The following is a 55,425-nucleotide window of genomic DNA, read 5'->3' as shown; positions in this document are numbered from 1 at the left end:
GACGCCGGGATCTTCCAACTCGGCGGCGTGTTGATCGGAACCCATGCGTTTGCCGTGATGGGAAATCTACTGGGGGTCCGATGGGCCGGCGCCTATCTGAAGACGCAAGACATCGACATCGCCGGACATTCAGCCATCGACATCGCCCTGCCTGATCTTCAGGCCGATGTTCCCAAGATCTTGCACACGCTGGAGATGGGGTTTGTCCCGGTTCCTCCCCTCAACCGGAAGCACCCATCCACATCCTTCAAAGTGCGTGGAACCGCGCTTCGCGTCGACTTCGTCACCCCACAATGCAAGGGCCGCGACGATACGCCCGTGATCATCAAGCGCTTCAATGTGGCGGCGCAACCGCTCCGCTCTCTTGCCTACCTCCTGGAGCAATCTCAACCGGCCGGGATCGTCAACGGAGGCGGGGTGCTCGTCAATGTCCCACACCCCGCCCGGTATGCCCTCCATAAGATTCTTGTCTCGCGATCGCGCGCGGTGATCGATCAGACCAAGGCTCAAAAAGATCTTGCGCAAGCCGCTCAATTGGTCGAGGTGCTGACGGAAGACAGGCCCGGAGACCTGGCCCTGGCCTGGAAGGCACTCACGCGAGAGAAAGGAGACATGACTGACAAGGTCCGAGCGGCTGCATCAAGACTCGCAACCCGCTTTCCTGAGGTCTGCGAGAGACTTTTTTCAGCAATTCCTTCTCTCAGGAGACCCATCAAGCGCTGACCCTGACGCCTCGCGTCTCCTGCCGACGTGTACGTAATCTATCCTGCGATGGAGGGTTTCAGCCTACCTTGTCATGGGGGCTAAACCGCAATCTGCTCAAATGAGAAATGCGGAATATCGGCTCGTTCTCGAGCCAGTTCAATCGTGATGGCGCAGATATTCCCATCGTTATCAACATCCAGTTGGATGTCCTCGTCCAGATCCCTGGTTTCGGCCACATCAGCCACGCGAAATTCGATGTGAAGAGTGCCAGTATCCTGGAAATACTTGATGTTCATGGATGAAAAAGCTCACGTCAGACACCTGTCAGGTGGCTGGCCTCTTGTAGCAGTTCTTTCGCCCGTTGAAAAGCGCGGGCTCGATGGCTGACTTGGTTTTTCTCCTCCGGCGTCATTTCGGCCAGGGTCTTCTCCTTCTCCGGAACCAGAAAGACCGGATCGTACCCGAACCCCCCCGTCCCCCGCGGCTGCTCCGTGATCACTCCGTCCAGGGTTCCGAGAGCCATCTGGACCCGTCCGTCCGGATAGGCAATGGCAGCGGCGGTGACGAAGCGGGCCTGCCGGCGAGACACAGGCACACCGTTCAGCTCGCGAAGCAGCTTCCGCCAATTGTCTTCATAGGTCGCCGATTCCCCTGCGTACCTTGCTGCATAGACCCCGGGCCTGCCATCGAGCGCCGCCACCTCCAGGCCCGTGTCGTCGGCAATCGCCGGCAGCCCTGTGAACCGTGCCGCCGATTGCGCCTTCTTGATCGCATTGGCTTCACAGGTGGTCCCGTCCTCGACCACGTCCGGCGCACCTGGAAAATCACCAATGGTCCGGATCCGAACTCCCAAATCTTGAAGGAGGGCTTGCAGCTCCTTGCATTTGTCTTTATTTCTCGTGGCAACAATCAGTTCCATATCGATACTTCAATCGATACTTAAGCTTAATCAAGCTTGCCGATCAGGTTCTTCTGCAGATTCACCAACTGCTCAATCGCCTGCCATCCCAGGCTCATGAACTCATCCAGGTCCTTTCGGTCGAAGGGATATCGCTCGGCGGTTCCCTGGATTTCCACAAAGCGGCCCGATCCCGTCATGACCAGGTTCAAATCGACTTCCGCGGCGGAATCCTCGTCATAGGCCAGGTCCACCATCGCGCGGCCTCCGATCTTGCCCACGCTCACGGCGGCCAGGTAGTCGAGCATGGGACGTTGCTTGATCAGGTCCTTCTTCTTCAGCACGGCGCAGGCATCGGCCAGCGCAATAAAGGCGCCGGTGATCGAGGCGGTTCTGGTTCCGCCGTCAGCCTGGATCACGTCGCAGTCGATCCAGATGGTCCGTTCTCCCAATTGGGTCATGTCCAGAACCGCCCGGAGGGATCGGCCCACCAGCCGCTGAATCTCCAAGGTCCGTCCCCCCTGCTTCCCCTTCACCGCCTCGCGGGGACTCCGGTCGTGGGTGGCCCGGGGAAGCATGGCGTACTCCGCCGTCACCCACCCCTGTCCTTTGTCTTTCAGGAACGAGGGCACCTTTTCTTCGACGGATGCCGTACAAATCACTTTCGTATCGCCCATCTCCATCAGCACGGACCCTTCGGCGTACTTGATGAAGTTCCTGGTGACCTTGATCGGGCGCAATTGATCGCGCCGGCGGCCGTCCTTGCGCATTGTCTTATTACCCAATTCTGTCATGGTCATCCCTTTCATCCATCCGGATGATGCTGCGGCCCGTCCCTACAGGATTGAAGCGGGGGCGCCGAATTATAGGAAAAGCGCGGCGGAAAGATCAAACCAGCAGCGTCGACGGAGACCGGACTATGGGGCTTGATCTTCGGTATCGGCCTTGGTTTTTCGAGCAACCCGTACACGGATGTACAGCAACAGCACGATGAAGAGACCGATCGTGTACAGAAACAAATTTTCGTACTCGAATTGATAGGGCATGGGATAGCTTATGACTGGTCGAGGGTCTCGTTGGCAATCGAAGAGTTCCCTTTGTTGAAGAGGGCTTAGAGGACCAGTGTTGGATGCTGCGGATGCTGTTCCCCTGCAAGGCAACGCAGCAACATTTTTTGACTACATTGGCACAAACTCTGCATCCATTTTTCGCGCTTTTCTCCCGAGCCACACACGATCGACCGGCACACAGCCAGATCTCACGATGAGACGCGACCGTCACCCCTCTTCACCTCAAAGGATCTAGCCAATACATGGAAGCCACGACCCTTCAACGAAGCCTGACCAACCGTACGATTCTGATCGTCGATGACGAGGAGCCGATTCGCAAGCTCCTGTCCGCCCTGCTGGAACGACACGGCTATACCTGTCTCACGGCCGCGGACGCCCGGGAGGCCCGGGCCAAGCTCGGCGAACAGGAGGTCGCCATCGTGCTGTGCGACGTGAACATGCCCGGCGAATCCGGGATGGACCTCGTCCGCCACATCCTTCAGAACGATCCGACCGTGGCCGCGATCATGGTGACCGGGCTCGATAGTCCGGTCCTGGCCAATGCCGCCCTGGAGATGGGGGCCTTCGGCTACATCATCAAGCCGTTCGAGACCAACGAGGTCTTGATCAATGTCTCGAACGCGCTTCGCCGCCGCCGGCTCGAAGTCGAGAACCGCGCCCACTGCACCAACCTGGAGCACATGGTCCGGACCCGTACCATCGCGCTGCAACAGGCCTTGGAATGGCTGGAACGGAGCGAGAAAGAATTGCGCCTCTCGCGCGAGGAAACCATCCAACGACTGGCCATCGCCGCCGAGTTTCGCGACCGCTCGACCGCCAAGCACATCCAGCGCATGAGCCGCTATTGCGAATTGCTCGCGCGCCGCTACGGTCTGCCGGATGAACAGTGTGACCTCATTCGGACCGCCAGCCCCATGCACGACATCGGCAAGATCGGCACGCCGGACCATGTGCTGCTGAAACCGGGCAAGTTCACGCCGGAAGAATTCAACGTCATCACGCAACATGCCGAAATCGGCTACCGCATCCTCAGCGGCTCCGACGCCGAACTCTTGAAGGTCGCCGCGGTCATTGCCTGGACCCATCACGAGCGGTTCGACGGCACCGGCTATCCGCGAGGGCTGAAAGGCTCCTCGATCCCGCTCGAAGGCCGAATCGCGGCCATTGCCGATTCGTTCGACGCCTTGACCACCCAACGGGTCTACAAACCGGCCTTCGCGATCGACCATGCCGTGGACCTCATGCGACAACATCGCGGCGGTCACTTTGACCCGGAATTGCTGGACGTCTTTTTCAATTCCATGGAAGACATTCTCCGGATTCAGAAAGAGTATCCGGACGCGTCCGGTTCGGCGACGGTCACGTTCAACGAGTCCCCTATTTGACGGAGCCGGCTGTCATCCGATAGATTTTGGTCATGCGATTCGGCCAACCCCATCCACGCCCTACGCCGCCCGCCCCCATGGACGCCCTATACGTCCTGTACCTTCGGTAACCGCCGGATAGATACGCCGTACGATGAAGCACTCCCGCCATTGGCTGGCCTATGTGTGCGAGACCGCGATCGAGGCAGGCGAGCTGCCTTCCTGGGAATCCGTGCCTTATTTCTGCGACCAGCTCTTCGGGGAACGGCCGAATCCCTACCTGCTCCAATCAGCAAGACCCTATGAGGCGTCACTGACGTTTCTGCAGCGTCTCTACCGGCCGATTGTTGAAGCTGCCGCCAAGGGAGTCGAGATCCCCGCCTCGGCCATGCTGCACGTCTTCGTGGATGTCAGCTTGACCGGCAAGTCCGCCGTCCTGGTCGTGTATTTCCCGGGCCACAACCAACCACACCGCCTGTTGCTGCTCGACGCGGTTAAGACGTGGGACCTGGTGTTCGAGGACACGGCCGCCTTCAACAAATGGGCGGAGGAGCGGGCCAAGTGGGTGGCGGAAGCACTGAGGACGGCAGTCGCGTCATCCGAGGGGAACCTTGTCGGCCGGACGATGCCTTACCGGGTGACCTCTTTCTCCGGCTCATAACCCAGGTTGGGCGCGAGCCACCGTTCAATTTCCGAGACCGTCATCCCCTTTCGGCGCGCATAGTCTTCCACCTGATCCCGTCCAACCTTGCCGACGCCGAAGTATCGGCCTTCCGGATGGGCGAAGTACCAGCCACTGACCGAGGCAGCCGGATACATGGCCAGCGAGTCGGTCAAGGTGATCGAGGCCTTTTTCTCCGCATCGAGCAGATCAAAGATCAACCGCTTCTCCGTATGGTCCGGGCAGGCTGGATACCCTGGCGCCGGCCTGATCCCCCGATACCGCTCCCGGATCAGGTCCTCGTTGCTCAACTGCTCGTCCTTGCCGTATCCCCATTCCCGGCGGACGCGCGCATGGAGGTACTCGGCAAAGGCCTCCGCCAGCCGATCGGCCAGCGCCTTGGCCATGATGGAATTGTAGTCGTCATGGTCGCGTTCGAACCGTTCGCACAGGGCTTCAATGCCGATCCCGGCCGTCACGGCAAAGGCGCCGATGAAATCGCCCCGACTGGAATCCTTGGGCGCCACGAAGTCCGCCAGGGCCAGATGGGCCCGATCGGCCGGCTTCTCCGATTGCTGACGCAGCGAATGGAAAGTCGTGAGCAGTCGGGTGCGCGTCTCATCGGCATAGACCTCGATATCATCCCCCACGCTGTTGGCCGGAAACAGCCCGTAGACCCCCTTCGCGCTCAGGAGTCGCTTGGAGACGATCTCGTTCAACAACCGTTGCGCGTCGTCGAACAGTTCCTTGGCCTTGGGCCCGACCGTGGCATCCTGAAAGATCGTGGGATAGCGGCCGCGCAGCTCCCAGGTATGGAAGAAGGGCGTCCAGTCGATGTAATCGATGAGCGCCTCCAGCGGCTGATCTTCGATCACTTGGACTCCGCACCGTTCCGGAACCGGCACATCGATGGAAGCCCAGTCGGTCGCAAATTTCCTGGCCCGCGCCTCCGCAATCGGCGCCAGATGCTTCGGCCCTCGATCTTGGTGGGCCTGCCGGATCTGCTCCTGGTCCCGCCGGTTCTGTGCGGTGAACCCTGCGCGATCGGCGGGACTCATCAGTTGCCCCAATACCCCGACCGCCCGGGAGGCATCCAGCACATGCACCACCGGCTCCGCATAGGCCGGCGCGATCTTGACGGCCGTGTGGGCCTTGCTGGTCGTGGCCCCGCCGATCAACAGCGGAATCTTGAACCCTTCGCGGTTCATCTCCCTGGCGACATGCGCCATTTCCTCGAGCGACGGGGTGATGAGCCCGCTCAGCCCGACCAGATCGACCTGCTCGGCCTTGGCCGTCGCCAGGATCTTTTCACAGGGCACCATGACTCCCAGGTCGATGACCGTATAGTTGTTGCAGCCGAGCACGACCCCCACGATGTTCTTGCCGATGTCGTGCACGTCGCCCTTGACGGTCGCGAGCAGGACGGTTCCCTGCGACCGCCCGCCTCCCGCCTGTTTCTCCGCTTCCATATAGGGCAGTAGATAGGCCACCGCTTTCTTCATGACCCGGGCGCTCTTGACCACCTGGGGCAGGAACATCTTGCCGGCTCCGAAGAGATCGCCGACGACGTTCATCCCGTCCATCAAGGGACCTTCGATCACCCGAAGCGGCTTGCCGAACTTCGCGCGGGCTTCCTCGACATCCTGCTCGATGTAATCCGTGATGCCCTTGACCAAGGAATGGGACAGCCGTTCCTCGACCGGCGCGCGGCGCCAGGTCTCGTCCTTGGCTGAACCCTTCTCCTTCTGCTTGACGGTTTCGGCGAACGAAACCAGCCGTTCTGTGGCGTCCGGACGGCGATCAAGCAGGACATCCTCCACGAGTTCCAGCAGATCCTTGGGAATCTCCTCATAGACGGCCAATTGCCCGGCGTTCACGATCCCCATGTCCAGGCCGGCCTTGATCGCATGGTAGAGGAAGGCCGCGTGCATCGCCTCCCGGACCAGGTTGTTGCCGCGGAAGGAGAAGGAGATGTTGCTGATGCCGCCGCTCACCTTGCAGTACGGCAGGTGGGATTTGATCCAGCGCGTGGCCTCGATGAAGTTCACGGCATAGTGGTTGTGCTCCTCCATGCCGGTGGCGACGGTCAGGATATTGGGGTCGAAAATAATGTCCTCGGGCGGCACCCCCTCGCGCTCGGTGAGAATCCGGTAGGCCCGCTCGCAGATCGCGATCTTGCGCTCGAACGTGTCGGCCTGCCCGGTCTCGTCGAACGCCATCACCACCATCGCCGCCCCGTACCGGCGGATCAGCCTGGCGTGGCGGCGGAAGACCTCTTCCCCCTCCTTGAGGCTGATGGAGTTGACGATGCCCTTTCCCTGGATGTTCTTGAGCCCGGTCTCGATCACCTCCCACCGGGAACTGTCGACCATGATCGGGACCTTGGCGATCTCCGGCTCCGAGGCGATCAGCCGCAGGAATTTCTCCATCGCGGCTTCGGAATCCAGCAGGCCTTCGTCCATGTTCACATCGACGATCTGCGCCCCGCCTTCCACCTGCTGGCGCGCCACGCTCAGCGCTTCTTCATAACGGCCGCCCAGGATCAACTGGGCGAACTTGGGCGATCCGGTCACGTTCGTCCGCTCGCCGATGTTGACGAAGTTGGAATCGGGCCTGACCGTCACGGCTTCCAAGCCGCTCAACCGGAGGTGTCGCTCGACCGGATGCGGCTTGCGTGGGGGCAGGGTCTTCACCCGTTCCGCGATGGCCCGAATATGGTCGGGGGTCGTCCCGCAACAGCCGCCGACGATGTTCAGCCAGCCGTTGCGCGCCCACTCCTCCAACTGCGGCGCCAGCGTCTCCGGCGTCTCCGGAAATCCCGTCGGCAACAGCGGGTTGGGCAATCCCGCGTTCGGGTGCGAGCTGATGTAGATCGGCGCCAGGCCGGCAAGTTCCTCGATCAGCGGCCGCATTTCCTTCGGTCCCAGCGCGCAATTCATTCCGACACTAAGGAGGGGCACATGGGAGATGGAATTCCAGAATGCCTCGACGGTCTGGCCGGTCACGCCTCTGTTGCTGCCGGCCTGGATAAACGTCACCGAGGCCATGACCGGAAGCCGAGACCGGCGCTCTTCGAACAGTTGCTCGATCGCGAAGAAGGCGGCCTTGGCGTTCAGCGTGTCAAAGATGGTTTCGACAAGCAGCAGGTCGACGCCTCCGTCCACCAACCCACGGACATGGTCGTAGTAGGCCCCCACCAATTCGTCGAAGGTCGCCCCGCGGGCGCCGGGATTGTTCACGTCCGTGGAAATGGAAGAAGTCTTGGTCGTGGGACCGATCGCTCCGGCGACAAAGCAGATGCGGCTCGGCTGGGTTTGTCTCACCGCCTCGACGGCGCGGCGGGCGCATTCCGCCCCGACCTTCGACAGCTCATAGGCCAGGGACTCCAGCCCGTAATCGGCCAAGGAGATCGCCTGCGAGTTGAAGGTATTGGTTTCGATAATGTCGGCGCCGGCATCAAGATATTGCCGGTGGATCTCCTCGATGACCGCCGGACGGGTGACGTTCAGCAGATCATTGTTGCCCTTGAGATCCTTCGGCCAGTCTTGGAACCGTTCGCCTCGGAACGCCGCCTCGTCCAGCTTATACCGCTGGATCATTGTCCCCATGGCGCCGTCGAGAATGAGAATGCGTTCGCGCAACAGTTGTTCGATGGGATGCGTCATGGGTACTCTGTGACTCCTTCTTGGCCGCTCGCAGTATGTTGAAAACGTCCGCCTGCTTTGTTAGGGCACCCATTGCTGTACTTTCATGATGCAATGGGTCTAACGCGAAGAGGCTCAACGTTTTGGACCCGTTGCAGAAAGAGGAGCAACGGGTGCCCCGAGTACGCTTCGCCTCCTCGCTCGCTGCGGCCGCGCTGGACGGCCGTTTTGAACATCCTGCATGGCCGCTGCGTAATCCGTCATCCTAACATAAGGCATAGAGGCCGATCTTATCGAGAAGCCGTCACCCCTTCAACAATTGCGCAATTGTGCGGTCCCATGCCCACATTATTCATGACGGTTCGTGACGAAACCGCCAAGACGCCATGCGTTGGACCCATTGCATGGAGAACAGCAATGGGTACCCCCACGCGGAGCCGCGAGGGAGGAAGGCATACTTGAAACAGTATGTCGACCGACCGAGCGGCGAGCCTGCCCGCTTGGATGCGGGAACCTGGCAGCCAAACTTGTCGCAGCGGCGTATCGGCGGATGCAGTAGAAGCGGTCATGAATAATGTGTGGGCTAGCTTGACTTCAGGCCCTCCCCTTCGTAGGATGAAAAAATCGGAGCCCCATCGTGGTCGCGACGCACCGCCTGTTCATCGGAAGCTTCGTTTGCGCGTGGCTGTTGCTGTGTCTGCTCCCCGCTTCCGCTTCGTCCGCCCCCTACTTCGAAGACGGATTTATCGGACTGACCCAAACCGAGCTGCACGACAAACTCGGCATGCCGCAGGCGGCGCGAGACCGCAAGGCCGCCCTCCGGGTCTTTAAATACTATTCCTACGCGGACTGGCAGAAATACTTCAAGAAACTGATCGCGCCGCAAAACGGCGAAGACGTGTACACCTTCAAGCGCGACGGCGTCGAGGTCCGGTATTCGTTCGGCTTCGTGATCAATCCCAACGACCACTCCGACGAGCCGACCCTCTACGTGAATCTGGTGGACGTCGAATTTTCGCCCCCGGTCCCGATTTCACAGGTCCCGGCGCTTGTGCCGGAGTTCCGTCCCCCGTCCGAGCCGGACGCCCCGGCGTTCCGTTCCAGCATTTGGCTGTTGCTCTTCAAGGGCAACCCGTCTCCGGACGCGCGCTTCGTCGTGCGGGATCCGAGCAAGGACAAGTGGGACTGGACGCTGGCGTTCCAACTGTTTTCACTCCAGGGTCTTCCCCAGCCCTTGACCTTGACCGCCAAGGTCGATCGCATGGAGATTGCCCCGCAAAGTCTCCAACTGACCCAGAAGCGGCTGAAGAACACGCATGAGCCGATTCTGAATCCCTATTCCCGGGAATTTGCCGATCTGCCGCCGCCGGCGCCGCCGGCCCCCAAGAAAATTCCCATGCCTCAGTATGCGGAATGACCGGAGCGATTCCCGGTCAACCGCTGATACGCTGAAGGGCTTGCCGACGTCGCCTTGACCGGCCGCAGCCTGCTTCGTTACGATACGCACCATGGACGTTCCTGCACAAGCCTCCAAGCCCGGCCTGTTGTCCGACTTGGGCGAGGACCATTCGATCGACCGCCCGCCGGCGTCGAATGAACCGCTTTCTCCCGCAGCCGCAGACTCCAAACCGTTTCTGTGCCGCCCGCTCGTGCGCAAGACCATCTATGTCGGCTTCGGCCTGATGTTCGCGGCGATGCTGGCCTGGCGATTCTATCCCGTGCTGACCGATCCGACCTTTGAAAAACACGTGGCGGAGAAACGAGTCGCCGTCGGCATGACCAGAGAACAGGTCATGCAATCCTGGGGCTCGCCCTACACCATGCGGGTCAGTTACACCGACGACGGATTGCGCCGGGAAGAATGGGTGTATGAGGATTGGATCGACAGCGCCACAGTCAAACACCGCTACCTCTACTTCGAAGAGGGGGTACTGGTCGGCGGCTGGTATCACTGACCGGGGTCAGGACGCGGCGGGCGGGACTCCGTCATCGCGCAATCCTCGCAGAAGGATCTCGGCGCGGACGTAATCAGCTTCCAGAACCATGACGACCCGCTGGTTAAAGGGCAGCGGAAACCCCGGATACAGGCTTCCGAACCATTCGTTCTTGACGTAGTAGAGGATGTCGTTGGCATCCAAGAGGCTCCGCACGACCGCCAACTGCCCTTCGTCCTGCGGTTCGATCAAGACCACCATCACCGTTCTCCCCGCATGCTCATGGTTGCGGCCCGTGAATCCATGCAATCGTTTGCAAAATTTCCCTCCCGTCCGTACACTGCGATGGACGCGGCATACGCGTCACGGCGTCTCGGTGATCTGCACCCGGCGCGCTCGGCCCGTCCCCCCGGAAATCGTGAGCACGCGTTTCCATTCACGGACCTGATACAGGGCCCAGGCGTTCGGCGCCCCCCGGTAGAACGCGTCGGCGTCTTCCCCGCTGGCATTGAGAAAGATCGGCTCGGTGAAGCCTTCTTCGAGCACATAGTCGAGCAGGCAGTCGGACGTGAACCCCGCTCCCTTGAGAGAAATATCGGCAAGAAACGTCAGGATGTCATCCGGTTTTTGCAGCGTGACGGGGTTCATCGGCATCGTATCCTTTCGGCAGCGCCTGTGTCGTGACGGCAAATTCTAGGAGGCCCCTCACGTGAAAGCAAGGCGATCCCCAACGACCAGGCCAACGGCAGCGGACGCGCCGCTCAGCCGCCAAGCCTTTGCCGAAGCCTGCCTTTCGATCATGGATCGCAAACATCATTGGGCCTGGCCCATCCTCATGGGACCGGGCATGTCGAAGGACCAGTTGAAGATTCACTACCAGCAGGAATATCTCGTCTATGTCAGAGATTTTCCGGTCCTCTTGGCGCGGGTCCACGGCCAGAACCCGCCTCCGGACGTCCGCCGGATGCTGGCGGCCAATATCTATGAGGAGGACACGGGCGGCCTGTCCTTCGGGCGGTCTCATCCCGAGCTGTTTCAGGAGATGATGCGGGGACTGGGGTACGAGTTGGACGACTTCCAGCGAGCCAGACTCTTGCCGGCTGCCGCCGCCTATCGCGCATGGCTCGATCGGGTCTCGGCCCATCGCGACTGGGTCGTGGGTGCCGCGGCGCTCGCCATCTTCGTGGAGGGCAGCGTCAAGGACCGGCGCGAGATCGCGGAGCCGTCCAAACCCAAATCTCAGGACGAGATTGAAACCTACATCGACCAGCATCCGCTCGTGCGGCATCATCACATCTCTCGCGCAACGATGGATTTGATCCGCGCGCATCAACAGGTCGAAGCCGGGCACCGCCAGGATGCCTACGCCATGGTCTTGACCCATGCCACGACCGCCCGGCAGCAACGGGCGGTGTTGGCCTGTCTTTCCCGAGCCCTTACCCTGTGGACCAAATATCGGGACGAAGTGGCCAAAGCCTGCCGGCTTCGCAAGTCATCGTGATCGCCCACCTACTGGTGCTGATCGTGGCCTGTTTGGCCTTCTGGCCTCAGCAGCCCCTTCACGCGGCCGATCCCCAACCTCCATCTCGGGACATGGTCCTCATCCCGGCAGGAGAATTCCTGATGGGGAGCCCACTCGGCAGCGACGCCTTCCCCGACGAAGCGCCTCAACGGCTCGTTTATCTCAGCGCCTTTCTGATCGACCGCTACGAGATCACCAACGACGACTATCTGCGATTCGTGCAGGCGACCGGACATCGTGTTCCGGAAAACCCCAAGCCGGCCTCGACCTTGTGGGAAGAAGGCAAACCCCTCCAAGGGATCGGCAACCACCCGGTCGTCAACGTGAGTTGGAACGACGCCTTCGCCTACTGCCGTTGGTCCGGCAAACGGCTGCCGACGGAGGCCGAATGGGAAAAGGCTGCTCGCGGCACGGACGGTCGCCGCTTTCCTTGGGGGAATGACTGGGATCACAGAAAAGCCAACAGCGCCAGCTACTGGGCTGGCCGCACCGTTGACTTTCAAAGCGGCGCCGACTGGGAAGCCTTTTGGATCAAAGGAGAAGGAGCGAAGTTGTCCAAGGAAAGGGGCATCAAGAGCGAGGTCCTCACGCTTCCCGTCGGCAGCTTTCCAGACGGCGTGAGCCCCTATGGCCTCTTCGACATGGCCGGCAATGTCGCGGAATGGGTGCAGGACTGGCACGACCCGAACTATTACCGATCGGCGCCCTTGGTCGATCCGCCCGGGTCCACGCGCGGCGCGGTCAAGGGCATGAGGGGAGGCTCCTGGCTCAAACCCTACATGAGCTTGCGGACCGCCGATCGGGATTGGGGCGTGATGGACAGCCGCCCCAGCGGAACCGGATTTCGCTGCGCCAAGGATGCCTACTGACCCTTTCTCGCAAACGCATCCCGGTGCGTGAAGCACAGATTCTGCGCTTATTTCCTGAACTGCGGCGGAATCTGTTCCGGGGGAGGCGGCGGAGGCGGTGGCGCAATAGGACGAGAGCCGAAGAACGGAGGATAGAAGCCCCAGTAGGGGCTGTAATACGGCGCGTAGCCATAGGGCGACCCCCAATACCAGGGCGTCCAATAATAGGGTGGATAGCCGCCGCCATAGGCAGTCCGCGCCGACCGGTTGGAGAGCTCCTCGCTCCAATCGGTCAGGTGCTTGATCTCGATGACCGGGTAGAGATATTCGGTCTCATCCAGCCGCCGAACCGTCGAACCGGTGACCTCTCCGACTATCGTCACAGGCGTGCCCGGTTCGAGCGTCGCCGGATCCAGGAATTCCTTCTTCACCGCCAGGAACCGCCCTTCCGACCGCATCCGCTGCTTGGTCTGCAACGTCCCGTCCGAGGTGGGCAGTTGCAAGACCTCCACCTCGGTCTGCTCCTTCGTCAGCTTCGATTTGACCACGATCCCGCCGAGCGCCACGACGCGCCCGACATAGTCGGAAGGAGAAGCCCGCAACGCAGCAAATGGAACCGTGGAATCGATCCGCTGTTCCAATTCAGGCGGAATGCCGATGAGCGCGGCGTCCTTTCGCACCTGGTGCTCTGATTCGGCGCAACCGCCGAGCAACAGACCCGCCAGGAGACCAGCCATCGTGAGGCACCACCGGTTCATTCACCTGACTCCGTCAGAAATGGTACGACATGCCGAACATGAGGTGCTGGGCGGCATAGTCCGCCTGAAATCCGCCGACCGACCCGAAGGCCCCATTAAATTGAAACGTCGCGTCGGTGTATTTGTATTCGGGGAAGACCGCCACGCGGGGCGTGACAAAGGCGCGCAGGCCTGCCAACAGTTGCAGCGATGAGGCCGTATCCGTATCGCTGGTCGTGGTCGGGGAATTACCCACTCGGCCGATGGCTACCCCGCCGCCGATGCCGATGTAAGGTTGATAGGTCCGGCCCGGATAGCGTGCGATGAGGTTCAACCCCACCGTCGTGACTCGAAAATGGGCTCCGGGGATGTCATCCAGATTCTTGATGTGGGGAGTGGTATGAAAGGCCTCTGCTTCCAGGCCGACCCAACTCTCACCGGGAAAGTAGCCAAGCTTCAATCCATAGGCGACGGAGTTTTTGAGGTCGAAATCCGGAGCGCTCAATCCCGTCAAGCTGTTGGTGCCTTCGACATCTTTCAAGCGATCGGCGAAAGTCGCCCCGACCTGCCCGGCCATATACCATTCGGCGGCGGCCCTGTTCGGAACCACCCACAGGGCCAGGCTGACCAACAGAACGGTGAGCGATCGGGCAGCAAGACGCATCAACTCCTCCGCTGACTACGCGGCAGCTTGATGCCTCATCGTACCATGTCGATCCTCGCTCCGGTAGCCGGCGGACGCTGTCTCTCACGAATCGTTCTATTGAGGAAGGCTCTCGCCGATGTTCACTTCGACGGGAGGCTGTTGAGTCGGTTGCCTCCGGCCGTCCAAAAAGATTTTTCGCATCGCTTCGCGATGACGTTGCCAATGATTCTGGGCGGCGGACTCCATCCGCCCGTCCACTCTCTTGGACCAGCTCCACACGAGCCAGCCGACGCAGGCATAGATGCCGCCGATGACGAGGTTCGGATAGGGACACCACTGAGCGATGGCGCCGGCGACCTCCGGAAAGGGCGGCAAGCCATACCACCAACCGACGGCGGGAATCGAGGCCGCCACGAAGGTATAGTAGGACATCTTTCCGCTCTTGACCGCGCCGCGCATGCCGTCGAGCAGGGACTCGTTCCTGGCCTGCCCCGCGCCCGGCCCTTCAGCTCGCGCCACCTGCTGCTCGATCGCCCGGAGGGTCTCGTCCGGCGGCCAGGCTCGCTCGTCATTTGTCCGGACCACCAAACACCGATGGGGAAGGTTGGCGGGCGCATACCAACCGGTGCCGTTGGCGATGCGCTCAAAGACGCTCACGTGAATCTTGGGCTGCGTCATGTGGTGGGCGCGACAGAGCTTGAGGATGTCGCGCGGCTCCCACCGATAGTACAAACCGAGGCCGGCGCGCGCATCGTACAGCTCGTCGTGCACATCCTGATGGGTCTGCACATAGTCGCGGTCCGCCTTGATAAAGCGCAACCCGCACCGTTCCGCCTCCGCCATCATCCAGTCCAAGGCGACCAGCGACATGCCGTGTTTCACATAGCCGCCGCCCACGTTGGAATGGACGCCGGCGAACCACACCTGATCCACCTGGGTGGCGCGAATCCCCTGCTCATTCCATAATTCCGGATGGAACGTGCGGCGGTCATCGTCGATAGACAGGGCATGGCAGGCGCGTTTGATGCGACTGCTGGGCGTCAGCTCTGAGAACCGCATAGGGTAGATCCAGTTGAACAGATCACGCAGTTCTTCAAACGGCATCCCAACCGCCCCGACCGTGTCCCACACCCCGACAAATTCAATGGTCACCATGCCGTTGGGCACGAACTCGTCGTCGATGACGGCTCCAAAGTCCTCGCGCCGCCGGCAATCCTCATTCATGGGGTCGTCGATCGGTCTGTTGTCGCGCCGTCGTTCCTTCGTGACACGCTGGAAGGCCTCCTGGCGGAACGCCGTCCAACATTGGTGCACCCGCTTTTTGAGCGATTCATACCCGACCTTCTTGATATCCAAAATGCCGCAGTATTCGATCATGCCCGACAGGGCCCTGACCGTATAGGCCCCCCGGCTGAACCCGAAGAGGTAGATATGGTCGCCCGGCTCATAGACATGAGCCAACTCGGTATAGAGGTCCTTGACGTTCTTGCGAAACCCGAACCCGAACGCCCCGCCGATCAACTTGAGCGGAGTCAGGCGAGAAGTGCCCACCCCGTCGTCATAGAAGGCCACCTGCGGCTTTAAGGTTTGATCGTACTTATGGCCTTGGATGTCGACTGCTTCATAGAGTTTGAAGACGTTGGTCCCACGCGCCTTGATGGCGGTATTGCCGGTGCCATCCGAGCAGAGCACGATGTTTTTCCCTCGCATAGGAGTTCCTCCTCTCCGGCTTCGCCGGTGGTGGATTCATACCCGCCCGGCGGACAGCAGTCACCATCGCGGCCGGGCAGGGCTATGCCGATCGGAAAATCAGCAAGCTCCGTACCATTCAGGATGGTGAAACAATTCCCCTGTATGATCCGGCTTCTGGGAGCCTGTCCGACATTGACCTTTCTACTGCGGCGAAGGATGCACCGGCATCTGCTTCGTTCTCGGCGGCGAAAAATCCTCAACGTATTCCAGCGAATACGCCTCCGGTTTTTCGCAGCCTGCGGCCTTGCACCTGCCAGCGCCTGCTTCGCCTCGTCACGAACGGCAATGTCGGACAGCCTCCTAGTAAAAGGACGTATTTCAGAAGGAATGACGGACTCGCCTGGCCTGTATCTTCGCCCTACGGAGGTGTATCGCAATCGATACAGGATCGGAACAAGACAACTGGATTTACTGCGCCCGCTGAAGGAGGCCTTCGGCGACCGCTTCCTGCGGTTGCCCACCGACGATCATGTCCTTGTCGCCGAAGTGCGAGACCGTTCGGCGCCGGATTCGCATCTTGAGCCCTTCCGGAACCAACTCATATTCGAAGACCACGACCTCCTGCTGTTGGTCCAAATAGCCGCCGCCGGACTTTTCAAACGACCCCTTCAGCGAGATCAGCAGCTTGCCTGGTTGTCGATCGACGTGCTCGACGATGATCCGCTGCACGCCCCCGCCGGGCGGCACGAATTCGATCACCTGTCCCGGACTCGCGAGTTCCACTTGGCGGGTCACGTTCCGGTTGTTGGTATAGGTATAGACCGGATGGTCGTCCCGGCTGAACAGCACTTCCGCCTCGGCTCCTTCCCCTTCCGCCTGTAGCAACCCTCTCCAGGTTCCTGAGAACTCCCCGGCGCAGGCCGCGCCGAGCCAGGCCTGGAACGATAGCAGCGAGATGAGCAAAAGCACGGACTTCAGCCCCATACGCACCTTCCCGTGGATCGCCTTTGGCATGGTGGCGGCAGGGTAGCGCGAATGCCGCACAGGGTCAAACCCCTTCAGGCCGGTGGCGTCAAGCCTGGAAAGCAAGCAGGAGACTATGGAAGCAAATAATCGATCTGCTCGATGCGCACGACCGGCATCACGACCCCGACTCCCTCCTCCTCATGACTGAAGTCATAGATGATGGACTCCTCTGGGATCAGCCTGCCGCTCATGACGACCAGGACGTCGATCGTCTGGCCCTTCTCCACCTTTCGTCGGAGCGTTTCCCTTGTCTTCGGATTCGGGACCGCCGAAAGATTACCGGGCAGATCTTCCGGTTTGAATCGCACCAGCCCCCATCGTGTCAGAATGAACGAGGGACCGATCGCCACGCGGAAGGAGGCGGATGTGGGGTCATAGGCCGTCAATTGGCCGGGCCATACAAACGCGATGCGCCAATCTAACGCCTCTCGCCCGGCGCGACGATCGTCGCGCGCGCGGTTGAAGGTCAACAGCCGTTCGTCGTAGTCGGGATCGTGGTGTCCCTGTCCGTACAGGATCTGCCAATCGGGGGGCGATTGGTCCAGCGCGTCGAGAAAGGATTCGATCGCGGGCGCTTCCATCAGGACATGGGTCTCCTGCGGAAGCAGGGAACGCACGTTCGACAGGGGAACTGTGCGAAGCGGGCGGGTGCCTTGCGGTTCATGGGCCATCACGCCGGGCGGCGGCGCCCACCAGAACCAGAGGCCGGCCAGAAGCAGCAGCCAGGCCATCGCGCGATCAGCCCTGACCCACATTATTCATGACGGTTCGTGACGAAACCGCCAAGACGCCACGCGAGACGGGCACGCGGAGGCGCTCGCGGCCAAGGCGTACTTGAAACAGTACGTCGAGGCCGCGAGCGACGAGCCTGTCCGCCAGCATGCCACCAAGCCGCATGCTGGCTTGTCGTAGCGGCGTATCGGCGGTTGCAGTAGAAGCGGTCATGAATAATGTGGGTTAAGCCGGCGACTCGGCCAGGACCCGATCGAACGCGGAAAGCAACGCCGTCACCGCCTGATGTTCCGGCGTCAGCACGCCTGCTTCAATCAGGACGGCGAGACGCGGGCGAGGATCAAGACGGCGCACCGCCGCCTGCGGAAGGCGAGACGTTTCCAGCACCTTTTGATAGGTATTCAGCCAGGATTCGGTCACGACCCGCAATCCGGGATCGGTGGGCTTCATGCGCCCCAATTGGACCTGTTGCATGAGCTTGATCAAGGGATCGGACTGCCCGATCGTCGTGATGGCCCGCTGGAGCGTGATATCGGATGATTCAGACATCGCCGGCATCTCTGGTCCGGCTGTTAATTCATGGAGCAGGCGCCGGGACCACGAGGATCCCCGCAGGAGCCGCAGGCGCCGCCGCCGGATGACGGAGCCCACCCCGTCGCTCCGACCGCAAAAGCAGAGATCTTCTTCTCCAGCCGCTCGCTTCGACAGGACGGACAGGCCGGAGTCGTGGAGCCGTTCACGATCAACTCGAACTGATGCTGGCACTGGGTACAACGGTATTCAAACAACGGCATAGGCCACTCCCTTTCACCTGGGATAATCGGTCGCTTATTATAGGGTGTCGGTTCTTTCCTTCGCAATGATCGGCCGATTGCCACCAGAGGAGTTCATCATGTTTCAGGAAGAACAATCCTTCGTCCTTCGCTTCAGTTTGGAAGCGCAGTTTCCCGACGACTACGAGGGGAACGAAGAAGAATACCGTTGGCTTCGCGACTGGGAAGGTCGCGTGAAGCCGGAGGTGCTGAAGTCCCTGTTCGAAACGTTGCGGCGTTTCCCCGAATGGTCCGTGCATGTCCGCAACCGCGGCCACTCCCCGCTCGATCAGGTCGAGGTCGTCGTGCAGAAGGATTTTTCAAAGCGGTTGAATCTCTGACGGGATCTTCTACCGGAACTTATGGAACGGGACGGCGGGTGGCAGCAGGCGGAACGGGACGGTCTCCGTCCACTGGGTCTCTATCTTCACGTCCCCTTCTGCCGGACTCGCTGCGCCTTTTGTAATTTCTATCTCCAGGTGTATCGGCCGGACCGGGCCGAGCGCTTTCTGACGGCCCTTCGGAAAGAATTGGCCCTCTACGCCAACCAAGCGAATCTGTCAGGCCGGCCGCTTTCCAGCATCTATTTCGGCGGCGGCACGCCGACCGTGTTGAGCGCCGATCAACTCTGCGACCTGCTGGCGACGATCCGGCGGACCTTCACTTGCCAATCTGACATCGAGATCACCGTCGAGGCCCATCCGGACACGGTCTCCGATCGGATGTTGACCAGGCTGAGGGAGGCCGGCGCGACCAGACTGAGTCTGGGCGCGGAAAGCTTGAACGACGCCGAGTTGATCAGCATCGGCCGTCCGTCGCTGGCCGCCAACCTCCTGCGCGCGGTGCAATGGGCCAGGGCGGCGGGCTTCGATGATCTCAATCTCGACCTGATGTACGGCTTGCCCGGACAGTCGATGGAGAGTTGGCAACAGACGCTGGCCGGCGTGGTCTCGCTTCAACCGGATCACGTCTCCTGCTATGCCCTCACGATCGAACCGGAGACCGCCCTCGCGCAGGCGATTGAAGCGGGGGCAACCAAACAGCCTGATCCAGAGATGCAAACCGCCATGGAGCAGGCAGCCGAACGAATTTTGGAGCGAGCCGGTTACGACCGCTACGAAATCTCGAACTATGCCAGGCCCGGCCATCGGTGCCGTCACAACCTGCTGTACTGGCAAGCCGGTGACTATCTCGGGCTTGGCCCCAGCGCCCAGTCCTATATGGACGGCTGCCGCTTTGGAAACCTCGCCGACCTGTCAGGCTATGAAGCACGGTTGAACGAGGGCCTGCTTCCCCTGGACCATCGGGAGGAGCTGACCCCCGACCGGCAAACCCGCGAAGCGCTGGTCTTCGGCCTGCGACAACTCGCCGGCGCGGATGACCGGTTGCTCGATTCGTTGTGCTCCGATCGAGAGTGGCATCGGCAACTGACCACCCTGTTGGACGAACAGTTGCTCGAACGGAAGGACGGGCGAATCCGGTTGACGGAGGCGGGACGGCGGATGGCGGACTCGGTGGCAATCCGGTTGATCTGACGGTGAACCGCCCGAACGGTCGGACGGCGCTATCGCAGGATGAAATGCAGTGCGGTGTCGGCGAGAATGCCGGTCCATGCTCCGGTATTGAGCCACAGCAACCGGCGGTCCTGCTGTTTCCAGGCCACCAGGATGGCGACGACGATACAGACCTGCGCCAGGAAACTGAACGGGCGATGCAGGTTCACCGACGCGCGCCCCCCTTCGCTCGCAATCGCCGTCACCGCCGCCAACAGGTAGCAGGCGAAGGCGCCGATCTGAAGCCATCGCGCGGGCGGGTTCTTTCGCCCGCGAACGGCCACGACCAAGGCCCAGGTGAGACAGACGATCACAATCAACAGCAACAGGGGAAAGAGCGGCCAAAGTACCTTTGCACTGAGCATGTCGAGCCCGCCGATTGAAGTGATTGCCTTGCCGACGCCGAAAACGTGGATGGTCCGCCGCGGACTGTAACAATCCAGCCTCTCCCAGTCAACGCGGTCGGTCAGGCAAAGGGCCGGCTTGACACCCCGTCCGCAGGCGGTTTAGGAATAAATGCATTGGAGGATGCCCAAGAAGAGGATTCACCATGCCCGTCAACATGACTCCCAACAAGAAGCGGCCCAATCCTGCGGCCGCCCCGGCGCCGGCGGCGCCATCCGCCGCAGAGGAACAGGACCCGACACAAGAAACGAAGGAAGACCGGGAAAAGGCGCTCGCCGATGCGGAAAGCAAAAATCTCTGGGACGCGACCGAGGTGATCGACATGGACAAGTGGTAATGGCGGTCCCTCGCGCCTCCGCGCCACGTCGATGAGCGCCACCCTTCTTCCCGACGCCCTCTATTACCCCTTTCACCTCTGCCATCCTGCGACGTTGGAGCTGATGCTGAAACGGTATAAGGCCGTGCATTTTCGCGATTACATGGCCATTCAGCTCACGCCGCTGACCGGCACCACGGCCTATCAGGATCGCATGGGAGACCAGTTTCCCGATCTTGTACGGGCCGGACGAATCGTGCAGGGATATCACGTCAGCGGGCCGCTCACCGGTGAGGTCGCCGAGGCGGTGGATCGGGACCTGTCCGATGCCACCTGGCGCGCCATGTTCCATTGCGCACTCGGCGAAGACCGGCGGTTCCAGCGCGGCCTCTTCGACGTGGCTCACGGCATGACGATCGGCCGCCGGCTCGTCCCGGGACCCGCAGCCCTGCTCACTTTGCTTGAAGCCCGGTGGGCATCCCAGCCCTTGACGCTTGAGGCCGTTCGCCGGCTTTCCCGGTTGCCCGGATCATCGGACGAGAGCTATGCGTATGAGTATGGGCTCGCATTGGTGAAGACCTCCGCCGCGCTGCACGTCACCTATCGCCTCGCGCTGGCCCACGGGCTGCGTCCGGTCACCGACTCCCGCTCTCACCACGATCTGTTCGCCCGCAGCCTGGCGCGGGAAGGCCTCGACCTCGAGCACGAACTGCTGTCCCCCTTCGGCTAGGCCGTTCATTGGCAGGGCTGGGGCCATTTGCTAGAATCTTCCGATGCCGTCCCCCTCTACACCCGTCGCGACCCCGGGAACAATCGAGCACACCTCTACGGGATCGAGCAACGAGACGGAAGCGCGCGTCGTGGTCTATAACTGCGACTGCCATACCTACCAGCAGGTCATTCACATCTTCTGCACGACCATCCCCGGCATGACGCCGGCCAAGGCGTTCGAGCTGGCCTATAAAATCGACCATGAAGGACAGGCGGTGGTCTTTACGGGAGAATGGAAGGAAGCGGAAGCGATCGCCAAGAAGATCGCTGAAGCTGGGCTGCGGGTAGCTGTGCAGTGATCGGCAGAGGGTCAGCCGATCTACCGTTTTGCATGCGCTCTGGCCGGCCGTGACGGCTTGGCATGGGCCGTTTTAGCTGGTGCTGCGCTTTTCGCCGGCCGGTGCTCCTTCCTCTCCGACGCCTTGGTCGCTGCTTTCGCCTTCGCCTGGGCCTTGGCTTGGGCCTTCGCGGCAGCCTCGCGCCGGCGCTGCGCCTTCTTCTCCTCTTCGGCGACGCCGGGCCACACAGGCAACTTGCCGGCCTTTTTCAGATTGTCCCCGCTGAAGACACGGACCTGATAGAGCTCGAACAGTTTGTTGATCGCCTTCTGGTCACCCCGACGCGCCAACCCCAGCAGGCGACGGCGTTGATTCATTTCCTCTTCTTCAGTGTGGGACGGAGCACGTTTCTCCATCATTGGCCCTTCCGTTGGCTCAATCGCGTAAGTGCACGTATAAGCACGAGTTATTCACGCGGGAGTATAGAGAAGTTTTGTAGCTTTTGCCAGTCTTTCTCTTGAAGGGCCGGCGCTCGTGGCCAATGGGCCGTGGAACGCTCCCATGGTTGTCCGACTGTCGCCAAGTTCTACGTGGCGATGCCTCCATATCGGAGGCGGCTGGGCCGGCCGACGGAACCGGTTGTGGTCAACGTCCTGGCGGCCGATCGTGAGAAGGAAACCCGGCAGGCTCTGAACGAGCTGGACCAGGGGGCCCGTAAAACAGACCCGCAGCTCCCCGACGGTCGAAGCAAAGTATGCGGCAAGCGCATAGAAAAAGCCTGAGAGCAAAGGTACGACCGTGGTGTTCGCTCCCCGCCGCGAACGTACGCGGTCATCTTCATGACCCGCAACTCGGAAAACCCCCTGGTCTATCTGATTCCCCGGAACGTGTGGCGCAGGGCTGAACATTTCGGATCGCGCCGGCTTGTTCCTACCGCAGCGAGACTTCTATAATCACACGACCATTTCACCAGCCAACGAGGAGACCGCCCATGACGATGCCTCAACACGAACAGCAACAGACGACCGTCCAGGATGATCCGCAGGCGCGAGCCCTGCTCAAACAGGCCTTTGAGCGGACGGCCCGCTGGCAGGCCGATTTCAAAGGGTTCACGGCCGATCTCACCGTCAATGTCAACGGCAAGGAGACGAGCGGATCGGTCATGGTTAAGAGCCCCCGGGAAGTGTCCGTGCAATTGTCCGATCCGGATGTCCAGAAATGGGCGCAGGAGCAGATTTCCATGATCGCCGTCCACCGGGGTCCTCGGAGCTTCGAGGAATCGGACGGCAAATTCACGCTCACGCAGGAGGAAGACGGCCATCCTCTAGGCACCAAGCTCGTCATCCACGGGTCCAATTCCTTCTATCGCATCAAGAACGGCCGTATCACGCAGATCAATCGCAAGATGGCGCACCCGGGGATGCCGCCCTTTGCCTTCACCATCAATGTCGAAGAGACGGCCACGACTCAGGACGGAAAATTCCTCACCACGCGGTACACCGTCTATTACTACTCGCCGCAAGACGGCAAGCTCACCAACGTCGAGAGCTTCACGGACAGCCATGTGCGCGTGGGTCATTCCGATCTGCCGGCCACCCGCCGGATCATTTCCTATGAAAACGGCGAGGTCAGAGTAAAGAGCCTGACGTTCTCAAACCATCGGATGTTGTAGCTTGCGAGTTATGGACCTGCGCGCCGGCTATCCTCGAAGCCTCCGCGAGCGGCTCGGCGGGTACGTGCATCTTGCGCGAATGCTCGATAAGTGCCGCGCGAAGTTGGCCGGCACGATCGGCGATTACATCTACCCCTGTCCATTGGATCAACGGCTGCTGGACTTCGCCGGAATCGATCCCGATCAGTTGTTGGAACAGGTGCGGCGACAACCGGACGAGGCTGTCGTCCGCTGGTGGACCGCCATGGCCAAACCGCATACCGAGGCCGAACGGGAAGCGTGGAACCGGGAGCTGCTCGCCCGCGGGCCGGACAGCGAGGAGAAATGGGCCTACTTCCGCAGCGTCCGCGACCAGCTCGATCCGACCCGTACCGACATCGTCACGTGGGCGGACCTGTTGGACCTGGAGGAAGGGCGTCAGGTCCCGCGCCGGGCGACCGTCGACGGATGACGCCGCACAGCGTCCGCTTGCCGCCACCCGACAAATTCACCCTTTCCGATCCATCCCGCTCAAGCCGGCCGAGGTACAGCCGATAAAGGATGCCGGAGGACCCTATCGAAGACAGAGTTCTCCCACACCGGGCCATTCCTGTATGGGCAGCAAGCGGGTCGCGATCTCCGAAGTTCAGATCGGCATGTATGTGACCGGGTTCGACCGCTCATGGTTTCGGACCCCGTTTCTCCGCCACCGGTTTCTGATCACCTCGTCTCAGCAGATCGACAAGCTGCGGTCCTCCGGTATCCGGGAAGTCACGATCGATCCGGAAAAAAGCGCGATCCCCGTCGCGGCTGATCAACCGGCGACCGAGCCGTCCACGTGTGAGGCTGCCTCCTCCCTCGCCTCAGCGCCCCCGTTGCAGCCGGCGGCACAGGGAACGAAACCTCCTCGGCAGCCGGCTCACAAATCGCTCGATGTGTTGAATCGGGAATTCGTCCTTGCCAAGGAAGCGAGGGAGCGGCTTGCGCAAACAGTCCATCGGCTGTTCGAGCGGTTCGAGTCAGAGGGGATTGTCCTTGGCGAGGATGTGGTCGAGGCCGCCAAAGAGATCACGATCGTGACCAATACGTTGACGAACCCGGCCGTATTCATGGCCATGAGTCAGGGCCGCGGCTGCGACCGGGCGATGAGCAACCATGCGCTCGTAAGCTGTACCCTGTCGCTCTTGTTGGGACAGGCGGCGAAACTCGACCTGCTCCAACTCCACAACCTGGCGATGGGGGCGCTTCTCCATGACGTCGGCCTGCTGCTGCTCCCGCGCCACTTGACGGATGGGCTCCGCAACACCTCGCGTCCGTTGAGCGCGCAGGACCAAGCCCTGTACGAAAGTCATCCCCGGCGGGGCGCGGTGTATCTGGAGCAGGAAGGGAACTTTCCTCTCGACGTGAGGCGGATCGTCGCCGAGCACCATGCCACGGGAGACGGAAAGGGCTTTCCCCGCGAGACCAACCCGGCCTGGACGGAACCCACCAGCCGAATTCTGATGATCGCGGACCGCTACGACGAATTGCTCTCCGGTTTCGGCGGAGCGACGCCCCTCCAGCCGCACCAGGCGTTGCAACGTCTCTACCGCGACACACATGACCGGATGCTGGATGCGGACCTGACCTCGCTGTTCATCAAGCGCGTCGGGGTCTTTCCCATCCACAGCGTGGTCGAGCTCAACACGGGCGAGCGGGCCGTCGTCACCGACATCAATCCGGACGCCCTCCATCTCCCGGTGGTCCATATCACCCATGAAGCATCCGGCCTCGCGTTGATCGCGCCCGCCAGAATCGATCTGGCCCGCCAGGCTCTAGATAAGACTGCCCGTTCGATCTCCCGCGTCGTGGACTCGGCCACTCCGCCCGCGTGCGCCGGCTCTGTGGCAGATCTCTCTGCTTCAGGCGCAGCCGGCTATTCCAGCGCATCCTCCTAGCCTAGCCCATCCCCTCCCATCGTGCCGCCGAGGCGGCCGAAATTTCCGCCAAATCCGGGGGCAACAAAACGGTCAATTTCCAGGACATGCGCTGATTCAGTTACCACCAACCGGCCGTCCAGTTCGACTTCGTCTGTGAAAGGAGCCACGGCTGCGCGCCGGTGCCGCTCGACGATCAAAAGATCGCCGAACTTCAGGACAAAGACCCCTGGTGCAAGACATACGACGGGGGTAACGCAGGATGAAAGAAAGAAAGGACGGGGCTAGGCCTACGATAACTGGAGGCAGGGCAACGGTTGAAGCCGCTGTCTGCAGAAGAGCTCGCAGACGGCTCAGCCCTCCTCTAAGGAAGTCGACGATAGACTTCTCGTCGATGCCGTACATACTGCACGATAATGTGCAGCGCATCCGTATCCACCTCGTACACAACGCGGTAATCCCCGACTCGGAGGCGAGGCGCTCGGCTCCCTGCAACTTGGTTGATTGGGCTGGAAATGGTTCAGACTGCAGACGTTCGATCATCGCAATGATGCGCGACAAACGCCCGAGGGATAGACCGGAGATCCTTTTCGACGGATGGTCTATAGCCGAGACTATAGGAGGCCACGCTTGTGAAGCCGCTTCTTCATCTCGTCGGCAGCAACCGATTCCTCATTGCGGCGTTCAGCGACCACGGCGAGATCGTGCAGATTCTCCATCAGCCGTGAGTACCGTTTGAGCGAGAGGACCACCCCGGTCTTCTTGCCTTGACGATTCCTCACATACCGTCCTCTGAGGGTAGCCGTCTTAGCAGATCGTTTCGCAAGCATGCCCACCTTATAACGCATCCCTTAATGTCTTGTCGAGGTACAAAGTCATCAGCCTAGCGGAATGACTATGCCCGCCTCGCGGGAAATCCAATTCCTGACGGAAAATGGATTAAGAAGTTGCATGGATTTAAGGAGAATCTGTATCGGCTGAGAACAGGCGACTATCGGGTGGTGTTCAAACGGTTCGGCCCGCATGATTCATGACGGTTCGTCGCGAAATCGTGGAGTCGCGTGGCGAGACGGGCAAGCGCAGTGGCGAGGGAGGGAGGCGTACTTGAAACAGTACGTTGACCGACTAAGCGGCGAGCACGCACGCCGATAGGCTTGTCGAAGCAGCGAATCTGCGATTGCAGTAGAAGCGTTCATGAATAATGCGGGTAACGACCCGCATCGACATCGTCCGCATTCTGAGTAAGCCGGACTTTCAGAGGGTCTACTGACCGACCATGTGTGATAGTAAGACCAGACCCTTTCTCTCTTTAGCAAGAATGGAATGTCCCCTTTGCACTTCGACCTAAATGAACAGACGGTAGTCGTATGTTTCTGGACCAAACCTGGAAAGCAGTTGCCCTACACGAGCAATTGCCGCGGAACTTTCAAGCGTTGCCGGTAATTGGCAATACAAGTCACAAGTATTCCAGTCCATCTTCGAGAGGCCAAGTATTTCAGTCGCAATTCTTTCTATGGGCGAGTGGCCGGCAAAACGTGTGATCTTGAGTGGTGATGGGATTCTCGACTTCCCTTGATAGTACGTCCTATTGTCACCACCTATGCCTCGTACCGAGCCATGTACCCAGAGTAGGCTTTGATGATTTCCATAAATCATGACTGTATTTCTTCTCACAGGGAACATGTTGGTACACTTATTCCATTTATCATAGGCGACAAAGCGCCATGCATCCTCATGCTCGATGGTTATCATTTCTAGCTCCGCGAGGCCTTTTAGCGATTGCGATAATCCTTCTCGTTCGCTCTTTATGAAAGGTGTCCTCTTATGGATTACGATCCTGCGAGGCAATTTCTGGTAAGTTTCATAGAAGAGCTGTCTGGCCTGATATCCAACACGAATAGCATCGTCTTTGGCGAGGTAAGGATTCTTGTGCCACCAAACAGGATTCTGAATTCGACTGACCTGATACCGCAAGCCTTGGCCTGCGGCATCATAGATATGGCTACACCCTAAGACGACTCCACTTCCATTCTCTTTGGAGGTTCCGTAGCCAATACCTACAAAGACGGTTTCAGGATCGTCTGTATCCAGCACAAAAGGCGTCCGCTGCGATTTCACATATATAGCCTGCGCTAACCACCACAATACTTCGCACTGAAGCTTCTTACTCAACGTGGCTTCACGTAAGAATTGAGTTCGGATGGCCTTCTGAGCGCAATGCGCCTTTACATAATCATGTAAGTCAAACCTAATCGTCTGATCCTCTACAACTTCATAAGGAGCCCACACCTTGGGTATGAACACAACAACTGCATCAACGGAAGCCGAACACACTAGAGTGTCGATCTCGCGAGTGATGGCGTTCGTAATTTCCTTTTGCGCTGTAACACTACTCGAGCTACCTGCTGGAGCTGCAGGAATTTTCCGCCATTCTCGATCATTGTGGCGAGGAACTCTCAAAGGAATTCGATAGACTTGCTGGAAACCTGGATAGCCGATCAGGTATTCCTGTTTTGACTCAACCATTCCATGCGCAGTAACAAGCTTGTCGAGATAGCCTTGAAGAGCAGTTTCATAGCCAGAAGGGCATATCACTCCTAGTCGAACCTCGCGGTAGACACCTGATTGCGTCAATTCAAGATCATATGGGCCGTTATTGATTACACCACGCAACGGATGTGGATCCTTGGGTCGATGAGGTCCTCGCGCGGTTCCAAACACGAGTTGAGGTTCCGGCAAGATTGTAGCCTCAAAAATCTCTCCGCGCTTTCTTACTGGGGGCATGCTCGTCTGCTGGGAACGACACATGATTCTTGCCAAGGCAGGGGGCCTCGCTATTCTAAAGACAAATGGGTCTGGAGCATTTGGCGGATATTGAAAGGTTTTGGATTCATCTTCTCCTAGGACTCGATTACCCCAATCCTCAAGCGCTTCATCGTATTGCTGGTTCCACTGTTTCCCGAGAAGCTGACGCTTGATATCCTTCACGACCTCATTGCTGGCCTCAGTTCCATCCTCCTTGACGACATGAATAGTTGGAGCCAGATTCAGGAATTGCCTATTTCCTGAAAAGTTGAGGCTTAGTTTGGCTGCCTCGAATGCTTTACACGGTTGGCCTGAATACCTTGCCGTCCGGAACCGGGCGCGATCCCATAGGGTGCTTTTCCCCTTTCTTTCCAGTTTCGCGGTGCCGGCTATCGCCCGCTGAAATGCTTCAAGCAAAATTGACGTTGTCACTGAGTCCTGCCGGAAAAAGTCAGCCCAATCAAGAGGAACCTTTTCAAGTTTGGAATTCAAATGCTTGGCAAACACCTCCGCAATTAATCCTGCGTCGCCAATTGCAAGCACCTTACCTTTGATGAGCCCCGCCACAATTGGTGCGGTGCCCAGAATTTCCCGGAGCTCTTTCCATGTTGTAATTCCATTGGCTTCAAACTGATAAAGCTCTCTCGGTAGCTCCACAGGATAACCGTTGCTTTTAATCCAATCCTCATCAGCCCTATAACCCACGAATCTGAAATCAGACCTTTCAGGAATAGTCCCGCTGAGAAGTCTTTCAACTTCTCCACCTTCTGCCCCAGTTCGAAAAACAAATCGAGCCATTCGCACCATGAAATCATCAAATCCCTCAATCTCAACCAAATGAGCGTCACAGCCGGTTGTCCTTGCAGTTCCAATCAAGGTAAGTACGCGCGGGCTGATCTTTTCATTGGGAATTGTGCACCAATAAATCGCTCCCCCAGTTGATCTTTCCTTGAACGAAGCTTCAAAAGCACCCATAAGACTTTCGTCACGTCCCCCATAGCCAATGACCACTATTGGCTGCTTTTTGGCTCGTTCCACTAACTCCTTGCACAATTCCTCATTTAGCTGTTGAGTTTCCGTTGATGTGTTTTTGAGTGCGTCATATCGGTAATCTCCATGGAGGGCCACCAAGTAACCACATTGTTCTCCCTCCTGAACATCACGCAGACGCTTCGTTGTATCCAAACCTATTTCCTTCAGAGGACGGCTATGTTCTGGCTTCCTACCTTGCCGTACCAATCCGTCAAAATTAGTTGTCCAGACCCACTGAAACACATTCGCATTCTGAAGCATAGCTAGCAATTGGTAGCCCAACTGCGGAAGAAGCCCAGTTAATCGCTTCTGAAAATAGGCGGTACGATCTTCACTTTTGGGATAACAGTGCTCGATGTACCAAGCGTACTCGGCCTCATCTCCAATCGAAGGGAAATACCTCTGCTGGTCAAGCCAGTCTTGGATCTTCTGTTGAATACTTGGGAGAGTGATGTCCAGAAATAAATTCGGCGAGAGACCTGGATTTCCTGACAGATAAATTTCTCGTTTCCACTCCCAGATGCACTGACTTGCTGTTGGAACTCCGGAGCTAGCCGAAGCACCCGCCCCCAAAAGAAGCATGTATTTTCCCGGTTGCGACACAGCAATAGATCTAATCAGAGCCTCTTGGTCGAAGGACACTTTCACTCCCCTGGGCTAGAAAAGGATTGTTTTGTTCTCCGCTAAGCTTGCCACCTCTGTTGTCAGAAGACAGCACACTGCATCCTCACGTGACCAGGCTACGACCCGCTAGCCGTTGTGTCAACCAGGCAACATAGCGAAATGCACGTATTATTTTGCAGCGAAGGCGAGCCGCGAATAGGAGAAAGTGCTGAGTTCTGAATGCTGAGCGCTGAGGCTGAATTAACAACGTAGTTTGCTGAAACGTGACTCTTATAAGGGGGCGGTCTGGATCTATCCCTCAATTGCGCGCATTGACCGAGCACCGCCCGCAACTGAACAATAAAGATTGGATACTGTGTGCGCGGGCGGCGAGCACGAGGGATAGCCCAGACCGCCCCCTCTCTCTAATCAGTGGAACCAGGGTCAGGACTTTCGCTGGCGCATGCAGGTTCACGCGGATACCAATGCGTCTTTGACGCGCCGGACCTTGATCTTTCCGGCGCGCTTTTCCGCTTGTGCCAGGTCGTAGGCGGCCTGCATCCGCAGCCAGGTTTCGGCGCCGCCTCCAAACGCTTTTTCCAGGCGGATCGCCATTTCGGCCGAAATCCCGGCTTTGCCGCTGACCAGATTATTCATGGCCTGCCGCGTGACTCCCAGTGCCTTCGCCCCTTCCGCCACGGAGAGTCCCAGAGGTGCGAGACAGTCATATCTCACTGACAGTCCTGGATGGGGAGGGTTCTTCATACGCATCAATGATTCCCTCAGTGATAGTCGGTCAGATCGACGTCGTAGGCGCTGCCGTTGTCGAATCGGAAAACGATCCGCCAGTTGCCGGACACGGTCACGGACCAGAAACCGGCCAACTTTCCCTTCAACGGATGAAGCCTGTAGCCCGGCAACCCCATGTCTTGCACCGTCATTGCTTCATTCAATCGCGCCAGGATGCGGGCAATTTTGTCGGCTTGTGACGCAGGCACCTTTCGGCGGTCATCGTCCTCAAACAATCTGGCCAACCCCTTGTGCCTGAAACTTTCGATCACTTTCTACATCCTGCGCGCTCCAGCCGTGTCTGTCAAGTATGACTTGACATAAAGGAGAACCTGACCATCTGAGCGACTGTGCGCATCGAGCACTACAAAATGCTCCATCCAAGCTTGCTGGCACTCCGCCCTAAGGAAGGACACCCTTACTGGTCCAACTGCGGCCGTCACGACCCGTTGCAGCGCGAAAGCGCAACGGGTCCCCCGGCGCTTTCTGAAGCGCGGCCTCCGGGAGCACAGGATCAGTAGGGGTGTCCTTCCATCATTGTCACCTGCGGCCTCTGTGAGCACGGAAGCCCACCAATTGCCTCGCGATTCTTTCATACGCGGTCTTCGGGAGCAGGGGATCAGGATGAGCGCCATTCCGCTCCTTCTGATCGTGGGGGCTCTTCGAGCAAGAAGGCTCGTCCGCCTGCTCCCGTCTAGCCCACATTATTCATGACGGTTCGCGACGAAACCGCCAAGACGCCACGCGAGACGGGCAAGCACAGCCGTGAAGGACCAAGGCGTACTTGAAACAGTACGTCGAGGGACTGAGCGGCGAGCACGCCCGCCGTCAGGCTCTGTCGCAGCGGCGAATCCGCGATTGCAGCAGAAGCGGTCATGAATAATGTGGGCTAACCCAGCCCGTCCCCTCCCATCGTGCCGCCGAGGCCCCCGAAATTTCCGCCGAAGCCTCCTTGACCGCTGCCCCAATACTCCCCGCGCCGGATTTTTCCATAGGGATGGCGAAGGTCCGGCCGGCTGATCCACCAAAGCACCAAGACGGCGGCGACGACCGTCAGGAGCGAGATGAGGAAGCCCAGGCCCTTCATATGGCTGCGAGGCGGAGGCCCGACGCGGACGTTCTGCGCGTTGGCCGCAAGCCCGACGACCGTGCGATAGAGCCCTTCGCCGAAATGGCCCATGCGGAGCGCTTGGTCCATGTACTCGGACCCGACCTTCGCCACCACCTCCGGCGTGAAGATCGGGACCATCCGCTTGCCGACCGTGATCGCGGCCTGGTGCTCGGCGACGGCCAACAAGATCAAGGCCCCGTGCTCCTCTGACGCACTGCCGATCTTCCACTGTTGATACAGAGCCTCGGCATAGAGTTGCGCCGAGGCAAAGGGCTTGACGGTCGGCACGGTCACGACCACCATCTCCACCCCGGTCTTCCGCTCGAGATCCTGGCAGACGGATCGGATCCTTGCCTTCCAATCCGCATCGAGCGTCTGGGCATGGTCGCTCACGTATCCGAGCGGCTCCGGCAAGCGCGGCCGCTCGGCGGGGACCGCCCAGGCAAGGGCACACGAGCCGATCCACAACAGGAGCGTCAGCAATAGATGGAAGAGCAACGGCATGATAGGGAGACTTCTCTCTACGCCGGGGCGGCTTCGAGACGGCGGACCAGTTCTTCGACCGCCGTGAGGTATCGATCGAACAGGCGCGGCACCTCAACCGGGCCGGGGGAAATGCGGCCGCAGCGGAGATCCCAGGCTTCCAACAGAGGCTTGGAGTCGATCGACAGGCTCCGTCCGATCTCCTCGATCTGTTGTTCGGTCTTCGCCGGAATCGGACGATCCCGCAGCCGCAGCCAGCCCCGAAAACAAGGCGCCAATCCCGTCATGGAGAGGGACAAGAGGATCAAGGCCGCTTCCCCTGTCGCCCCTCCCTCCACATAGCGCTGGCGGAGGCGCAACAGGTTGGCCTTGGCTTCCCGCCCGATCAGTTCCGATGTCACCCCTCCATCAAGACGGATGGTCGGCAACAGGTCGCGGCCGGCCAACAGGCGATGCCCTTCCTTCAGCTCGCCAAACTCCAAAGGGAAACTGGTCGCCCAGCGCTGCAACTCCGCGGGCGTAAACAACAGCGCCACGACCTGTTCGCGCTTCCACCGGGCATGCAGCTTCGCCAGCTTCCGCAAGGCTTCGCCGTCGAGATTGGCCACCACAAGCAGCAGGTTCACGTTCGACCGGCCACGGACGAACTCGCCCCGCACGGCACTGCCGTAGAGCACCAGCGATTCCAGCGCCGCGCCCAACGAGGGCACGACCCGTTTCAGATAGGCGCGCAACAGCGGCTGGACCTCTTGAGGCAGCCCCTCCAATACCCGATCGCCGCTCATGCCCCCACCTCCGACGGGATTTCCTGGGCACGCGGATCCGGCAGCAGCCCCGCCGCCCTCAACCGATCGATCAAGCCAAACGGCTGGGTTGTCCGCCATCCCGCCGTCGTCGCCAGCATGCGATAGCGCAGGCGGGCATTCCGATCCAAGGTTCGAAAGACCCGGTCACGGAGGATCGCCAACAGGGGATTCCCCGCATTCCAGAACAAGACCTGCTCATCGGCCAATCGTTGTAGCATCTCGACCTGGGGCCGGCGCGCCTGTTCGTAGGGAGTCAGATCCGCGGCGAGAAACCGGTCTTGCTTCAGGCAGGATTCGGCCACCTGTGCCAACGCCATGGCGTCGGCCATCGCCTGCATTCGCCCCTGCGACGCATGGGGATTCATGGCATGGGCGGCATCGCCGATCAGCGCCGCCCCGTCCGCCACCCAGCGAGGCGTCCGCACGCGGCCGGTGGGCATGTAGGCTGTCTGATTCCAATCCTTCAACTGGTCGGTCAGCGCTGCCAGCGTTGGATCGATGCTGCGCCACTGTTGCCGTAACGATTCCAGCCCCTGCTGCTTGATCCGATCATAGGTCCCGGCGGGAATCATGTAAAAGACATAGACCTTGTTCCCGGCGGCGGGAAACAGGCCCAGGATCTGGTTCTTTCCCACGAAATAGCGCGCCTCGTCGATCGGCTCAGGACTGTCTAGGATGCTGATGAGGTAGGCTTCGCGGTACAGATGCAGTTTGGCCGGAATCCCCAAGGCCTCCCTGACCTTCGAGTAGGCCCCATCAGCCCCGACGACGAGCTTGGCCCCGATGGTGAGGCTCCGGCCCTCCCACTCGGCCTGCACGCCCGCGACGCGCGAGCCGTCTTTCAGAAGCGAACTTACCTTCACGCCATAGCGCAATCCGCCTGGGTTCTGCGTCGCCAGCGCTTCCAAGATGGTATGGTGGGCGACGTTGGGCAACGTCACCAGCGCGCGATTGTACGGAGGCGGGAGCATCCCGTAATCGATCGTACAGAGCCGTTCGCCGCCGGTGCGGCAGAAATGAAACAGGCGCACGGGCCGCACTGCATCGGCCGGCAACCGATCGAGCAACCCCAGGCGGTCGAGCACCTGCTGGCCGTTCGGTTGCAGGATTTCCCCTCGGAGGCCTCGCGGCGGTCCGGAGGCCTGTTCCAACACCACTGAACTGATGCCTTTTTGCGCCAGCGCCACCCCCAGCACGGCGCCGCCCCCGCCCGCTCCCACGATCACGACATCGGTCCGCTCATCCACCGTCATTTCCCAACTCCCAGCGGTCCTCCAGTCCAGGCCACAAACCGTTCACGATTGCGCCACATGGCCAGAAATTTCTGCTTGGCCTTCGTGGTCGAGGCCGCGTCCTCGATGATGTCGAGCCGCTCGTCGTTATAGCCGTTCCCGCTCGAGGTCTGGTTCATCGAGCCGTTGGTGTTCACCCGGTCGTCCACGATGACCTGCTTCATGTGCATGAGATTGTCATGCCGGTTGATCCGGATCGGCACGCCGGCCAATCGCAGCGTTTCCAGCGCGGCCGTCTGCTTCTGATCCTCCAACCGCCCCCGGTCGGTGATGACCCGCACGTCTACGCCCCGCTTCTTCGCGGCCACAAGCGCCCTGACGGCGGACGGATAGGTGAAGGCATACATGGCGACATAAATATAGTGTTCCGCGTCCTGATACAACTGCACGACACGATCGCCGGGATTGTCTTCCGGCGCATAGTAGGTTTCGATGCTCGACCAGGCTTGATTCGATCCGAAGCCCAGTATCAGTCCGACGGCTGACAGCCGGAGCACGACGCACGAACACAGCATCAGCGCGATACCGAGCTGGGCTCGCCGTGCCATGGTTCGCCTAGTCGATTTCAAAGAGATCGCGGAAGTGATCCTCCGCAGCTTCCCAGGCCTGCGGCGAGTGCTGTCCGAGCCACTGTTTGAGATAGCCCTTTTGGCCGGGTGATAAGAGCTGCTTGATTTGGTGGGAACGGCCCTGAAGGGGTTGGAGAAATCCCGACCGCCGGTCGATATCCAAGGTGGCGGTCCGCACATAGACATTGGTATAGGCAACCGGTTTCTCGTCTTCTCCCTCCCCCTGCACCCAGACCGAGATGAACCGCTCCAACCGCATGCCGGCGCTGTCGAGCGCCGGATCCGTCTCATGAAACAGTTCGTTTTCTCCCTCGGTCAGGGGTTGATCCTCCGTTGCGCGAAACAAGAAGTTGCGTTTCCACATGATGTTGGCCCTCGCGAGAGAATGCGCATAGTGGTCGGGGAGGCTTCTGCTTGTCAAGCCAACCAGATCGGATGACTCAGACCGGATAGGCCGATCGTCGCCTTGACAATGCGACACCCTCTCTGATACCGTCCTTTAATTCTGTAATTTTTCTGCCTAGTTCGGAGATTTCATGCAGATCAAAATCAACGGGAAGCCCGAAGAAATACAGGCCGCCACGGTGCTGGACGTCTTGAAGGTCAAGAACATCGAACCTCGGATGGTGGCGGTGGAGCTGAACGAGTCCATGGTGGACCGGGAGAGCCTCGACACAACGCCGATCCGGGAGGGAGACCACCTGGAGTTTCTGTTCTACATGGGTGGAGGACGCTGATGGCCGGCGCCTGTCATGACATCACCGACCTCATCGGGAAGACTCCCCTCGTCCGCCTGAACCGGATGTCGGAAGCCGGCGCGGCGACGATCTACGCCAAGGTCGAGTCGTTCAATCCCGGCGGGAGCGTCAAGGACCGGATCTGCCTCAACATGATCAACGAGGCGGAACGTCAGGGGCGTCTCAAACCTGGCTCGACGATTCTCGAACCGACCAGCGGCAATACCGGCATCGGCCTCGCGCTCGTGGCGGCGGTCAGGGGCTACAAACTCATCCTGGTCATGCCGGAAAGCATGAGCATGGAACGGGCGAGCCTGTTGTCGTCCTATGGGGCGCAGCTCGTGCTCACGGCAGCCTGGGAGGGCATGAGGGGATCGATCAAGGAAGCCGAGGCCATTTTGGCGCAGAATCCGTCTTATTTTATGCCGGACCAATTTTCGAATCCGGCCAACCCGGCCATGCACCGGACGACGACGGCGCCGGAGATCTGGGATGCGCTGGACGGCCGGGTGGATGCATTCGTGGCGGCGGTGGGCACCGGCGGCACCCTGACCGGCTGCGGCGAGGTGTTCAAGCAGCGAAACCCGCAGGTCAAGGTCGTGGCCGTCGAGCCGGCCGGCTCCCCCGTGCTTTCGGGCGGTGAACCGGGACCGCACAAGATCCAAGGCATCGGAGCGGGGTTCGTACCGAAAGTGCTGAACCGCGGCATCATCGACCGGGTCATCACCGTCACCGACGACGAGGCGTACCAGACCGCCAAAGGGCTGGCCAAGAAGGAAGGCCTGTTGGTGGGGATTTCATCCGGCGCCAATGTCATCGCCGCGCAAAAGGTCGCCCGCGAGCTGGGACCTGGCAAGAACGTCGTCACGGTCCTCTGCGACACCGGCGAGCGCTATATCAGCATCGAAAAATATTTCAATATCTGACATTCACGATTACCCCCGCCACTCATGAATTTCACGGACGAACAGATCACGCGATACAGCCGTCACATCCTGCTGCCGGAAGTCGGCGGCAAAGGCCAGAAGAAGATCGCGCAGGCCAAGGTTCTCATTGTGGGGGCCGGCGGGCTCGGCTCCCCTGCCGCCTTGTATCTGGCCGCAGCCGGCGTGGGGACGATCGGGCTGATCGACAGCGACGTGGTGGACCTCTCGAACCTCCAGCGGCAGGTCATCCACCACACCGCCGACGTAGGCCGGCCAAAGGTGCAATCGGCGCAGGAAAAGATCGTCGCGCTGAATCCCGATGTGAAGGTGATCACCTATCAGGACCGGCTGGTGGCCCAGAATGCGCTGGCGATCCTGCGCGAATACGACGTCGTCATCGACGGGGTGGACAATTTCGCCGGCAAGTTCCTGATCAACGACGCCTGCTACTTCGCCGACAAGCCGTTGATCCATGGCGGCATCCTGCGGTTCGACGGGCGCGTCTCGACCATCATCCCGAAGAAGTCGGCCTGCTACCGCTGCGTCTTCAAAAATCCTCCGCCGCCCGGGTTCGTCCCCAGTTGCCAGGAGGCCGGCGTGATCGGCGTCCTGGCCGGCGTGATCGGGACGCTCCAGGCCACGGAGGCGCTGAAGGTCATTCTCGGGATCGGCCGGCCGCTGACCGACCGGATGTTGGATTATGACGCCAGGAAGAGCCACTTCCGCGAGATCCGCTGCAAGAAGAATCCCCGCTGCCCGCTTTGCGGAGATCAGCCGACGATTACCGAGCTGTTCGACTACGAACCGGAAACCTGCGAGTTGCGCGCGCCCAGCGTCGCCTCGGCGCGGTAAGCCGTCATCACGAGACGAGGGTCGCCCATGGCCAAGATTCGATCATTAGTCTGCCGAGAGTGCGGAAGCGAGTATCCCGCAAAAGCCATCCATGTCTGCGAGCTGTGCTTCGGCCCGCTGGAGGTGAAGTACAACTACGACGAGATCAAACAGACGATCTCGCGCCGGTCGATCGAGGCGGGCCCGAAATCCATGTGGCGGTACATGGACCTGCTGCCGGTCGAAGGCCCGCAGGTCGTGGGTCCCCACGCCGGCTTGACCCCGATGGTGCGGGCGAAAAATCTCGGCGCCTATTTGGGGCTGGACGAGCTGTACATCAAGAACGACACCGTCAACCACCCGACCCTGTCGTTCAAGGACCGGGTGGTCGCGGTGGCCTTGACCAGGGCCAGGGAACTGGGATTTGAAACCGTCGCCTGCGCCTCGACCGGCAACCTGGCCAACTCGGTCGCGGCCCATGCCGCCGCCTCGAGCATGCAGTGCTACGTGTTCATTCCCGGCGATTTGGAGGCGGCCAAGGTGCTCGGGAACCTGATCTACCGCCCCAACGTGGTCGAGGTCGAGGGCAACTATGACGATGTGAACCGGCTCTGCAGCGAGATCGCGGGCGAGCACGGCTGGGCCTTCGTCAACATCAACATCCGCCCGTATTATGCCGAGGGGTCGAAAACCCTGGCGTATGAGACCGTGGAACAGCTCGGGTGGCGCGCGCCTGACCAGGTGGTGATCCCGATGGCATCGGGCTCCCTGTTGACCAAGATCTGGAAGGGCCTTAACGAGATGAAACACGTGGGGCTGATCGACTCCGTCGCCACGAAAATCAACGGGGCCCAGGCCGAAGGCTGTTCCCCCATCTCCACGGCCTTCAAGGCCGGGCGGGACTTCTTCAAGCCCGTGAAGCCCAAGACCATCGCCAAGTCGCTCGCCATCGGGAACCCGGCCGACGGCTACTACGCGCTCAAGACCACCGCGGAGAGCGGCGGGGCCATGGACATGGTGTCGGATGAAGAAATCGTGGACGGCATCAAGCTGCTCGCCCAGACCGAGGGCATTTTTGCGGAGACGGCCGGCGGCGTGACGATCGGCGTCCTACGCAAGCTGGTCAAGCAGGGCGTGATCAAGAAGCATGAGGTCACGGTGGCCTACATCACCGGCAACGGATTGAAAACGCAGGAGGCCGTGCTGGAAGCCGTCGGCCGGCCGACGCGAATTCACCCGAGCCTGGTGAGTTTCGAGAAAACCTTCAAAGTCGGCAAGCACGGTGGTGACGCATGATCAAGGTACGGATTCCCACTCCCCTCCGCCCCCTGACCAAGGGACAGGGCGAGGTCGAAGCGCAGGCAGCGACGATTTCAGAGATGATCGAGACGTTGAATTCGAACCATCCCGGCATCAAGGATCGGCTCTGCGACGCCACCGGCGAGCTGCGCCGCTTCGTCAACATTTACGTCAACGAAGAAGACATCCGCTTTTTGGACGGCAAGAGTACCAAGCTCAAGGAGGGCGATGAAGTCTCCATCGTCCCCGCCATCGCGGGAGGATGACTATGGCTCATCTTCGGTTTCACATACGATTCCCGCATGAGAAGATCAAGGAACCGGTCATCTATCAAATCGGCCATGAATTCAACATCGTGACCAATGTGCGCCGCGCCGACGTGCGGGACACCACCGGCTGGATGGATCTCGAACTGACCGGCGAAGTCGAGGAAATTGAGCGGGCCGTGGACGGGCTCAGGCAAAAGGGCGTGATCGTCGATCCGATCGAGCTCAACGTCGTGGAGTGAGGACGAAAAACGTCATTCGTCATGCGTCAACCGTAACATACTGCTCGCTCACGATTGACGAATGACGGGTGACGATTGAGGATTGACGGGATTGAAAGACACGATGGAATTTACCGACGAACAGATTCAACGGTACAGCCGACATATCATCCTGGCGGATGTCGGCGGCAAGGGCCAGAAAAAGCTCGCCCAGGCCAAGGTGCTCTTGATCGGAGCCGGAGGCCTCGGCTCTCCAGCCGCGCTCTATCTGGCCGCCGCCGGCATCGGGACCATCGGCCTCGTGGACGGCGACGTCGTGGACCTGTCCAACCTCCAACGCCAGGTCCTGCATTCGACCGCCACGATCGGGGTGCCCAAGGTCGAATCGGGCCGGCAAACCTTGGCTGCCATCAACCCCGACATTACGATCAAGACCTATCACCACCATGTCAACGCCGACAATATCCTGGGATTGCTTCACGACTATGACATCGTGCTCGACGGATCGGACAACTTCACCACCCGGTTCCTGGTCAACGACGCCTGCTTCTTCGCGAAGAAAACGCTGATCTCGGCCAGCATGTTCCGTTTCGAGGGCCAGCTCACGACGATCAAGCCCCACGCAGGCTATCCCTGCTACCGCTGCCTCTATCCGGAGCCGCCTCCGGCCGGCCTCGTTCCCAACTGTCAGGAGGCCGGGGTGCTGGGCGTGCTCGCCGGCACGATGGGCATCTTGCAGGCGACGGAGGCGATCAAGGAGATCCTTGGCATCGGCGAGACCCTGGCCGACAAGCTCCTGATCTACGATGCGTTGGAGATGAAGTTCCGCAAGGTGTCCCGCCCCAAGGACCCTTCGTGCCGTCTGTGTGGTCCGGCGCCCGCCATCACGGATTTGAGCCTGGACTACAACGTCTCCTGCACCATTTAGATCTTCTGACGTGACGCCGCTGCGGATCCCCCATTCCATCGCCGACGATCTGGTGGCACACGCGCGCGAGCTGGCTCCCCACGAATGTTGCGGACTGCTGGCCGGCCGAGACCGTCGCGTGACCCATCTGTACCGCATCGCCAACGTCGTGGCAGTCGACGGCGCCGACCGACTGGCCGCCTTCGATGACGCCAAACTTTCCCATCTGGCGCAACTCTCGCCGGAAGAGCGCGCGGAGATCGCCTTCGTGATGGACGCGCAGGATCTTGCACTGGCCCAGCGGGACATGCGCAAGAAGGAGCTTGAGTTGCTGGTCATCTATCATTCGCACCCGCACGATCCGGCCCGCCCCTCCGTCACGGACGTCAAAATCGCCACCGACTACGAGGACTATTGGCCGAAAATCAACCTGCCGTTGCCGCAATATCTGTTGATCTCGCTGCAAACTCCCGATCAGCCCGACATCAAGCTGTACGACATCCGACAGGGATGCGTCTCCCCGGCCTCGTATGAAATCCTGTCCCCCGGTATGAACTGACCGTCCGATCTGGTATCCTACGCGCCGCCGAACAGGATTGATCGCGGCATCGTCGTTCATCGCGCAGCTCACCTCAACACGTGGAGAGGCTATCATGCGTCACGGGTCGGCCGTCGGAACATTCGCCCTTATCCTTCTGATCTCGATGTGTCTGGCGGTGCGAACCTCACATGCCGAGGCACAAACCAAGAGCTATTACAGCCCGATCATCCATGTGAACAAGGAGCAGGGCTATATCGTGATTTCGGACAGCGGAGCGGTCTTCGGGGTGGAAGTGCCGCCGGAAGCCAAACCCAACCTGGACAAGCTGCCGCTGTCGGGGTTGATCGACCTGGTCGTCGAAATACGGCCGGGGCAGGCGCCCCTGGTCAAGAAGTGGACGGTGATGAGCGGGGAAACGAGTTGCCGAGTGTTCGACGGGAAGGAGTGCCGCCCTTGATAGACCGGGAAACTCGCCGGAAATGGCAGGTGGCGTTATTCTGAGCTGCCGAGCATGTCGTCGATGAGCGGGCGATTGATGTCGATACAGCCCGGACAGATGGTGTCGAACAGCAGTTCGTAATTCGACACAAAATTCCGCTGGTCCACGAGCTGGTCGGTGAGCACCTGTTCGTGGCAGGTGTCGCACAACATCATCAGGCCCCGCTGGACCGAGACGGTTTTGCGCCCGACGCTCCGTGCCATCGTCCCGTTACACCGATCCCTTCATCTGGGCATGCCAGAAATCCTCGGTCTCCAACTCGATGCCGCAGCGCGGACATTCGTAGGGGCGATCGACCGGCGGCACGCTCAGCGACTCAGGGTTGATGCGGCCCAGGCACACATGGTACCAATGCCCCCCCGCATGTTCGTGATCGAGCGGCTCATTCTCGTAGATCAACACCATTCCGGCCTCTCGGCGTGCAGACACCCGCTCCCGGCGAATCCGACTTGATTGAAGGACAGCACGGTCGCGGCAACCGACGCGGCACTGGTTCAGTGGTTCAGATGACCGCCGTGGGCTCTTTCTGCCAGTATTCGACGAATTCGTCGAGTTGGGTGAGCGAGGACAAATCGGTCATCCGGTCCAGGAACACCTTGCCGATCAGATGATCCATCTCGTGTTGGATGCAGACCGCGTAGAGCCCGCTCGCTTCGAAGTCGACCGGGCAGCCCCGCCGGTCCAAGGCCTGCACGCGAACGGTGGATGGCCTTGTGACCTTCCCTCGAAGCCCGTCCACGCTGAGACAGCCTTCCCAATGTTCCGCCTGTTGGGGACCGTAGAACACAATCTTCGGGTTCACGAGCACGGTTTCCGGAAACCCGCCTTCGCCGGGACAGGCCATCACGATCAATTGAACGGATTTGGCGACCTGCGGCGCGGCCAAGCCGATGCCGTTGGCCTCGTACATCGTCTCGAACATATCGTCGATCAGGCGCTGATAGGCGGCGCTTTTCAGCTCTCCGATCTCCACCGGAGCCGCGATCTTTCTCAGCACCGGATTGCCCAACTTGGCGATAGTCAGTAGTGCCATGGTCCGCTCATGCGACCGTTCTCCTGGACCGCCCGGTCAGGAGAGGCCGTATTGTTGTTGATATAACACAGCAATTTTCCGCTCCGCAAGCGACCGGTCCCACGCCTTGTCGTGGCGGGTGGAACTGGTCCGCGGCGATCGCGGGACGGGAAGCGAAAAGGAGTCCTTCTCCTGTTTCCACCAATCCCTCCACTCCTGGGCCCATTCCTCCCGCTGCTGTTTCGTCGAGGAATCCCAATCGTGCATTTCCGTTTCGTGGCGAGTCAGAATCCACAGGGACTGCAGGGCCGAAATGGACACGAACCGTTCGTCATCCACGAGAAGCTCGATCAACACGTCCACCACATCCTTCTCCCGGACATAGCGCGCCTCAAAGGCCGCCGACTTTCGGACGGAGGAGTTCATATCCTTGGCCATCACCGCGATGGCCTCAACCGTCTGAGAGGGGTCCAGGCGGACCGAGACGCGGAGCGCATGTTCTCTGATCCGGGGCATTTCGTTGGGCTGTTTGGCCGTATTGAGCAGAGCCGGCACGGCCGAGGCGGCCTTCAAGATCGAGAGCGTTTCAATGGCGTTGTACCGGATCCGAGGCCCCGGCATCGTCAACGCCTTCACCAGCACCGGCACCACCGGAAGGCCGAGGTGGACAAATTCCCCGATCGCCCAATACTCCTGTTTGCCTTCAAGCAACGGCAGCAGCGCCTCCGCGCGCTTGAGTTCCTCCTCCGATAACGCCTCCGTATTGGGGGGCACCGAGGTATCGGGAACCATCTGGCCCTCGGGCGGTCGCTCATAGTCATAGGGAGTGATCGCCTCTCCGCCGCCCTCTCCCGGCACCTGTGCCCGGGACAGGGACTCCGTTCCGGCGCACCAAAGCCCGGTCATGACCAATACCGCACCCACGCTCATCCATCTGGCCATCATACGGATACTCCTCATGATTCAGGTCCTTCGCCGACATCTCCCGCTTGCTGCAGCCGTGCCTGGACACGCCGCCGCAGCCGTTTCCCTGCAATCCGATGCACCAGCAGATACAACACCGGCAATACGATCAAGATCAACACCGCCGCCGTCAACATGCCTCCCACGACGACCCGTGCCAGCGGTTTTTGGGCCTGCGATCCGATGCCGGTGGCGATCGCGGCGGGGAAGAGACCGATGGCGGCGCCGAGCGTCGCCATTAAAATGGGACGAAGCTGCGAATCGGCTCCCTTCCGGACGGCCGCTTCCAGCGAATCGCCCATCTGCCGCAGATCCTCGATCCGCGAGATCAATAAGACGCCTCCCAGGATCGCGACCCCCAGGGTTGAAATGACCCCGACCGCGGCGGAAATGCTAAAGTTGGTCCCGGTCGCGACCAGAGTCAAGACCCCTCCGATCAGCGCAAACGGGACCGTCACCAGCACCAACAGCGCGTTCGTCAAGGAATTGAACGCGGTGAACAGCAGAAACAGGATGATCAGCAGGCTGATCGGCACCACCACGGCCAACCGTTTCTGCTCGCTCTTCAACTGATCATACTGGCCCGCCCACTCCAAATGATAGCGGTCCGGCAACGTAATCTCACGAGCCAGCCGCGCCTGGGCTTCATCCACCGTGCCGGCCAGGTCCCGGTCGCGGACGCTGAACTTGATCGGGATGTACCGCTGGTTGTTTTCACGGTAAATGATGAAGGCCCCGGTTTCGGTCGAGATCTTCGCAATCTGCTTGAGCGGGATGCGGGCCCCCTCCGGCGTGCTGACGAGGATGTTGCTGATCGTTTCCATGTCCTGCCGGAACTCCGGCGAAAAGCGCACGACCAAGTCGAACAGCCGCTCGCCTTCATAGACCTGCGTCACCGCCTGGCCGCCGACCGCGGCCTGGACGACGGCGTTGACGTCCGCCACCTGCAGGCCGTAACGGGCGCTGGCCTGGCGGTCCACCTGGATCAACAGATTCGGCTGCCCCATCAGCCGGAAGATGCCCAAATCCTTGACCCCAGGCACCGTGCGCATCACCCGTTCGATCTCGACGGCCTTTTCCTCCATGACCTTCAAATCGGACCCGAAGAGCTTGATCGAATTCTCCCCCTTCACGCCGGACATGGCTTCTTCCACGTTATCCTGAATGACCTGGGAAAAATTCAGCACCACTCCGGGAATCGCCTGCAGCCGTTCTTCGATCTCGGCGATCAGCCCTTCCTTGGTCAGGTTGGGCCGCCATTCCTTTTGGGGGCGCAAGTTGGCGAGAAACTCGCTGTTGAAGAAACTCGTCGGGTCGGTCCCGTCGTCCGGCCGCCCCAACTGCGACACGACCGTCGTCACTTCCGGCGATTCACGGAAGACGCGCCGGATATCGCCGCTGATGCGGGCCGCCTGCTCGAACGAGATATCCACGGGCATCGTGGCCCGCACCCACAGGTTGCCCTCCTCCAGCGCCGGCATGAACTCCCCCCCCAAGAACTGCAAGGCCACCAGCGAGACCAGCATCAGCCCGCCCACTCCGGCAATGACGACGAACTCGTGCGTCAGGGCCCAATCCAAGACGCGGGCGTACAGCCGCCGCACGCCCCGCACGAGCGCCGTGTCCTCTTCCTTCACGGCGCTGCTCAGCAGGATCGAGCAGAGGACTGGCGCCAAGGTAAAGGCCATCAACAGGGCGCCCAACAGGGCGAAGCCGTAGGTGATGGACATCGGCGCGAAGATTTTGCCCGGCACGCCCCGCATGGTGAACAGCGGAATGAACGCCACGACAATGATCGCCGTCGAATAGAAGATCGGGCGGCCGACCTGTTTCGCGGCCCGCACCACGTGGTGGGGCACCGTCAGCCCCGGGTGATGAAAGTGCGCGAGGTGGAAGAACACGCTCTCCACCATGATCAGCGTGGCGTCGACGATAATCCCGAAGTCGATGGCGCCCAACGAGATCAGGTTGGCCGACTGCCCCATCATCACCATCATGCTGAACGTGAACAGCAGAGCCAGCGGAATCGTCAGGGCCACGATCAGCGCGGCGCGAAGATTGCCCAGAAACACATAGAGCAGCACGAAGACCAGCGCCATCCCGCTCAGCAAAATGTCCGTCACGGTTTCGATCGTCGTATGGATCAGGGCCGTCCGATCGTAGAACGTCTCGATCTTCACTCCGCGGGGCAGCTTCAGCAGATTCAATTCCTCGACCTTCCGCCGGACGTCGTCCAAGACCGAGAGCGCCTTGTACCCGCGCTGCAACAGCACCACGCCTTCGACGACATCGTCGTTGTCGTCGATGCCCACCTTGCCCAGGCGCACCCGGTGCCCCATGCTGACGTTCGCCAGGCTCCTGACGAAGATCGGCGTCCCGTCCTTCTGCGCCACGACCACGTTCGCGATGTCGTCCAGACTGTCGATCAAGCCCACCCCGCGGACGTTGAAATTCTGGCCTCCCACTGTCAGATAGTTGCCCCCAACATTGGCATTGCTGTTGGCCAAGGCCGTCATCACCTGCGACAGGTTCACCCCGTATCCGATCAATTTTCCGGGATCGACATCGACGTGGTATTCCTTCGTCGTCCCGCCGAACGCGGTCACATCGATCACTCCCGGCACACGGCGAAACTCCCGCCGCAAGACCCAGTCCTGAATGGTCTTGAGCTCGGTCAAGGACGTCTGCTCGTCCCCGACCAGTTGATACCGATAGATCTCGGCGATGGCCCACCAGGGCGAGAGGGCCGGCGCGGCGCCGGGCGGCAGCGTCACCGTCGCCAACCGGTTCAGGACTTCCTGGCGGTCGAAGAAGTACTCGGTGTTGAAGTCGAAATAGACCTTGATGTCGCTGAGCCCGAAGATGGAGAGGGAGCGGATATCGGTCAGGCCGGGCATCCCGTTGAGCGCCACTTCGATCGGCACCGTGATCTGCCGCTCCATCTCCTGGGCCGACCATCCCTGATATTGGGTGATGATCTCGACCATCGGCGGAGACGGATCGGGATAGGCCACGACGTCCAGCACGTGAAACGCGTACAGCCCCCCGAAAAAGAGGGCGAATCCGACGGCGCAGAGCAGGAACCGTTGAGAAAGCGACAGCTCAACGACTCGGGCAATCATGGAGCGGAGTCAACAGTGGAGGGATCATTGGCGAGAGAGCGGCCGTCACGCCCATCGAGAAGACTTACCCTTTGAGTTCCTGGCCCTTGATCAAGACGGCCCCTTTGACGACGATGCGCTGGCCTTGGGAAAGTCCCTCCAGCACGCGCACCTGATCTCCGGAGACGTTCGCGACCTTCACCTCGTGGCGCTGGTAGCCGGTGTCGCCGGTGACCAGATAGACATAGTGTTTGCCGTCCACTTCGATCACCGCCTCTCGCGGAATCGTCAGGAACACCTGGGCGTCGGCGACGTCGATGTTGAGACGCGCGAACATCTCGGGCTTCAGCTTGTGGTCCTCGTTGTTCACCCAGGCGCGCACCTTGATCGTGCGGCTGCTGGGATCGACCGTGTCGCCGATCGCCGCCACGACGGCGGGGAAGTCCTCGCCCGGATAGGCTTCCACGTTCACGCGCGCCACCTGGCTGACCTTAACCAGGGAGAGGTCCCGTTCGTACACATCGGCGATCACCTGGAGCTTGCTGAGATCGGCGACCGTGAAAAGCACCTGATCCGGGTCCCCTCCGACGGATTGGCCCGGTGTGACCGCGCGGTCCACGACGGTGCCGGCCAGCGGGCTCTTTAACTCAAACCGCGATGTGATGCGCTGCTGCGCGAGCGGCTTCTCCAACTCCGCGGCCGGCACACGCAGCGACAACAGCCGTTCCTTCGCCCGGCGAAACTCCGCCCGGGCCTTGATCAGATCGTTCTCGGCCTGCTTCAGATCCTTCTGCGGCAGGGCCTTGGTCTCATAGAGGTCCTTGGCCAGCTCATAGGCCCGCGTCGCATACTCCAGCTCACTGGCCTCCTTCACATAGTCCGAATAGACGGCCGTGATCTCCGGGCTGTCGATGACCAGCAGCACATCGCCCGGCTTGACGTAGTCTCCCAGCCTGGCTCGAACTTCGAGGATGCGGCCTTGCAGCGGCGAGGAGATCCTCGAATAGCGGTCCTCGCCGTAGGCGACCTTGCCGGACAACACAAGGGCGGGATGCGACGTGGTATAGCCCACCTCGGCGATCTCGATGCGTTTCCTGAGATCAGGCGCCTCCGGCTGCGGCGCCGAGGCGGCCCGCGGCGACGCCGGCGGCGCCACCGCCGGGCTGTCGTTTCCACTGCAAGCGCCCAGGGCGGCGGCGCCCGCGAGAGCCACGCAGAACCACACGGCTTTCATGTCGAAATCTCCCGGCCGACGGCGCTTTCCAATTGAAAGACGTTCCGCTGGTAATTGAACAGCGACTCCAGATAGTTCAACTGAATCGAGCGGGCGGTCCGCGCGGCGTCCAGCAGTTCCAGAATCGTCGCCCCGCCGCGCTCGTAGGCCCGTTCCACGATCGTCAAGGTTTGGCGCGCATCCTCCAGGACGCCCTTCTGGTAGGCCTCCACTAGATTGCGGCTCTGGATCAGGTTCCGGTGCGCGATATCGACCTGGTTCTCGACCTCGACCAGCGTCTTTCTGAGATCGGCCTCCGCAACCTGCACATTGACCTCGCCCTGCGCGATCCCGCCCTGGTTGCGGTTGAACAGCGGGAGCGGAACCCCGACGCTGAGGCCGAGCTGCTGCGGATTATCCGGGCCTTGAGGCCCTTGCAAGGCGTACCCTCCGCCGATGGTCACGTCGGGATACCGGTAGGCCTGCGCCAACTTCAAATCGGCGGATCGTTGCGCGCGCGCGATCCGCTTGACGCGGATATCCGGCCGGCCGTCCAGCGCCAGTTGCTGCATCGCCCGCACATCGGGATCGATCCGCCGGTACTCCATGTCCGTCGTCAATTCCAATTTCGTCGTCGCGGGCAGTTGGAGCAGCACCCGCAAATCCGCCCTCGCCGACTCGGTGTCCTGCAAGGCCGTGATGACCTGCGACTGGAAGTCCACGACCTGCAGGCGGATGCGGATGAGATCGACCTCGGCGATGAATCCCTTCTTGAAGCGAACCGTGTTGATTTCGAGAATGCGCGCGAACCGGTCGCGATTCTCCTCGGCCAGGTTCAGGCGCCTCAGCCCGAGCTGGACCCGATAGTAGGTTTCCTTGAGCGTGAAGCTCAACTGGCGGATGGCGTCCTCGAAGGCCGCCTCGGCGCCTTGAATGCCGTAGGCGGCGCTTTCAATGCGGTAGCCGCGTTTCCCCGCCATCTCGAAGAGCTGCTGGACCTGCGGATAGACCTGTCCGCTGCGGGACAACGTCCGGCCCTGCGTCCAGGATCCCACGGCGCCGACGGAGAGCACCGGGTTGGGGAACAGCCGGGCCGTGATCGCCTGGCCTTGCGCGTAATCGATTCCGTACTTGGCAATGATCAAGTCGAGATTTTGGCGAAGAAACAGCGCGAGCGCTTCATCCAGGGACAGCCGCGCGGTCGCGGCTGGGCCGGTCGGCTGGGCGACGGGCATCTCCGCTGCAACGGCACCAGCGATGGACAGGGCGATGGAGAAACAGAGGATGGCGACGGCCAGGAGAAACTTCTCTCTCATTCCGCTCATCCAGAAGCCGGTTTGACGACCCGCATGCTCACACGAGAGAGTGGCGTTCACAAGATCCGTTGGGAGTGTCTAAGACATTGAAAATCAGATCATTATACATTTTTTCGGCAGACAGGGAAATAGAAACACCCCGGCCGCTGGTCAGGTCATCTTCAGCTCGGTCCAGGCCCGATCGTAGAGGCGGATCGCCTCCCCGACATCCGTCATCCATTCCAACCCCTGAAGGAGAGAGGGAGCCGGAAAGATTCCCTTGTCCTGTCTCAGATCCGGACGCACCTGGTCCTTGGCCAGCCGGTTCGCCGGCGCAAAAAAAAGCCGTTCCGCCGTCCGGGCCGACACCCTGGTCTCCAGCAGGAAATTGATGAACCGGTGCGCCAGGTCTGGCTGCCGGGACGACTTGAGGACGACCAAACAGTCGGCCCAGATTGTCCCGCCCTCGCGGGGCACGGTATAGCGGATGGACGGTCGGTCGGCCCTGGCCCGGACCATGGGACCGACCCAGCCGTGAGCCAACACGACTTCACCGGCCGCCAACAGTTGGTCGTAATGGTCGCTGGTATAGGCCTTTACCAACGGCTTTTGCGCGATCAGTTTGTCCTTGGCCCGCTCGATCGCGAGCGGATCCACTTGGTTCATCGAGATCCCCATCAACCGGAAGACCGCGCCGAAGACCTCCCGCTGGTCGTTGAGCATGCTGATCCGTCCTCGATAACGGCTCTCCCACAGCACGGCCCACGAATCCGGGGCATCCGGGAAATGGGCTTCATCATAGCCGATGCCGACCGTGCCCCAGAGGTAGGGAACGGAATAGCGATTCCCGGGATCAAAGGAGAGGTCCTGCAAGTGCGGCTCGACCAGATCCAGATTGGGCACTCGATCCGGAGAGAGTTCGGCCAGGAGGCCCAACCGGATCATGATGGCCACCATGAAATCCGACGGCACCGCCACATCGTAACCGCTCGCTCCGGTCTGCAATTTTGCAAGCAGCTCCTCATTGCTGCTGAAGGTGTCCACCACGACCTGCGCCCCCTCCTGTCGCTCAAACTCGGCGATCAGGTCCTGGCTGACGTAATCCGACCAGGTGAAATAGTGCAGGACCTTTGGCGATGCTCCGGTCCCCTGTTCTTCTTGGCCGAAGAACGGGCATCCGCCAAGGCTCCATGCGATCCCGGCCAGAAGGCCGATGCAACCGACAAGGGCCGGACCACGGGAGATCATCGCGCGACCTCCCGGCGTTGCTGGAACAGCGCCGCGGCGACCAGCGAGATCGAGAGCAGCACCAGCAGGCTCGAGAGGGCGTTGATCTCGGGGGTCACCCCGGATCGAATCATGGAATAGACCCGCATGGGGAGCGTGGTGCCTCCGGGGCCGGTCGTAAAGAAGGTCACGAGAAAATCGTCGATGGAAATCGTGAAGGCCAGCAGGGCGCCGCTCACGATCCCGGGCATGAGCAACGGCAACGTAATCCGGCGGAACGACTGCCAGGCGGAGGCGCCCAGATCAAGGGCCGCCTCCTCGAGCGCCGGGTCCAGCCGCCGCAGCCTGGCCCGGACCACGACCATGACCACGGGGGCGTTAAAGGCCGTGTGCGCCAACGTGACCGTGGTCAGCCCGAGCGGCAGCTTGATGACGACGAACAGGAGCATGAAGGCCACTCCCATCATCACTTCCGGAATCACCAGCGGGAGCGCCAACAGCAATTCGAGCCAGGGATGCCTGCCCCGTTCGAGCGCGATCGCCCCCATCAGACCGAGCGCCGTCGCGAGCCCCGTTGACATGACGGCCACCTTCAAGGTCACCGCCGCAGCGTCCCACAGAGCCCGGTCCTGCGCGAGCGTCACGTACCACTTGACTGTCCATCCTTGCCAGGAGGACAGGGCGCGGCCGTCGTTGAAGGAGAAGAGGATCAACACAAGAATCGGCGCGTAGAGGAATCCCAGCACCAGCGAACCGATCGCCGAGGCCCAGATATGTTGTCGAACCGCCGCCATTCGATCTCCACGATCTCGCTACCGGATAAATTCTTGCGGGCCGGCCGCGCTGGTGACCCGCCGATACGCCCAGAGCGCGACCATGACCAACAGTAAGAGCACGATGCTGAAGGCCGACCCCAAGGGCCAATCGCGGACGACCAGAAACTCGTGTTGCAGCAGATTGCCCATCATCATCGTTCTGGCGCCGCCCAGCAGGTCCGGGGTCAGGTAGGAACCGAGCGACGCCACAAACACGAGGACCGACCCCGCGATGATGCCGGGCACAGTCAACGGCACGAGCAACCGGATGAAGAGGTCCCACCAGGAGGCGTACAGATCCCGGGCGGCTTCCTCCAGCACAGGATTGACCTGTTCCAGCGAGGCATAGACCGGCAGCACCATAAAGGGCAGATACCCGTACACCAAACCGATCAACACCGCCCACGGCGTGTACAGGAAGGTGATCGGCTCGCCGGTCAGGCCCATCTGCATCAGCCAGGTATTCAGCAGCCCATCGGTCCTCAGGATGAAGATCCAGGCATAGGTCCGGACCAGAAAATTGGCCCAGAGGGGAATCAACACCATCATCAACCAGAACGATTGCCACCGTGGGGATGATCGCGCCATCACATAGGCGAACGGAAATCCGACGAGGAGACAGATCCCCGTGACGGCAGCCGCCATGGCACAGGACCGCCAGACGATCGTGACATACAACGGGTGCAAGAGGTCCCGGTAGTTGGCCAGACTGAAGTCCCAGCGGATCCATCCGTAGGTTTCGCGGGTGGCGAAGCTGATCACCAGCACGATCAGCAAGGGCAGTCCGACGGCCAGGAGGCCCCAGAGCAGGGACCCGGCATAACACCAGCGGCTGGCTCCTGACGAACGGCAATCGCGCATGACCCCTCGGCCGGTTTAATCCTCACTCGGGGAGCAGGAACCCGTCATCGCGATTCCAGCAGGCGTAGACGCGGTCACCCACGGACAATCTTTTATGGCCGTTTCCGTTCGATACCATGGCCTGCCAGAACAGCCCCTCGTCGAGCCGCAGATGATACCGCCAATGGGTTCCGGCATAGTCCACCTGATCGACCACCGCCGGAATGCCGTCCTCACTTGCCGTTTGCGGCCCGTCGTTCCGGACCAGCACAAGTTCAGACCGAAGCACCAACGTGGCATCCTGGCCATCCGACAGGTTGACGAGAGCACGGCTCGGAATGCCGACCGCCAGATTCAAGCGCGGCACGGCCAGTTCCCCCCGGTCGGGATCGATCAGGCGAACCAGGCCGGCCAGCAAATTGGACCGGCCGAGAAATTCGGCGACAAAACGGGAGGCCGGGGCCTCGTAGACCTCTTCCGGGGTGCCGATCTGCACCACCCGCCCCTGCTCCATCACGGCCAGCCGGTCCGAGAGGGTCAGGGCTTCCGCCTGGTGGTGGGTCACGCAGATAAACGTGATCCCGACCCGTCGCTGGATACGCTTGAGTTCGGCGGTCATGCTCTGCCGGAGCTGCTCGTCCAGCGCCGCCATCGGTTCGTCGAGCAGCAGTACGGCGGGGCGATTCACCAGGGCCCGCGCGATCGCGACCCGCTGCTGCTCGCCGCCGGACAGTTGCGCGGGCCGGCGGTTCCGCAGTCCATCCAGGCGCAGGATATCCGCAAGCTCGTCGATGCGCCGCCGCCGCTCATCTCTCGGCAGACCCTGCATGAGCGGCCCGAATCCGATGTTCTCCTCGGCGGTCATGTGGGGGAACAGGGCATAGGATTGGAAGACCGTATTGACCGGCCGGCGGCTGGGAGGCACGCCAGCCATCGGACGGCCCTGGAGCAGGATCTCGCCTCGATCCGGCTGTTCGAAGCCGGCCAGCAGGCGAAGCAGCGTGGTCTTGCCTGCGCCGCTGGGTCCGAGAATCGAAAAGAACTCCCCTTCGCGCACCGCGAGGCAAACCTCGCGCACGACGGGGGGACCCCCGTAGGATTTCACCACCCCCCGCGTCTCCAAGATCACGGCGCGATCCTCGGCCGAGCCTGAAACGGAAGGCATCGCAGGACTGGATGAGGCCGTTGAGGAAGGAACGTCGCACACTCCCGGTCGCGTCGTCGCCGATCTCACGAACCGGACGGCGACCGGCGCCTCACGAGGCGCGGTCAGTGGTCCAATCCGAGCTTCGCCGGAACGCGGCGTAGAAAGTCGCGGGCGCGCACCTGGGCTTGATGCCGCCGCAACAGCTCGCGTCTGATGAGGTTCCGATCCTCCGCCACGATCCGCACCAATCGATCGGCGTCCTCCGCATGCTCGCGAATCAGCTCTGAGAGGCGATGCATCTGCTGCTCCAGCCGGTTCAACCGCCGCAACACGTCGTCCGATGATGTGACCGGCCGCGCGCCGTCCGATCTCCGCCGTTGAGATTGAGTTGGAGTCCGTCGTTTCGCCATGGGCCTCCGTGGGCAATGGATGAAGGAGTCAGGGCCGTAGTATTCCCACACCGGCCGTGCTTGTCAACCGGAGCCTCCTTTCTATTTCGCGGGCGCCCTGCTAGAATTTCACCCGATGCGGGACCTGTTCACGATGATCCTCGCCGGAGGCAAGGGCGAGCGGCTCCATCCCCTGACCGACCAACGGGCCAAACCGGCGGTGCCCTTCGGCGGAAAGTACCGGATCATCGACATCACGTTGAGCAACTGCATCAACTCAGGCCTGCGCCAAATCGCCGTGCTGATCCAGTACAAGTCCCATTCGCTCGACCGGCACATCCGCATGGGATGGAACATTTTCAGCACCGAGCTGGGCGAATACATCATCTCGGTGCCGCCCCAGCAGCGAATCAGCGAGGATTGGTACAAGGGCACCGCGGACGCGGTCTACCAGAATCTGTTTCTTCTCGATAACGAACAATCCCCGTATCTGCTCATCCTGGCCGGCGACCATATCTATAAAATGAACTACGCGGACATGTACCAGTTCATGCTGGAGAAAGAGGCGGACGCGGTCGTCGGCGCCATCGAATGCCCCCTGGCCGAGGCGACCCGGTTCGGCGTGATCGGCGTCGATGAGGAATATCGGATCCAGCGCTTCGATGAGAAGCCGAGCAACCCCATGTCGATCCCGGGCGATCCCGCGCAGGCGTTCATCTCCATGGGCATCTATCTCTTCAAGACCGATGTCATCCGGGAGCATCTCCTCAAGGACGCCAGGGCCGGCACCACGCACGATTTCGGCAAGAACATCATTCCCCGCATGATCGCCGATCAACGGGTGTTCGCCTTCAAGTTTCAGGATCGCAACAAAAAGTCGGTGCACTATTGGCGGGACATCGGCACCCTCGATGCCTATTGGGAAGCCAATATGGATCTAGTCTCGGTCGATCCGCTGTTCAACCTGTACGACCAGCACTGGCCGATCCGGACTTATCAAGGGCAGTACCCGCCAGCCAAATTCGTCTTCGCGCAGGATTACCAGGGCGGCCGCATGGGGATCGCGCTCGATTCCGTCGTCTCGGGCGGCTGTATTATTTCGGGCGCGCGCGTGCAGAACTGCGTGTTGTCTCCGAACGTGCGGGTGGAAGACCACGCTGATCTGCGCGAATCCGTGGTGATGGAAAACGTGGTGATCGGCCAGCATGCGCGCATCCGCCGGGCGATCATCGACAAGGATGTGACCATCCCCCCGCATACGGAAATCGGCTATGACCGCGAGGCCGATCGGCAACGGTTCACGATCACGGAATCGGGGCTGGTCGTCATCTCCAAAGGAATGAAAGTGCATGGCCCCGTCGATTCATCCGGCTGACCTGCTGTCAACCCTCCGGCATAAGCATCTGACGCCCGCCATCGTCTTTTTGACCTCGCGACGCGCCTGCGACGACGCCATGCAGGCGCTGGCGCTACTGCCTTCGGCCATCCCGCCGGATCGACAAGAGGCCATCGCGAGAGTCCTCGACGGTGTGACGGCCGAATTTCCCAGCATCGCCGAACATCCGCTGCGCGAGACCGTGCAGCGGACCGGCGTCGCCGCGCACCATGCCGGCCATCTGCCGTCCTGGAAGATCGCGGTCGAGGAGCTGATGCGCCGGGGCTGTCTCGACGCGGTCTTCGCCACCACGACCCTGGCGGCCGGCGTCGACTTTCCCGCGCGCACCGTCGTCATCACGCAGTCCAGCGTGCGGAAGGCCCGCGACTTTACGGATCTCACCGTGAGCGAGATCCAACAATTGTCCGGACGCGCCGGCCGGCGCGGCAAGGATCTGGTCGGGTTTGCCGTCGTGACTCCCTCCCCCTATATCGACCTTCGCCATATCGCCAAGGGACTCACAGGACACCCGGAGCCGATCGACAGCCAATTCGTGATCACCTACCCGATGGTCCTCAACCTGCTGAAGGCCCATCCGCTCGATCATATCCAGGCCATCCTCGCCAAGAGCTTCGCCCAGTTCCAGCTCGATCAACGGGCCGAGCGGCTCCAGGAAAAACTCGATACGTTGGAAGTACAGATGGCGCCCTACGGTCCGCGCGAGTGCACGGACTGGATCACCCAGTGGCACCACTTCGACACGGCGCGTCGCCGGAAGCCGCACCGCCCCTCCGTCCACAAGCAGGACCCGCCCGAAGTCGCGGCGCGACTCCCCTTCCTCACGCCCGGCCGCCTGGTGAGTCTCGGGAAAGCCCGCGCGATCGTGCTGCGCGAATACCGCAGCCGGGGGCAGCGCAGCCCCATGCTCACCGTGTTGAGGAGCGAGGGGTCCATCACCGAAATTCCGGTCACCTTCGTCGCCGAGGTGCTCGATCGCACGTTCGAGGTCAAGGAGACCCGCGCCTATCCTTGGACCACACCCGAGACCATCCAAGGTCTGGTCGACGAATTGGCGGAATTGCCCACGCGCGTGCCGGCGCTGCCGATCCTCGTCTCCGAACAGGCGGACCAGATTCCCGATGAATTGATT

At 60.8% G+C, this 55,425-nt stretch carries 64 protein-coding genes (2 of these 64 only partly in view); 26 read left to right on the top strand and 38 right to left on the bottom strand.

Annotation, left to right across the window (positions count from 1 at the left end; all coding sequences use genetic code 11):
- Positions 1-723: the 3' portion of a GSU2403 family nucleotidyltransferase fold protein gene (locus QWI75_RS11135; RefSeq protein WP_289268650.1), read on the top strand. It extends 351 nt beyond the left edge of the window; only the last 723 of its 1,074 coding nucleotides appear in the window; its start codon lies beyond the left edge, outside the window; it ends in the stop codon at positions 721-723.
- Between the two features lie 80 nt (positions 724-803).
- Here the strand turns inward: QWI75_RS11135 and QWI75_RS11130 are convergent, their stop codons facing one another.
- The 4 genes from QWI75_RS11130 to QWI75_RS11115 form a co-directional block, all read right to left on the bottom strand.
- Positions 804-1,001 (bottom strand): DUF2283 domain-containing protein, encoded by a 198-nt coding sequence (locus tag QWI75_RS11130; RefSeq protein ID WP_289268649.1) that lies wholly within the window; start codon positions 999-1,001, stop codon positions 804-806.
- A gap of 17 nt (positions 1,002-1,018) precedes the next feature.
- Positions 1,019-1,624, bottom strand: coding sequence for an XTP/dITP diphosphatase (locus tag QWI75_RS11125; RefSeq protein ID WP_289268648.1), 606 nt, complete (start codon positions 1,622-1,624; stop codon positions 1,019-1,021).
- Positions 1,625-1,650: 26 nt separating this feature from the next.
- Positions 1,651-2,403, bottom strand: a complete 753-nt coding sequence (gene rph / locus QWI75_RS11120; protein ID WP_289268647.1) for a ribonuclease PH — start codon at positions 2,401-2,403, stop codon at positions 1,651-1,653.
- A gap of 117 nt (positions 2,404-2,520) precedes the next feature.
- Complete coding sequence (locus QWI75_RS11115; RefSeq protein ID WP_289268646.1) at positions 2,521-2,649, bottom strand: hypothetical protein; 129 nt, start codon at positions 2,647-2,649, stop codon at positions 2,521-2,523.
- Positions 2,650-2,915: 266 nt separating this feature from the next.
- Between QWI75_RS11115 and QWI75_RS11110 the strand changes: the two genes are divergently transcribed.
- Both QWI75_RS11110 and QWI75_RS11105 read left to right on the top strand, forming a co-directional pair.
- Positions 2,916-4,058, top strand: a complete 1,143-nt coding sequence (locus QWI75_RS11110; RefSeq protein WP_289268645.1) for a response regulator — start codon at positions 2,916-2,918, stop codon at positions 4,056-4,058.
- 133 nt (positions 4,059-4,191) lie between these two features.
- Positions 4,192-4,698, top strand: coding sequence for a hypothetical protein (locus QWI75_RS11105; RefSeq protein WP_289268644.1), 507 nt, complete (start codon positions 4,192-4,194; stop codon positions 4,696-4,698).
- Here QWI75_RS11105 and metH read toward each other — a convergent pair.
- Positions 4,668-8,363: a methionine synthase gene (gene metH / locus QWI75_RS11100; RefSeq protein ID WP_289268643.1), complete on the bottom strand. Its 3,696-nt coding sequence runs from the start codon at positions 8,361-8,363 to the stop codon at positions 4,668-4,670. The genes QWI75_RS11105 and metH overlap by 31 nt on opposite strands.
- Positions 8,364-8,979: 616 nt before the next feature.
- On the opposite strand from metH, the gene QWI75_RS11095 reads away from it, so the two are divergent.
- Positions 8,980-9,759, top strand: coding sequence for a hypothetical protein (locus QWI75_RS11095; protein ID WP_289268642.1), 780 nt, complete (start codon positions 8,980-8,982; stop codon positions 9,757-9,759).
- A gap of 91 nt (positions 9,760-9,850) precedes the next feature.
- On the top strand, positions 9,851-10,297 hold the full coding sequence (locus QWI75_RS11090; protein WP_289268641.1) for a hypothetical protein: 447 nt from the start codon (positions 9,851-9,853) through the stop codon (positions 10,295-10,297).
- 6 nt (positions 10,298-10,303) lie between these two features.
- Here the strand turns inward: QWI75_RS11090 and QWI75_RS11085 are convergent, their stop codons facing one another.
- Both QWI75_RS11085 and QWI75_RS11080 read right to left on the bottom strand, forming a co-directional pair.
- Positions 10,304-10,537: a putative signal transducing protein gene (locus tag QWI75_RS11085; protein ID WP_289268640.1), complete on the bottom strand. Its 234-nt coding sequence runs from the start codon at positions 10,535-10,537 to the stop codon at positions 10,304-10,306.
- A gap of 102 nt (positions 10,538-10,639) precedes the next feature.
- Positions 10,640-10,924 (bottom strand): hypothetical protein, encoded by a 285-nt coding sequence (locus QWI75_RS11080; protein WP_289268639.1) that lies wholly within the window; start codon positions 10,922-10,924, stop codon positions 10,640-10,642.
- Between the two features lie 61 nt (positions 10,925-10,985).
- Between QWI75_RS11080 and QWI75_RS11075 the strand changes: the two genes are divergently transcribed.
- Entirely contained in the window at positions 10,986-11,777 is a 792-nt protein-coding gene (locus QWI75_RS11075) for an iron-containing redox enzyme family protein (RefSeq protein WP_289268638.1), read from the top strand.
- The gene (locus QWI75_RS11070; RefSeq protein WP_502890211.1) at positions 11,720-12,667 is read left to right on the top strand and encodes a formylglycine-generating enzyme family protein; all 948 of its coding nucleotides are present in this window, start codon (positions 11,720-11,722) and stop codon (positions 12,665-12,667) included. The genes QWI75_RS11075 and QWI75_RS11070 overlap by 58 nt, the downstream gene beginning before the upstream one ends.
- A gap of 47 nt (positions 12,668-12,714) precedes the next feature.
- Here QWI75_RS11070 and QWI75_RS11065 read toward each other — a convergent pair whose 3' ends face one another.
- The 7 genes from QWI75_RS11065 to QWI75_RS11035 all read right to left on the bottom strand — a co-directional run bounded on the left by QWI75_RS11065 (position 12,715) and on the right by QWI75_RS11035 (position 18,273).
- Positions 12,715-13,404, bottom strand: coding sequence for a Slp family lipoprotein (locus QWI75_RS11065; RefSeq protein ID WP_289268637.1), 690 nt, complete (start codon positions 13,402-13,404; stop codon positions 12,715-12,717).
- Positions 13,405-13,417: 13 nt separating this feature from the next.
- The gene (locus QWI75_RS11060; protein ID WP_289268636.1) at positions 13,418-14,047 is read right to left on the bottom strand and encodes an outer membrane protein; all 630 of its coding nucleotides are present in this window, start codon (positions 14,045-14,047) and stop codon (positions 13,418-13,420) included.
- A gap of 96 nt (positions 14,048-14,143) precedes the next feature.
- Entirely contained in the window at positions 14,144-15,739 is a 1,596-nt protein-coding gene (locus QWI75_RS11055) for a T6SS phospholipase effector Tle1-like catalytic domain-containing protein (RefSeq protein WP_289268635.1), read from the bottom strand.
- Positions 15,740-16,189: 450 nt separating this feature from the next.
- Positions 16,190-16,705, bottom strand: coding sequence for a hypothetical protein (locus QWI75_RS11050; protein ID WP_289268634.1), 516 nt, complete (start codon positions 16,703-16,705; stop codon positions 16,190-16,192).
- A gap of 113 nt (positions 16,706-16,818) precedes the next feature.
- The gene (locus QWI75_RS11045) at positions 16,819-17,478 is read right to left on the bottom strand and encodes a hypothetical protein (protein WP_289268633.1); all 660 of its coding nucleotides are present in this window, start codon (positions 17,476-17,478) and stop codon (positions 16,819-16,821) included.
- A gap of 226 nt (positions 17,479-17,704) precedes the next feature.
- The gene (locus QWI75_RS11040) at positions 17,705-18,028 is read right to left on the bottom strand and encodes a hypothetical protein (RefSeq protein WP_289268632.1); all 324 of its coding nucleotides are present in this window, start codon (positions 18,026-18,028) and stop codon (positions 17,705-17,707) included.
- Between the two features lie 23 nt (positions 18,029-18,051).
- Complete coding sequence (locus QWI75_RS11035) at positions 18,052-18,273, bottom strand: FmdB family zinc ribbon protein (protein ID WP_289268631.1); 222 nt, start codon at positions 18,271-18,273, stop codon at positions 18,052-18,054.
- Positions 18,274-18,371: 98 nt separating this feature from the next.
- Here QWI75_RS11035 and QWI75_RS11030 point away from each other — a divergent pair, with 98 nt between their 5' ends.
- Together QWI75_RS11030 and hemW are read left to right on the top strand one after the other, a co-directional pair.
- A complete protein-coding gene (locus tag QWI75_RS11030; protein ID WP_289268630.1) occupies positions 18,372-18,632 on the top strand; it encodes a hypothetical protein in 261 nt (86 codons plus the stop codon).
- A gap of 21 nt (positions 18,633-18,653) precedes the next feature.
- Positions 18,654-19,826 carry a radical SAM family heme chaperone HemW gene (gene hemW / locus QWI75_RS11025; RefSeq protein WP_289268629.1) on the top strand — a complete coding sequence of 391 codons (1,173 nt, stop codon included), beginning with the start codon at positions 18,654-18,656 and terminating at the stop codon, positions 19,824-19,826.
- 29 nt (positions 19,827-19,855) lie between these two features.
- On the opposite strand, the gene QWI75_RS11020 is transcribed toward hemW, so the two are convergent.
- Positions 19,856-20,209, bottom strand: a complete 354-nt coding sequence (locus tag QWI75_RS11020; RefSeq protein WP_289268628.1) for a hypothetical protein — start codon at positions 20,207-20,209, stop codon at positions 19,856-19,858.
- A 185-nt stretch (positions 20,210-20,394) separates the two neighbouring features.
- Between QWI75_RS11020 and QWI75_RS11015 the strand changes: the two genes are divergently transcribed.
- The 3 genes from QWI75_RS11015 to QWI75_RS11005 are packed head-to-tail and all read left to right on the top strand — an operon-like array spanning position 20,395 to position 21,635.
- Positions 20,395-20,586, top strand: a complete 192-nt coding sequence (locus tag QWI75_RS11015; RefSeq protein ID WP_289268627.1) for a hypothetical protein — start codon at positions 20,395-20,397, stop codon at positions 20,584-20,586.
- Positions 20,587-20,617: 31 nt separating this feature from the next.
- Positions 20,618-21,295, top strand: a complete 678-nt coding sequence (locus QWI75_RS11010) for a hypothetical protein (RefSeq protein ID WP_289268626.1) — start codon at positions 20,618-20,620, stop codon at positions 21,293-21,295.
- 43 nt (positions 21,296-21,338) lie between these two features.
- On the top strand, positions 21,339-21,635 hold the full coding sequence (locus QWI75_RS11005) for an ATP-dependent Clp protease adaptor ClpS (RefSeq protein WP_289268625.1): 297 nt from the start codon (positions 21,339-21,341) through the stop codon (positions 21,633-21,635).
- A gap of 20 nt (positions 21,636-21,655) precedes the next feature.
- Here QWI75_RS11005 and QWI75_RS11000 read toward each other — a convergent pair whose 3' ends face one another.
- Positions 21,656-21,991, bottom strand: a complete 336-nt coding sequence (locus QWI75_RS11000) for a hypothetical protein (RefSeq protein ID WP_289268624.1) — start codon at positions 21,989-21,991, stop codon at positions 21,656-21,658.
- Positions 21,992-22,605: 614 nt separating this feature from the next.
- Between QWI75_RS11000 and QWI75_RS10995 the strand changes: the two genes are divergently transcribed.
- The 3 genes from QWI75_RS10995 (at position 22,606) to QWI75_RS10985 (ending at position 25,202) form a co-directional block, all read left to right on the top strand.
- The gene (locus QWI75_RS10995; protein ID WP_289268623.1) at positions 22,606-23,286 is read left to right on the top strand and encodes a DUF3386 family protein; all 681 of its coding nucleotides are present in this window, start codon (positions 22,606-22,608) and stop codon (positions 23,284-23,286) included.
- 10 nt (positions 23,287-23,296) lie between these two features.
- On the top strand, positions 23,297-23,737 hold the full coding sequence (locus QWI75_RS10990; RefSeq protein ID WP_289271647.1) for a DUF5069 domain-containing protein: 441 nt from the start codon (positions 23,297-23,299) through the stop codon (positions 23,735-23,737).
- 142 nt (positions 23,738-23,879) lie between these two features.
- The gene (locus tag QWI75_RS10985; protein ID WP_289268622.1) at positions 23,880-25,202 is read left to right on the top strand and encodes a cyclic di-GMP phosphodiesterase; all 1,323 of its coding nucleotides are present in this window, start codon (positions 23,880-23,882) and stop codon (positions 25,200-25,202) included.
- A gap of 343 nt (positions 25,203-25,545) precedes the next feature.
- Here the strand turns inward: QWI75_RS10985 and QWI75_RS22820 are convergent, their stop codons facing one another.
- The 10 genes from QWI75_RS22820 to QWI75_RS10940 all read right to left on the bottom strand — a co-directional run bounded on the left by QWI75_RS22820 (position 25,546) and on the right by QWI75_RS10940 (position 35,035).
- Positions 25,546-25,686, bottom strand: coding sequence for a type II toxin-antitoxin system RelE family toxin (locus QWI75_RS22820; RefSeq protein WP_370693634.1), 141 nt, complete (start codon positions 25,684-25,686; stop codon positions 25,546-25,548).
- A gap of 109 nt (positions 25,687-25,795) precedes the next feature.
- Positions 25,796-25,963, bottom strand: a complete 168-nt coding sequence (locus QWI75_RS10980) for a hypothetical protein (RefSeq protein WP_289268621.1) — start codon at positions 25,961-25,963, stop codon at positions 25,796-25,798.
- A gap of 562 nt (positions 25,964-26,525) precedes the next feature.
- Entirely contained in the window at positions 26,526-29,660 is a 3,135-nt protein-coding gene (locus QWI75_RS10975) for an argonaute/piwi family protein (RefSeq protein WP_289268620.1), read from the bottom strand.
- Positions 29,661-30,092: 432 nt separating this feature from the next.
- The gene (locus QWI75_RS10970) at positions 30,093-30,386 is read right to left on the bottom strand and encodes a HigA family addiction module antitoxin (protein WP_289271646.1); all 294 of its coding nucleotides are present in this window, start codon (positions 30,384-30,386) and stop codon (positions 30,093-30,095) included.
- 17 nt (positions 30,387-30,403) lie between these two features.
- A complete protein-coding gene (locus QWI75_RS10965) occupies positions 30,404-30,682 on the bottom strand; it encodes a type II toxin-antitoxin system RelE/ParE family toxin (protein WP_289268619.1) in 279 nt (92 codons plus the stop codon).
- 617 nt (positions 30,683-31,299) lie between these two features.
- Complete coding sequence (locus tag QWI75_RS10960; RefSeq protein ID WP_289268618.1) at positions 31,300-32,025, bottom strand: TPM domain-containing protein; 726 nt, start codon at positions 32,023-32,025, stop codon at positions 31,300-31,302.
- A 17-nt stretch (positions 32,026-32,042) separates the two neighbouring features.
- Positions 32,043-32,789, bottom strand: coding sequence for a nucleotidyltransferase domain-containing protein (locus QWI75_RS10955; protein ID WP_289268617.1), 747 nt, complete (start codon positions 32,787-32,789; stop codon positions 32,043-32,045).
- Positions 32,786-34,063 carry an FAD-dependent monooxygenase gene (locus QWI75_RS10950; protein WP_289268616.1) on the bottom strand — a complete coding sequence of 426 codons (1,278 nt, stop codon included), beginning with the start codon at positions 34,061-34,063 and terminating at the stop codon, positions 32,786-32,788. Before QWI75_RS10950 ends, QWI75_RS10955 begins: the two co-directional genes overlap by 4 nt.
- Positions 34,060-34,650: a phospholipase D-like domain-containing protein gene (locus QWI75_RS10945; protein WP_289268615.1), complete on the bottom strand. Its 591-nt coding sequence runs from the start codon at positions 34,648-34,650 to the stop codon at positions 34,060-34,062. The genes QWI75_RS10950 and QWI75_RS10945 overlap by 4 nt, the downstream gene beginning before the upstream one ends.
- Positions 34,651-34,657: 7 nt before the next feature.
- Complete coding sequence (locus tag QWI75_RS10940; RefSeq protein ID WP_289268614.1) at positions 34,658-35,035, bottom strand: hypothetical protein; 378 nt, start codon at positions 35,033-35,035, stop codon at positions 34,658-34,660.
- Positions 35,036-35,207: 172 nt separating this feature from the next.
- On the opposite strand from QWI75_RS10940, the gene thiS reads away from it, so the two are divergent.
- The 9 genes from thiS to QWI75_RS10895 all read left to right on the top strand — a co-directional run bounded on the left by thiS (position 35,208) and on the right by QWI75_RS10895 (position 40,856).
- Positions 35,208-35,408 (top strand): sulfur carrier protein ThiS, encoded by a 201-nt coding sequence (gene thiS, locus QWI75_RS10935; protein ID WP_289268613.1) that lies wholly within the window; start codon positions 35,208-35,210, stop codon positions 35,406-35,408.
- The gene (gene cysK / locus QWI75_RS10930; RefSeq protein ID WP_289268612.1) at positions 35,408-36,334 is read left to right on the top strand and encodes a cysteine synthase A; all 927 of its coding nucleotides are present in this window, start codon (positions 35,408-35,410) and stop codon (positions 36,332-36,334) included. The genes thiS and cysK overlap by 1 nt, the downstream gene beginning before the upstream one ends.
- Before the next feature lie 24 nt (positions 36,335-36,358).
- Positions 36,359-37,186 carry a HesA/MoeB/ThiF family protein gene (locus QWI75_RS10925; RefSeq protein ID WP_289268611.1) on the top strand — a complete coding sequence of 276 codons (828 nt, stop codon included), beginning with the start codon at positions 36,359-36,361 and terminating at the stop codon, positions 37,184-37,186.
- A 27-nt stretch (positions 37,187-37,213) separates the two neighbouring features.
- Positions 37,214-38,461: a threonine synthase gene (gene thrC / locus QWI75_RS10920; RefSeq protein WP_289268610.1), complete on the top strand. Its 1,248-nt coding sequence runs from the start codon at positions 37,214-37,216 to the stop codon at positions 38,459-38,461.
- Positions 38,458-38,730: a MoaD/ThiS family protein gene (locus tag QWI75_RS10915; RefSeq protein WP_289268609.1), complete on the top strand. Its 273-nt coding sequence runs from the start codon at positions 38,458-38,460 to the stop codon at positions 38,728-38,730. The genes thrC and QWI75_RS10915 overlap by 4 nt, the downstream gene beginning before the upstream one ends.
- 2 nt (positions 38,731-38,732) lie before the next feature.
- Positions 38,733-38,972, top strand: coding sequence for an NIL domain-containing protein (locus QWI75_RS10910; protein WP_289268608.1), 240 nt, complete (start codon positions 38,733-38,735; stop codon positions 38,970-38,972).
- 103 nt (positions 38,973-39,075) lie between these two features.
- Positions 39,076-39,879, top strand: coding sequence for a molybdopterin-synthase adenylyltransferase MoeB (gene moeB, locus QWI75_RS10905; protein WP_289271645.1), 804 nt, complete (start codon positions 39,076-39,078; stop codon positions 39,877-39,879).
- Between the two features lie 10 nt (positions 39,880-39,889).
- Positions 39,890-40,417 carry a M67 family metallopeptidase gene (locus QWI75_RS10900; protein ID WP_289268607.1) on the top strand — a complete coding sequence of 176 codons (528 nt, stop codon included), beginning with the start codon at positions 39,890-39,892 and terminating at the stop codon, positions 40,415-40,417.
- 94 nt (positions 40,418-40,511) lie between these two features.
- A complete protein-coding gene (locus tag QWI75_RS10895; RefSeq protein WP_289268606.1) occupies positions 40,512-40,856 on the top strand; it encodes a hypothetical protein in 345 nt (114 codons plus the stop codon).
- Positions 40,857-40,891: 35 nt separating this feature from the next.
- Here the strand turns inward: QWI75_RS10895 and QWI75_RS10890 are convergent, their stop codons facing one another.
- From QWI75_RS10890 to QWI75_RS10835, 12 genes are all read right to left on the bottom strand, one after another.
- Positions 40,892-41,101 (bottom strand): hypothetical protein, encoded by a 210-nt coding sequence (locus tag QWI75_RS10890; RefSeq protein ID WP_289268605.1) that lies wholly within the window; start codon positions 41,099-41,101, stop codon positions 40,892-40,894.
- A gap of 7 nt (positions 41,102-41,108) precedes the next feature.
- Complete coding sequence (locus QWI75_RS10885; RefSeq protein ID WP_289268604.1) at positions 41,109-41,327, bottom strand: hypothetical protein; 219 nt, start codon at positions 41,325-41,327, stop codon at positions 41,109-41,111.
- Between the two features lie 73 nt (positions 41,328-41,400).
- The gene (gene def, locus QWI75_RS10880; protein ID WP_289268603.1) at positions 41,401-41,931 is read right to left on the bottom strand and encodes a peptide deformylase; all 531 of its coding nucleotides are present in this window, start codon (positions 41,929-41,931) and stop codon (positions 41,401-41,403) included.
- 36 nt (positions 41,932-41,967) lie between these two features.
- Complete coding sequence (locus tag QWI75_RS10875) at positions 41,968-42,855, bottom strand: HEAT repeat domain-containing protein (RefSeq protein WP_289268602.1); 888 nt, start codon at positions 42,853-42,855, stop codon at positions 41,968-41,970.
- A gap of 11 nt (positions 42,856-42,866) precedes the next feature.
- Entirely contained in the window at positions 42,867-45,995 is a 3,129-nt protein-coding gene (locus QWI75_RS10870) for an efflux RND transporter permease subunit (RefSeq protein ID WP_289268601.1), read from the bottom strand.
- Positions 45,996-46,059: 64 nt separating this feature from the next.
- Positions 46,060-47,208, bottom strand: coding sequence for an efflux RND transporter periplasmic adaptor subunit (locus QWI75_RS10865; RefSeq protein WP_289268600.1), 1,149 nt, complete (start codon positions 47,206-47,208; stop codon positions 46,060-46,062).
- A complete protein-coding gene (locus tag QWI75_RS10860) occupies positions 47,205-48,503 on the bottom strand; it encodes a TolC family protein (protein ID WP_289268599.1) in 1,299 nt (432 codons plus the stop codon). The genes QWI75_RS10865 and QWI75_RS10860 overlap by 4 nt, the downstream gene beginning before the upstream one ends.
- 150 nt (positions 48,504-48,653) lie before the next feature.
- Entirely contained in the window at positions 48,654-49,730 is a 1,077-nt protein-coding gene (locus QWI75_RS10855) for a polyamine ABC transporter substrate-binding protein (RefSeq protein ID WP_289268598.1), read from the bottom strand.
- Positions 49,727-50,503, bottom strand: a complete 777-nt coding sequence (locus QWI75_RS10850) for an ABC transporter permease (protein WP_289268597.1) — start codon at positions 50,501-50,503, stop codon at positions 49,727-49,729. The genes QWI75_RS10855 and QWI75_RS10850 overlap by 4 nt, the downstream gene beginning before the upstream one ends.
- Positions 50,504-50,521: 18 nt before the next feature.
- Positions 50,522-51,385, bottom strand: coding sequence for an ABC transporter permease (locus QWI75_RS10845; RefSeq protein WP_289268596.1), 864 nt, complete (start codon positions 51,383-51,385; stop codon positions 50,522-50,524).
- 22 nt (positions 51,386-51,407) lie between these two features.
- Entirely contained in the window at positions 51,408-52,493 is a 1,086-nt protein-coding gene (locus tag QWI75_RS10840; protein ID WP_289268595.1) for an ABC transporter ATP-binding protein, read from the bottom strand.
- 140 nt (positions 52,494-52,633) lie between these two features.
- Positions 52,634-52,921: a hypothetical protein gene (locus QWI75_RS10835; protein ID WP_289268594.1), complete on the bottom strand. Its 288-nt coding sequence runs from the start codon at positions 52,919-52,921 to the stop codon at positions 52,634-52,636.
- A gap of 115 nt (positions 52,922-53,036) precedes the next feature.
- On the opposite strand from QWI75_RS10835, the gene glgC reads away from it, so the two are divergent.
- Complete coding sequence (gene glgC, locus QWI75_RS10830; protein ID WP_289268593.1) at positions 53,037-54,275, top strand: glucose-1-phosphate adenylyltransferase; 1,239 nt, start codon at positions 53,037-53,039, stop codon at positions 54,273-54,275.
- Positions 54,250-55,425, top strand: partial view of a helicase-related protein gene (locus QWI75_RS10825; RefSeq protein WP_289268592.1) — the 5' portion only. It continues 687 nt past the right edge of the window; the window shows 1,176 of its 1,863 coding nt (coding positions 1-1,176); the start codon lies at positions 54,250-54,252; the stop codon falls past the right edge of the window. The genes glgC and QWI75_RS10825 overlap by 26 nt, the downstream gene beginning before the upstream one ends.

It is taken from the genome of Nitrospira tepida, from assembly GCF_947241125.1.
Taxonomy (GTDB): Bacteria; Nitrospirota; Nitrospiria; order Nitrospirales; family Nitrospiraceae; genus Nitrospira_G; species Nitrospira_G tepida.
Note: the sequence above shows the minus strand (reverse complement) of the source record. Positions and strands in the feature narration are given on the sequence as shown.

Coding starts and splice junctions, on each gene's coding strand:
- moeB (WP_289271645.1), top strand. CDS start 39,076: ATGGAATTTACCGACGAACAGATTCAACGGTACAGCCGACATATCATC.
- QWI75_RS10940 (WP_289268614.1), bottom strand. CDS start 35,035: ATGTGGAAACGCAACTTCTTGTTTCGCGCAACGGAGGATCAACCCCTG.
- QWI75_RS11085 (WP_289268640.1), bottom strand. CDS start 10,537: ATGGTGGTCTTGATCGAACCGCAGGACGAAGGGCAGTTGGCGGTCGTG.
- QWI75_RS10870 (WP_289268601.1), bottom strand. CDS start 45,995: ATGATTGCCCGAGTCGTTGAGCTGTCGCTTTCTCAACGGTTCCTGCTC.
- QWI75_RS11000 (WP_289268624.1), bottom strand. CDS start 21,991: ATGAATCAACGCCGTCGCCTGCTGGGGTTGGCGCGTCGGGGTGACCAG.
- thiS (WP_289268613.1), top strand. CDS start 35,208: ATGCAGATCAAAATCAACGGGAAGCCCGAAGAAATACAGGCCGCCACG.
- QWI75_RS10985 (WP_289268622.1), top strand. CDS start 23,880: ATGGGCAGCAAGCGGGTCGCGATCTCCGAAGTTCAGATCGGCATGTAT.
- QWI75_RS10995 (WP_289268623.1), top strand. CDS start 22,606: ATGACGATGCCTCAACACGAACAGCAACAGACGACCGTCCAGGATGAT.
- QWI75_RS11110 (WP_289268645.1), top strand. CDS start 2,916: ATGGAAGCCACGACCCTTCAACGAAGCCTGACCAACCGTACGATTCTG.
- QWI75_RS11010 (WP_289268626.1), top strand. CDS start 20,618: ATGAGCGCCACCCTTCTTCCCGACGCCCTCTATTACCCCTTTCACCTC.
- QWI75_RS10895 (WP_289268606.1), top strand. CDS start 40,512: ATGCGTCACGGGTCGGCCGTCGGAACATTCGCCCTTATCCTTCTGATC.
- QWI75_RS11030 (WP_289268630.1), top strand. CDS start 18,372: ATGTTTCAGGAAGAACAATCCTTCGTCCTTCGCTTCAGTTTGGAAGCG.
- QWI75_RS11105 (WP_289268644.1), top strand. CDS start 4,192: ATGAAGCACTCCCGCCATTGGCTGGCCTATGTGTGCGAGACCGCGATC.
- QWI75_RS11045 (WP_289268633.1), bottom strand. CDS start 17,478: ATGGCCTGGCTGCTGCTTCTGGCCGGCCTCTGGTTCTGGTGGGCGCCG.
- QWI75_RS11055 (WP_289268635.1), bottom strand. CDS start 15,739: ATGCGAGGGAAAAACATCGTGCTCTGCTCGGATGGCACCGGCAATACC.
- QWI75_RS10865 (WP_289268600.1), bottom strand. CDS start 47,208: ATGAAAGCCGTGTGGTTCTGCGTGGCTCTCGCGGGCGCCGCCGCCCTG.
- QWI75_RS11005 (WP_289268625.1), top strand. CDS start 21,339: ATGCCGTCCCCCTCTACACCCGTCGCGACCCCGGGAACAATCGAGCAC.
- QWI75_RS11050 (WP_289268634.1), bottom strand. CDS start 16,705: ATGGGGCTGAAGTCCGTGCTTTTGCTCATCTCGCTGCTATCGTTCCAG.
- QWI75_RS11090 (WP_289268641.1), top strand. CDS start 9,851: ATGGACGTTCCTGCACAAGCCTCCAAGCCCGGCCTGTTGTCCGACTTG.
- QWI75_RS11015 (WP_289268627.1), top strand. CDS start 20,395: ATGCCCGTCAACATGACTCCCAACAAGAAGCGGCCCAATCCTGCGGCC.
- QWI75_RS11035 (WP_289268631.1), bottom strand. CDS start 18,273: ATGCCGTTGTTTGAATACCGTTGTACCCAGTGCCAGCATCAGTTCGAG.
- QWI75_RS11115 (WP_289268646.1), bottom strand. CDS start 2,649: ATGCCCTATCAATTCGAGTACGAAAATTTGTTTCTGTACACGATCGGT.
- QWI75_RS10910 (WP_289268608.1), top strand. CDS start 38,733: ATGGCTCATCTTCGGTTTCACATACGATTCCCGCATGAGAAGATCAAG.
- QWI75_RS11040 (WP_289268632.1), bottom strand. CDS start 18,028: ATGTCTGAATCATCCGATATCACGCTCCAGCGGGCCATCACGACGATC.
- QWI75_RS10890 (WP_289268605.1), bottom strand. CDS start 41,101: ATGGCACGGAGCGTCGGGCGCAAAACCGTCTCGGTCCAGCGGGGCCTG.
- QWI75_RS10855 (WP_289268598.1), bottom strand. CDS start 49,730: ATGATCTCCCGTGGTCCGGCCCTTGTCGGTTGCATCGGCCTTCTGGCC.
- cysK (WP_289268612.1), top strand. CDS start 35,408: ATGGCCGGCGCCTGTCATGACATCACCGACCTCATCGGGAAGACTCCC.
- QWI75_RS11060 (WP_289268636.1), bottom strand. CDS start 14,047: ATGCGTCTTGCTGCCCGATCGCTCACCGTTCTGTTGGTCAGCCTGGCC.
- QWI75_RS10960 (WP_289268618.1), bottom strand. CDS start 32,025: ATGCCGTTGCTCTTCCATCTATTGCTGACGCTCCTGTTGTGGATCGGC.
- QWI75_RS11125 (WP_289268648.1), bottom strand. CDS start 1,624: ATGGAACTGATTGTTGCCACGAGAAATAAAGACAAATGCAAGGAGCTG.
- QWI75_RS10850 (WP_289268597.1), bottom strand. CDS start 50,503: ATGGCGGCGGTTCGACAACATATCTGGGCCTCGGCGATCGGTTCGCTG.
- QWI75_RS10925 (WP_289268611.1), top strand. CDS start 36,359: ATGAATTTCACGGACGAACAGATCACGCGATACAGCCGTCACATCCTG.
- QWI75_RS10835 (WP_289268594.1), bottom strand. CDS start 52,921: ATGGCGAAACGACGGACTCCAACTCAATCTCAACGGCGGAGATCGGAC.
- QWI75_RS10875 (WP_289268602.1), bottom strand. CDS start 42,855: ATGATGGCCAGATGGATGAGCGTGGGTGCGGTATTGGTCATGACCGGG.
- hemW (WP_289268629.1), top strand. CDS start 18,654: ATGGAACGGGACGGCGGGTGGCAGCAGGCGGAACGGGACGGTCTCCGT.
- metH (WP_289268643.1), bottom strand. CDS start 8,363: ATGACGCATCCCATCGAACAACTGTTGCGCGAACGCATTCTCATTCTC.
- QWI75_RS10950 (WP_289268616.1), bottom strand. CDS start 34,063: ATGACGGTGGATGAGCGGACCGATGTCGTGATCGTGGGAGCGGGCGGG.
- QWI75_RS10955 (WP_289268617.1), bottom strand. CDS start 32,789: ATGAGCGGCGATCGGGTATTGGAGGGGCTGCCTCAAGAGGTCCAGCCG.
- QWI75_RS10990 (WP_289271647.1), top strand. CDS start 23,297: ATGGACCTGCGCGCCGGCTATCCTCGAAGCCTCCGCGAGCGGCTCGGC.
- QWI75_RS10915 (WP_289268609.1), top strand. CDS start 38,458: ATGATCAAGGTACGGATTCCCACTCCCCTCCGCCCCCTGACCAAGGGA.
- glgC (WP_289268593.1), top strand. CDS start 53,037: ATGCGGGACCTGTTCACGATGATCCTCGCCGGAGGCAAGGGCGAGCGG.
- QWI75_RS11020 (WP_289268628.1), bottom strand. CDS start 20,209: ATGCTCAGTGCAAAGGTACTTTGGCCGCTCTTTCCCCTGTTGCTGTTG.
- QWI75_RS11130 (WP_289268649.1), bottom strand. CDS start 1,001: ATGAACATCAAGTATTTCCAGGATACTGGCACTCTTCACATCGAATTT.
- QWI75_RS10970 (WP_289271646.1), bottom strand. CDS start 30,386: ATGAAGAACCCTCCCCATCCAGGACTGTCAGTGAGATATGACTGTCTC.
- QWI75_RS10945 (WP_289268615.1), bottom strand. CDS start 34,650: ATGGCACGGCGAGCCCAGCTCGGTATCGCGCTGATGCTGTGTTCGTGC.
- rph (WP_289268647.1), bottom strand. CDS start 2,403: ATGACCATGACAGAATTGGGTAATAAGACAATGCGCAAGGACGGCCGC.
- def (WP_289268603.1), bottom strand. CDS start 41,931: ATGGCACTACTGACTATCGCCAAGTTGGGCAATCCGGTGCTGAGAAAG.
- thrC (WP_289268610.1), top strand. CDS start 37,214: ATGGCCAAGATTCGATCATTAGTCTGCCGAGAGTGCGGAAGCGAGTAT.
- QWI75_RS10860 (WP_289268599.1), bottom strand. CDS start 48,503: ATGAGAGAGAAGTTTCTCCTGGCCGTCGCCATCCTCTGTTTCTCCATC.
- QWI75_RS10845 (WP_289268596.1), bottom strand. CDS start 51,385: ATGCGCGATTGCCGTTCGTCAGGAGCCAGCCGCTGGTGTTATGCCGGG.
- QWI75_RS11080 (WP_289268639.1), bottom strand. CDS start 10,924: ATGAACCCCGTCACGCTGCAAAAACCGGATGACATCCTGACGTTTCTT.
- QWI75_RS11065 (WP_289268637.1), bottom strand. CDS start 13,404: ATGAACCGGTGGTGCCTCACGATGGCTGGTCTCCTGGCGGGTCTGTTG.